The organism is Saccharopolyspora sp. 7B (assembly GCF_020177435.1).
GTDB lineage: Bacteria > Actinomycetota > Actinomycetes > Mycobacteriales > Pseudonocardiaceae > Saccharopolyspora_C > Saccharopolyspora_C gregorii.
Map to the genome: position 1 here is coordinate 1 of NZ_JAIUKC010000057.1, position 55612 is coordinate 55612.

The 55612-nt window shown below is 72.0% G+C and carries 54 protein-coding genes, 3 tRNA genes and 1 other RNA gene (1 of these 58 cut by a window edge); 27 read left to right on the plus strand and 31 right to left on the minus strand.

Going from position 1 to position 55612, the window contains the following annotated elements; translation table 11 throughout:
* Positions 1–104: 104 nt before the first annotated feature.
* From LCD33_RS10725 to LCD33_RS10745, 5 genes are all read right to left on the minus strand, one after another.
* Positions 105–1790 (minus strand): ABC transporter substrate-binding protein, encoded by a 1686-nt coding sequence (locus LCD33_RS10725; protein ID WP_224957106.1) that lies wholly within the window; start codon positions 1788–1790, stop codon positions 105–107.
* A gap of 357 nt (positions 1791–2147) precedes the next feature.
* A complete protein-coding gene (locus LCD33_RS10730; protein ID WP_224957107.1) occupies positions 2148–2732 on the minus strand; it encodes a uridine kinase in 585 nt (194 codons plus the stop codon).
* Positions 2733–2781: 49 nt separating this feature from the next.
* A complete protein-coding gene (gene recR, locus LCD33_RS10735; RefSeq protein ID WP_224957109.1) occupies positions 2782–3378 on the minus strand; it encodes a recombination mediator RecR in 597 nt (198 codons plus the stop codon).
* Between the two features lie 13 nt (positions 3379–3391).
* Positions 3392–3718, minus strand: a complete 327-nt coding sequence (locus LCD33_RS10740) for a YbaB/EbfC family nucleoid-associated protein (protein ID WP_224957125.1) — start codon at positions 3716–3718, stop codon at positions 3392–3394.
* Between the two features lie 208 nt (positions 3719–3926).
* Positions 3927–4667 (minus strand): thaumatin family protein, encoded by a 741-nt coding sequence (locus LCD33_RS10745; RefSeq protein WP_224957111.1) that lies wholly within the window; start codon positions 4665–4667, stop codon positions 3927–3929.
* Between the two features lie 260 nt (positions 4668–4927).
* Here LCD33_RS10745 and LCD33_RS10750 point away from each other — a divergent pair, with 260 nt between their 5' ends.
* Positions 4928–6742, plus strand: a complete 1815-nt coding sequence (locus LCD33_RS10750) for a S9 family peptidase (protein ID WP_224957113.1) — start codon at positions 4928–4930, stop codon at positions 6740–6742.
* Between the two features lie 64 nt (positions 6743–6806).
* Here the strand turns inward: LCD33_RS10750 and LCD33_RS10755 are convergent, their stop codons facing one another.
* Positions 6807–9065 carry a DNA polymerase III subunit gamma and tau gene (locus tag LCD33_RS10755; protein ID WP_224977784.1) on the minus strand — a complete coding sequence of 753 codons (2259 nt, stop codon included), beginning with the start codon at positions 9063–9065 and terminating at the stop codon, positions 6807–6809.
* Positions 9066–9134: 69 nt separating this feature from the next.
* Positions 9135–9231: signal recognition particle sRNA small type (gene ffs, locus LCD33_RS10760), an RNA gene on the minus strand.
* A 117-nt stretch (positions 9232–9348) separates the two neighbouring features.
* Between ffs and LCD33_RS10765 the strand changes: the two genes are divergently transcribed.
* Positions 9349–10008 (plus strand): superoxide dismutase family protein, encoded by a 660-nt coding sequence (locus LCD33_RS10765; RefSeq protein ID WP_224957115.1) that lies wholly within the window; start codon positions 9349–9351, stop codon positions 10006–10008.
* Positions 10009–10282: 274 nt separating this feature from the next.
* Here the strand turns inward: LCD33_RS10765 and LCD33_RS10770 are convergent, their stop codons facing one another.
* Positions 10283–10555, minus strand: a complete 273-nt coding sequence (locus tag LCD33_RS10770) for a hypothetical protein (RefSeq protein ID WP_224977785.1) — start codon at positions 10553–10555, stop codon at positions 10283–10285.
* Positions 10552–10911 carry a hypothetical protein gene (locus tag LCD33_RS10775; RefSeq protein ID WP_224977786.1) on the minus strand — a complete coding sequence of 120 codons (360 nt, stop codon included), beginning with the start codon at positions 10909–10911 and terminating at the stop codon, positions 10552–10554. Before LCD33_RS10775 ends, LCD33_RS10770 begins: the two co-directional genes overlap by 4 nt.
* A 151-nt stretch (positions 10912–11062) precedes the next feature.
* On the opposite strand from LCD33_RS10775, the gene LCD33_RS10780 reads away from it, so the two are divergent.
* The 6 genes from LCD33_RS10780 (at position 11063) to LCD33_RS10805 (ending at position 14100) form a co-directional block, all read left to right on the plus strand.
* Positions 11063–11908, plus strand: a complete 846-nt coding sequence (locus tag LCD33_RS10780; RefSeq protein WP_224967318.1) for a helix-turn-helix transcriptional regulator — start codon at positions 11063–11065, stop codon at positions 11906–11908.
* A 7-nt stretch (positions 11909–11915) separates the two neighbouring features.
* Positions 11916–12122 (plus strand): DUF397 domain-containing protein, encoded by a 207-nt coding sequence (locus tag LCD33_RS10785; RefSeq protein WP_224977787.1) that lies wholly within the window; start codon positions 11916–11918, stop codon positions 12120–12122.
* A 61-nt stretch (positions 12123–12183) separates the two neighbouring features.
* The gene (locus LCD33_RS10790; protein ID WP_224977788.1) at positions 12184–12393 is read left to right on the plus strand and encodes a DUF397 domain-containing protein; all 210 of its coding nucleotides are present in this window, start codon (positions 12184–12186) and stop codon (positions 12391–12393) included.
* Between the two features lie 57 nt (positions 12394–12450).
* Positions 12451–12834: a VOC family protein gene (locus tag LCD33_RS10795; RefSeq protein ID WP_224957123.1), complete on the plus strand. Its 384-nt coding sequence runs from the start codon at positions 12451–12453 to the stop codon at positions 12832–12834.
* A gap of 80 nt (positions 12835–12914) precedes the next feature.
* Complete coding sequence (locus tag LCD33_RS10800) at positions 12915–13850, plus strand: alpha/beta hydrolase (protein WP_224957124.1); 936 nt, start codon at positions 12915–12917, stop codon at positions 13848–13850.
* A gap of 161 nt (positions 13851–14011) precedes the next feature.
* A tRNA-Ser gene (locus LCD33_RS10805) sits at positions 14012–14100 on the plus strand.
* 292 nt (positions 14101–14392) lie between these two features.
* Here LCD33_RS10805 and LCD33_RS10810 read toward each other — a convergent pair.
* The gene (locus tag LCD33_RS10810; protein ID WP_224957126.1) at positions 14393–15442 is read right to left on the minus strand and encodes a hypothetical protein; all 1050 of its coding nucleotides are present in this window, start codon (positions 15440–15442) and stop codon (positions 14393–14395) included.
* 101 nt (positions 15443–15543) lie between these two features.
* Here LCD33_RS10810 and LCD33_RS10815 point away from each other — a divergent pair, with 101 nt between their 5' ends.
* A complete protein-coding gene (locus tag LCD33_RS10815) occupies positions 15544–16164 on the plus strand; it encodes a TetR/AcrR family transcriptional regulator (RefSeq protein ID WP_224957127.1) in 621 nt (206 codons plus the stop codon).
* 201 nt (positions 16165–16365) lie between these two features.
* Here LCD33_RS10815 and LCD33_RS10820 read toward each other — a convergent pair whose 3' ends face one another.
* Both LCD33_RS10820 and asnB read right to left on the minus strand, forming a co-directional pair.
* Positions 16366–18111 (minus strand): endonuclease/exonuclease/phosphatase family protein, encoded by a 1746-nt coding sequence (locus LCD33_RS10820; RefSeq protein WP_224957199.1) that lies wholly within the window; start codon positions 18109–18111, stop codon positions 16366–16368.
* A gap of 369 nt (positions 18112–18480) precedes the next feature.
* A complete protein-coding gene (asnB, locus tag LCD33_RS10825; RefSeq protein ID WP_224957128.1) occupies positions 18481–20343 on the minus strand; it encodes an asparagine synthase (glutamine-hydrolyzing) in 1863 nt (620 codons plus the stop codon).
* A 359-nt stretch (positions 20344–20702) separates the two neighbouring features.
* Here asnB and LCD33_RS10830 point away from each other — a divergent pair, with 359 nt between their 5' ends.
* Both LCD33_RS10830 and LCD33_RS10835 read left to right on the plus strand, forming a co-directional pair.
* Positions 20703–21668 carry a hypothetical protein gene (locus LCD33_RS10830; protein ID WP_224967532.1) on the plus strand — a complete coding sequence of 322 codons (966 nt, stop codon included), beginning with the start codon at positions 20703–20705 and terminating at the stop codon, positions 21666–21668.
* Positions 21669–21707: 39 nt separating this feature from the next.
* Positions 21708–23003 (plus strand): hypothetical protein, encoded by a 1296-nt coding sequence (locus LCD33_RS10835; RefSeq protein ID WP_224967534.1) that lies wholly within the window; start codon positions 21708–21710, stop codon positions 23001–23003.
* 276 nt (positions 23004–23279) lie between these two features.
* Here the strand turns inward: LCD33_RS10835 and LCD33_RS10840 are convergent.
* From LCD33_RS10840 to LCD33_RS10855, 4 genes are all read right to left on the minus strand, one after another.
* Positions 23280–23367 (minus strand) — tRNA-Ser (locus LCD33_RS10840).
* Positions 23368–23418: 51 nt separating this feature from the next.
* A complete protein-coding gene (locus tag LCD33_RS10845; RefSeq protein WP_224957131.1) occupies positions 23419–23652 on the minus strand; it encodes a CsbD family protein in 234 nt (77 codons plus the stop codon).
* Between the two features lie 77 nt (positions 23653–23729).
* Complete coding sequence (locus tag LCD33_RS10850) at positions 23730–24185, minus strand: nucleoside deaminase (RefSeq protein ID WP_224957133.1); 456 nt, start codon at positions 24183–24185, stop codon at positions 23730–23732.
* Positions 24185–24673 carry a tRNA adenosine deaminase-associated protein gene (locus tag LCD33_RS10855; protein WP_224957135.1) on the minus strand — a complete coding sequence of 163 codons (489 nt, stop codon included), beginning with the start codon at positions 24671–24673 and terminating at the stop codon, positions 24185–24187. Before LCD33_RS10855 ends, LCD33_RS10850 begins: the two co-directional genes overlap by 1 nt.
* A 136-nt stretch (positions 24674–24809) precedes the next feature.
* Between LCD33_RS10855 and LCD33_RS10860 the strand changes: the two genes are divergently transcribed.
* Positions 24810–25781 (plus strand): prephenate dehydrogenase, encoded by a 972-nt coding sequence (locus LCD33_RS10860; RefSeq protein WP_224957137.1) that lies wholly within the window; start codon positions 24810–24812, stop codon positions 25779–25781.
* 55 nt (positions 25782–25836) lie between these two features.
* Positions 25837–27036, plus strand: coding sequence for a thiolase family protein (locus LCD33_RS10865; protein ID WP_224967536.1), 1200 nt, complete (start codon positions 25837–25839; stop codon positions 27034–27036).
* Between the two features lie 165 nt (positions 27037–27201).
* On the opposite strand, the gene LCD33_RS10870 is transcribed toward LCD33_RS10865, so the two are convergent.
* The gene (locus tag LCD33_RS10870) at positions 27202–27390 is read right to left on the minus strand and encodes an antitoxin (protein ID WP_224957141.1); all 189 of its coding nucleotides are present in this window, start codon (positions 27388–27390) and stop codon (positions 27202–27204) included.
* Positions 27391–27675: 285 nt separating this feature from the next.
* Here LCD33_RS10870 and LCD33_RS10875 point away from each other — a divergent pair, with 285 nt between their 5' ends.
* Complete coding sequence (locus LCD33_RS10875) at positions 27676–28404, plus strand: TetR/AcrR family transcriptional regulator (RefSeq protein ID WP_224957143.1); 729 nt, start codon at positions 27676–27678, stop codon at positions 28402–28404.
* Between the two features lie 10 nt (positions 28405–28414).
* Positions 28415–29599, plus strand: a complete 1185-nt coding sequence (locus LCD33_RS10880; protein WP_224967538.1) for a cytochrome P450 — start codon at positions 28415–28417, stop codon at positions 29597–29599.
* A gap of 176 nt (positions 29600–29775) precedes the next feature.
* On the opposite strand, the gene LCD33_RS10885 is transcribed toward LCD33_RS10880, so the two are convergent.
* The 3 genes from LCD33_RS10885 to LCD33_RS10895 are packed head-to-tail and all read right to left on the minus strand — an operon-like array spanning position 29776 to position 33268.
* Entirely contained in the window at positions 29776–30537 is a 762-nt protein-coding gene (locus LCD33_RS10885) for a decaprenylphospho-beta-D-erythro-pentofuranosid-2-ulose 2-reductase (protein ID WP_224957147.1), read from the minus strand.
* Positions 30534–31868, minus strand: coding sequence for an FAD-binding oxidoreductase (locus LCD33_RS10890; protein WP_224957200.1), 1335 nt, complete (start codon positions 31866–31868; stop codon positions 30534–30536). Before LCD33_RS10890 ends, LCD33_RS10885 begins: the two co-directional genes overlap by 4 nt.
* Positions 31869–31894: 26 nt before the next feature.
* Complete coding sequence (locus tag LCD33_RS10895) at positions 31895–33268, minus strand: FAD-binding oxidoreductase (RefSeq protein ID WP_224967540.1); 1374 nt, start codon at positions 33266–33268, stop codon at positions 31895–31897.
* Positions 33269–33439: 171 nt separating this feature from the next.
* Here LCD33_RS10895 and LCD33_RS10900 point away from each other — a divergent pair, with 171 nt between their 5' ends.
* Entirely contained in the window at positions 33440–33877 is a 438-nt protein-coding gene (locus LCD33_RS10900; RefSeq protein ID WP_224957151.1) for a GtrA family protein, read from the plus strand.
* Positions 33878–33892: 15 nt separating this feature from the next.
* On the opposite strand, the gene LCD33_RS10905 is transcribed toward LCD33_RS10900, so the two are convergent.
* The 8 genes from LCD33_RS10905 to LCD33_RS10940 form a co-directional block, all read right to left on the minus strand.
* Positions 33893–34159 carry a hypothetical protein gene (locus LCD33_RS10905; protein ID WP_224957152.1) on the minus strand — a complete coding sequence of 89 codons (267 nt, stop codon included), beginning with the start codon at positions 34157–34159 and terminating at the stop codon, positions 33893–33895.
* Between the two features lie 183 nt (positions 34160–34342).
* Positions 34343–37660 carry an arabinosyltransferase domain-containing protein gene (locus LCD33_RS10910; protein WP_224957153.1) on the minus strand — a complete coding sequence of 1106 codons (3318 nt, stop codon included), beginning with the start codon at positions 37658–37660 and terminating at the stop codon, positions 34343–34345.
* A gap of 168 nt (positions 37661–37828) precedes the next feature.
* A complete protein-coding gene (locus tag LCD33_RS10915; RefSeq protein ID WP_224957154.1) occupies positions 37829–38230 on the minus strand; it encodes a MerR in 402 nt (133 codons plus the stop codon).
* Positions 38227–38418 carry a hypothetical protein gene (locus LCD33_RS10920; RefSeq protein ID WP_224957155.1) on the minus strand — a complete coding sequence of 64 codons (192 nt, stop codon included), beginning with the start codon at positions 38416–38418 and terminating at the stop codon, positions 38227–38229. The genes LCD33_RS10915 and LCD33_RS10920 overlap by 4 nt, the downstream gene beginning before the upstream one ends.
* 176 nt (positions 38419–38594) lie before the next feature.
* Positions 38595–39527 (minus strand): glycosyltransferase, encoded by a 933-nt coding sequence (locus LCD33_RS10925; RefSeq protein WP_224957156.1) that lies wholly within the window; start codon positions 39525–39527, stop codon positions 38595–38597.
* Positions 39524–40339 (minus strand): ABC transporter ATP-binding protein, encoded by an 816-nt coding sequence (locus LCD33_RS10930; protein WP_224957157.1) that lies wholly within the window; start codon positions 40337–40339, stop codon positions 39524–39526. The genes LCD33_RS10925 and LCD33_RS10930 overlap by 4 nt, the downstream gene beginning before the upstream one ends.
* Positions 40340–40354: 15 nt before the next feature.
* Positions 40355–41209 carry an ABC transporter permease gene (locus LCD33_RS10935; protein WP_224957158.1) on the minus strand — a complete coding sequence of 285 codons (855 nt, stop codon included), beginning with the start codon at positions 41207–41209 and terminating at the stop codon, positions 40355–40357.
* Between the two features lie 98 nt (positions 41210–41307).
* The gene (locus LCD33_RS10940) at positions 41308–41841 is read right to left on the minus strand and encodes a bacterial proteasome activator family protein (RefSeq protein WP_224957159.1); all 534 of its coding nucleotides are present in this window, start codon (positions 41839–41841) and stop codon (positions 41308–41310) included.
* Positions 41842–41942: 101 nt separating this feature from the next.
* Here LCD33_RS10940 and LCD33_RS10945 point away from each other — a divergent pair, with 101 nt between their 5' ends.
* Positions 41943–43142 carry a cysteine desulfurase-like protein gene (locus tag LCD33_RS10945; protein WP_224957161.1) on the plus strand — a complete coding sequence of 400 codons (1200 nt, stop codon included), beginning with the start codon at positions 41943–41945 and terminating at the stop codon, positions 43140–43142.
* Between the two features lie 290 nt (positions 43143–43432).
* Here the strand turns inward: LCD33_RS10945 and LCD33_RS10950 are convergent, their stop codons facing one another.
* A complete protein-coding gene (locus LCD33_RS10950) occupies positions 43433–44413 on the minus strand; it encodes an NAD(P)H-quinone oxidoreductase (RefSeq protein WP_224957162.1) in 981 nt (326 codons plus the stop codon).
* Between the two features lie 142 nt (positions 44414–44555).
* Between LCD33_RS10950 and LCD33_RS10955 the strand changes: the two genes are divergently transcribed.
* From LCD33_RS10955 to LCD33_RS10990, 8 genes are all read left to right on the plus strand, one after another.
* Positions 44556–46028 carry a M28 family peptidase gene (locus LCD33_RS10955; RefSeq protein ID WP_224957163.1) on the plus strand — a complete coding sequence of 491 codons (1473 nt, stop codon included), beginning with the start codon at positions 44556–44558 and terminating at the stop codon, positions 46026–46028.
* A 310-nt stretch (positions 46029–46338) separates the two neighbouring features.
* Positions 46339–46773 (plus strand): MarR family transcriptional regulator, encoded by a 435-nt coding sequence (locus LCD33_RS10960; RefSeq protein ID WP_255614547.1) that lies wholly within the window; start codon positions 46339–46341, stop codon positions 46771–46773.
* A gap of 56 nt (positions 46774–46829) precedes the next feature.
* Positions 46830–46914: transfer RNA gene (locus tag LCD33_RS10965), tRNA-Ser, on the plus strand.
* A gap of 484 nt (positions 46915–47398) precedes the next feature.
* Positions 47399–47770, plus strand: coding sequence for a VanZ family protein (locus LCD33_RS10970; RefSeq protein WP_224957165.1), 372 nt, complete (start codon positions 47399–47401; stop codon positions 47768–47770).
* Between the two features lie 278 nt (positions 47771–48048).
* Positions 48049–48288: a hypothetical protein gene (locus LCD33_RS10975; RefSeq protein ID WP_224957166.1), complete on the plus strand. Its 240-nt coding sequence runs from the start codon at positions 48049–48051 to the stop codon at positions 48286–48288.
* A 658-nt stretch (positions 48289–48946) separates the two neighbouring features.
* Positions 48947–49795: a L,D-transpeptidase gene (locus LCD33_RS10980; RefSeq protein ID WP_224977789.1), complete on the plus strand. Its 849-nt coding sequence runs from the start codon at positions 48947–48949 to the stop codon at positions 49793–49795.
* 195 nt (positions 49796–49990) lie between these two features.
* Complete coding sequence (locus LCD33_RS10985; RefSeq protein WP_224977790.1) at positions 49991–50470, plus strand: hypothetical protein; 480 nt, start codon at positions 49991–49993, stop codon at positions 50468–50470.
* 88 nt (positions 50471–50558) lie between these two features.
* On the plus strand, positions 50559–51329 hold the full coding sequence (locus LCD33_RS10990; RefSeq protein ID WP_224957170.1) for a hypothetical protein: 771 nt from the start codon (positions 50559–50561) through the stop codon (positions 51327–51329).
* 234 nt (positions 51330–51563) lie between these two features.
* Here the strand turns inward: LCD33_RS10990 and LCD33_RS10995 are convergent, their stop codons facing one another.
* Entirely contained in the window at positions 51564–52307 is a 744-nt protein-coding gene (locus LCD33_RS10995; protein ID WP_224957171.1) for a hypothetical protein, read from the minus strand.
* 67 nt (positions 52308–52374) lie between these two features.
* A complete protein-coding gene (gene hisC / locus LCD33_RS11000) occupies positions 52375–53433 on the minus strand; it encodes a histidinol-phosphate transaminase (protein WP_224957172.1) in 1059 nt (352 codons plus the stop codon).
* Between the two features lie 466 nt (positions 53434–53899).
* On the opposite strand from hisC, the gene LCD33_RS11005 reads away from it, so the two are divergent.
* Entirely contained in the window at positions 53900–54604 is a 705-nt protein-coding gene (locus LCD33_RS11005; RefSeq protein WP_224957173.1) for a dienelactone hydrolase family protein, read from the plus strand.
* A 114-nt stretch (positions 54605–54718) separates the two neighbouring features.
* Positions 54719–55612 carry the 5' end (the start) of an acetoacetate--CoA ligase gene (locus LCD33_RS11010; protein WP_224957174.1) on the plus strand. 1092 nt of this gene lie beyond the right edge of the window, so 894 of the gene's 1986 nt are visible here — the first part of the coding sequence; its start codon is at positions 54719–54721; the stop codon falls past the right edge of the window.

The window sequence follows — 55612 nt, forward strand, 5'->3', positions numbered from 1 at the left end:
GCGCGCGCGGGCGGCGCGGGGGGGGGGCCCCCGGCGGGGGTGTGCCTCCGGGCGCGGGGCGGGGGCGGGGGGGGCCGCGGGGGGGGGGGGGGCGCCCCCGGGGATCAGCCGGTGACGGTCACCCCGGCGAACTCCTCCGCGGTCAGCGGGGACGGGACGAGCCCGTGCACGTTCTCGCCGACCACGATCGCGGGCGGCGAGTGCGACAGCGGCACGGCGGGCAGGTACTCGGCCAGCAGCTTGCGGTTGATCTCCTGGTACCGGCCGTTGCGCTTCGCCTCGTCCGGTTCGCCGTCGGCGGCCCGGAGTTCGGCGGCCAGCGGCTCGCCCCACGGGGATCCCGCGGTGTAGAAGCGGCTCGTGGGCGTGCCGAAGAACGTGCCGATGAAGTTGTCCGGCGTGTTGTAGTCCCCGGTCCAGCCGAGCAGGAAGACGTCGGCGCGGGCGTTGTCCACGTCGTCGATGTAGCCGCCGTTCCACGGCTTGCTCACCGCGTTCACCGTGATGCCGACCTCGCGGAGGTCTTCGGCGAGCGCGTTGTAGATGCCCTGCGGGTCCGGCATGTAGGGCCGGGTCACCTCGGCGGGCCAGTAGAAGGTCAGGGTGAGGTCGGCGGCGCCCGCTTCGGCGAGCAGCTGCCGGGCGCGGTCCGGGTCGTGCGGGTACTGCCGCACGTCGGGCGCCCAGCCATCGACGGTGTCCGGGTAGAACTGGGTGGCGACCTCGGCGCCTTCCGGCAGGTTCGCCCGGACCAGGTTCTCCCGGTCCACCGCGTGCGCCAGCGCCTGGCGCACCCGCAGGTCGCGCAGCTTCGGGTTGTTCTTCTGCGTGATCCCCAGGTACATGATGTTGAACGGGTCGCGGATCTCGACCTGGTTCCCCGCGTCCCGCAACGCCTTCAGGTCGGCGGCGTTCGGCAGGTCGTAGCCGTCGATGCCGCCGGATTCGAGCTCCTGCTTGCGGGTGGTCTCGTCCGGGATGATCCGGAACGTGAGGTCGTGCAGCTTCGCCTTCTCGCCCCAGTACTCGTCGTTGCGCTCCAACCGGATCGCGGCGTTGCCCTGGTCGTAGGAGACGAACCGGAACGGTCCGGTGCCCGTCGGGTGCGACTGCGCGTACTCGGGGTAGGTGAAGCTGTCGCCCACGGCGCGCACGTCGTTCGCCCGGTACCGCTCCATCGCCGCGGGCGACTGCATGCTGAACGCGGGCAGGCCGAGCAGGTCGGGGAACTTCGAGGTGGCGCGGGTGAGGTGCACGGTCGCGGTCGCCGGGTCCGGGCTCTCGCAGGACGCGTACAGCGAGGGCTGCGCGCCGTCGGCGAAGCCGCCGAAGTTCTCGATCCAGTAGTAGGACAGCGCGTTGTTCTGCCCGGCGCCGGTCTGGTGGTACCAGCGCTCGAAGTTCGCGCAGACCGCGCTGCCGTCGAAGTCGGTGCCGTCGTGGAACTTCACGCCCTGCCGGAGGTGGAAGGTCCAGGCCTTGCCGTCGGCGGTGTGCTCCCAGCTCTCGGCGAGCTCCGGTTCGACGTCGGCGGTGCCCGCCTTGAAACCGACGAGCCCTTCCATGATCTGGCGGGTGACGCGGAACGTCTCGCCGTCGGAGGCGTAGAACGGGTCGAACAGGTCGGGAGCCCCCGCGGCGCCGAAGGTGAGGCTGCCGCCCTCACCACCGCCCTCGCCGCGTTGGGACTCGGCACATCCTGCCGCTGCTGCCACGAGCGCGCAGGCGATTCCCGCGATCGCGGCCCGGCGCCGGATGCCGGACGGGTGCGGCCTCGACGGAGCTCTCATCACAGCACCTCGATGTGTCTCAGGTCTCACATTGCGGAGAACACTAGCCCGCGCGGCGCCCCCATTGGAGTAGGTCAGGTTACGATCTCGCTACCTCGACGAATCCGCGCTCGCGAATTTTCCCAACGATCGCCGAGCATTCCGGGAATGCGCAGCACCCGCTCCGACCTGCACGTTCGCCCCGTCAGATCAGTTCTCATTCCCGCGCGGACGCGGTTTTCCCGCCGCGGAATTGACCCGGACGGCTCAATCCGGTGCACCGTTCACCGTCGATTCCGGCACGATCCCGCAGCAGCGATTCCCAGTTCGCCCAGCCCGTTGTCCGAGGCCGGGCGAGCGCGATTCCCGCCGAGCGGATCAGCCGGGTGCGCCGGTCGCGGCGGGGCCGATCCGGACGTCGGCGCGGGCGCGGGTGCCGTCGGCGGCGAACCAGTCCCGCTCGAAGCGCTGCCAGCGGCGCAGCTCGCCGCGCGCGCCCTCCCCGTCCCGCGCCACCGCCCGTTCCAGGCGCGCGGCCGGCCCCACCGGCTCCACCCAGACCACAGTGGACAATCGTGGCGCGAGGTCCGCGCGCGCGGCGGAAACCCCTTCCAGCACCAGGACTTCCGGCACCGGAACCGGCACGTGCGCGCCCAGCACCGGGAGCCCGCCCGGCCACTCGGTGCGGCGGTACCCGCCCGGCCGGCCCGCGGCCAGCGGCTCCAGCACGCCCGCGCGCAACCGGGGCCACCACTCGACCGGCTCGTCCCAGGTGGCGAAGTCATCGGTGCGGACCAGGCGGGCGTCGACCCCGCCCAGCCGGGACAGCAGCAGGTCGGCGAACGTGGACTTGCCCGCCCCCGACGGGCCGTCCACCGCCAGCACCCGCACCGGGCCCAGCCGCGCCGGGGCCGCCAGCAGGTGCGCGACCGCCGCGTCGGCGGCCCGCTCGAACTCGTTCACCGCGGCACCTCGACCCGGTGGCGGGACGCCCCGCGCCCCGCCACCCGGTTCACATCGCGCGGCGGCCCGACAGGGCGCGCCCCAACGTCAGCTCGTCCGCGAACTCCAGGTCACCGCCCATCGGCAGGCCCGAGGCCAGCCGCGTCACGTTCAGCCCGGGGAAGTCCCGCAGCATCCGCACCAGGTACGTCGCCGTCGCCTCCCCCTCGGTGTTCGGGTCCGTCGCGATGATCACCTCGGTGATCTCGTCGGTCCCGATGCGGGTCAGCAGCTGGCGCACCCGGAGCTGGTCCGGACCGATGCCCGACAACGGGTCCAGCGCACCGCCGAGCACGTGGTAGCGGCCCTTGAACTCGCGGGTGCGCTCCACCGCGAGGACGTCCTTGGGCTCCTCGACCACGCACACCAGCGCGGTGTCGCGGCGGGCGTCCTGGCAGATCCGGCACTTCTCCTGCTCGGAGACGTTGCCGCAGATCTCGCAGAACATCACGCCTTCCTTGACCTTCTGCAGCACCTCCTGCAACCGGGTCACGTCCGCCGGTTCCGCCGCGAGCAAGTGGAAGGCGAGGCGCTGGGCGCTCTTCGGACCGATGCCGGGCAGCCTGCCCAGCTCGTCGATCAAGTCCTGGACCGGACCTTCGTACACCGTGGACGCTCCGTCACATGCCGGGCAGGCCGAGCCCGCCCAGTCCCTGGCCACCGCCCAGCGCGCCGGTCACCGGGCCCATCTTCTCGGCCTGGAGCTCCTGCGCGGCCCGGTTCGCGTCGCGCACCGCGGCCACCACCAGGTCCGAGAGCGTCTCGGTGTCCTCGGGGTCGGCGGCCTTCGGGTCGATGGTCACGGCCTTGAGCTCGCCGGTGCCGCTGACGACCGCCGTCACCAGCCCGCCGCCCGCGCTGCCGGTCGCTTCCGCGTCGGCGAGTTCCTGCTGCGCGCTCATCAGCTGCTGCTGCATCTGCTGCGCCTGTTCCATGATCTGCTGCATGTTCGGCTGGCCACCCGGTTGCACCGTGGTCCTCCAGAGCTGTTCGCGGTCGCCGCTGGGGTTCGTCGCGTGGCGCTGTCGATCGCGCCCGGCGTTCCGGCTCACCGGCCCGAACCCAGCGTGGGCACGTGCCCGAACGGGCACTCCGCCCAGGGTAGTCGTGCCGGAGCCGCCCCGGCCGCGACCACCCGCCGTGTCGGCCCGCGGGTCAGCTCGGCCGGTGGAAGGTGACGGTGAGGCCGCCGCAGGACGGGCAGTTGCGCATGACGTCGTTGCCCGGTTCCTGGTCCTGCTTCGACCACCCGTACGCGCGCGGGCAGTGCTCGTTGAGGGCGTCGCTGTAGGGCGTCTTCTCGTCGCGGCTCGGGTTCGTGCACAGCTGCGGTTGCCCGTCCTCGCCGCCGGTGAGGTTCTCCGGCGGGCAGTACGGCAGCAGCGGTTCCGCGCAGCCGACCTGCTCGCACTGGTTGGAATCCGGCGGCGGGTCGGCGTCGTCCGGTTCGATGGTGATCGGCAGCGACACCGCGTTGACGTAGCTGACGTTGTACCAGGGCGCGTCCGGGTCGGCGGGGTCGAAGTTGAACTCCGCCAGCCCGGCCGGTTCCTCACCGGTGGTGCAGGTGTCCGCCTCCGGGCCGCAGTCGCCGATGGCGCAGTGGAAGTCGGCACCCGGTTCGCCGGAGCAGCCCTGGCGGGCGAAGAACTTGCCGCGCCAGTGCCCCGCTTCGCCGGACTCGGGGACGGTGATCGTCGCGGACTCGCCGTCCGCCAGCACCGGCAGGCCGGTGAGCTGCTCCGAGCCGTCCGGGTTGGTGGTGCTGCCGATCCACAGCTGCTCGCCGGAATCGTTGACGAAGGTGACGGTGTGGTCCGGGGTCTCCTGCGCCGTGGCCGAAGCGGCCCCGGTGAGCAGGAGCAGGCCGGTGAGCAGGCACGCTGATGTCCGCATGGGTCCTCTTCCAGCAACGCGGCGGCTGAGCGGTCGCCGATCATCGTAAGACGCCGAGGCCGTCCTGCCGCTGCGGCGAATTTCCCAGGGTCCGGTGGCCCGGTTTCACCCCTGCGGCGGTAGCACTCGACTCCGCCGGGCGGCCGGTCGCGACCAGGCGGACGGCCCAACCCGCGTCGCCCACCGGCCGCAACGATCAAGGTGTTGATCACCTCCTCCCGGCAGGTCCCCGGGGGCGCCGCGCGTGACAAGGTGAGCGCATGGCGGTGGACATGGTGCGGTTGCTGGAACTGGCGAGCTGGCGGGCGTTCGACGTGGACGAGGCGGGACGGGTGCTCGCCGGGTCCGACGAGTCGGGCTCCACCCAGCTCGTGGAGCTCTCCCCCAACGGCGGCGCGACCGCGCTGACCGCCCTGTCCGGCGCGGTCACCGGCCGGTACCTGCCCGGCGAGCGCGCGGCGATCATCCAGCACGACACCGGCGGCAACGAGCGCGGCCAGCTGTCCCTGATGCGCCTGGACCGCCGCCGCACCCGGCCCGCCGAGCTCGACGACCTGCAGCCGCTGGTGCGGGACCCGCGCTACGTGCACCGGCTGCTGGACGTGCTGCCCGGGCGGCTCGTGTACGCCACGAACCGGCGCAACGGCGTCGACTTCGACGTGGTCATCCGCAGCGCGCTCACCGGCGAGGAGATCGTCGTCTACGACGGCGGCGGCATGGTGCAGGAGGCCGCCGCGTCCCCGGACAGCCACTACCTGGCGCTGACGCTGCCCGGCGAGCGGCCGATGTCCGACCAGGTGCTGCTGGTGGACACGATGCCCACCACCGACGGCGGGCGCCTCCGCGTGCTCACCGGACCCGGCGAGCACACCCGCAACACGCACGTCCGCTGGCTGCCCGACGACTCCGGGCTGGTCGTGAGCAGCAACGCCGACCGGGACCGCGTCGGCGTGGCCCGCATCGACCCGCGCACCGGCGACCGCACCTGGCTGGTGACCTCCGAGGAGCACGACCTGCTCGGCTGGCTGGCGCCGGACGGGAACTCGCTGCTGGTGCAGGCGAACGACGACGGCGCGGGCCGGCTGGCGCTGCACGACGCGCGGACCGGGCGGTTGCGGCGCGAGGTCCCGCTGCCCGGCGAAGGCTGGTGCGCGTTCCCGCTGCCCTCCCCCGTGTGGTCCCCCGATTCGCGGCTGGTCGCGCTGTCCTTCAGCGCCCCCGACGTGCCCGGCGACGTGCTGGTCCTCGACGTCGAGCAGGACGACCCGCCGCTGGCGATGACCGGCTCGGCGGCCGCGCTCGCCGGGGAACGCCTGGTCACACCGTCGGTGCACCGGGTTCCCACGCCCGACGGCGAGCAGGTGCCGTGCTTCGCGTACCGGCCCGAGGACCCCACCGGCTCCTCGGTGCTGATCATCCACGGCGGGCCGGAAGGCCAGTCGGTGCGCACCTTCAACCCGATCGTGCAAGCGCTCGCCGCGCAGGGGCACACCGTGCTGGTGCCGAACGTGCGCGGCTCCACCGGCTACGGGAAGCGCTGGTACAGCGCCGACGACGGGCGCAAGCGGCTCGATTCGGTGCGGGACCTCGCGGCGCTGCACGACTGGCTGCCGAGCCTCGGGCTGGACCCGGCGCGGTCGGCGCTGTGGGGCGGCTCGTACGGCGGGTACATGGTGCTGGCCGGGTTGGCGTTCCAGCCGGAGCGGTGGGCCGCCGGGGTGGACATCGTCGGCATCTCCTCGCTGGTGACGTTCCTGGAGAACACCTCGCCGTACCGGCGGGCGCACCGCGAACGCGAGTACGGCTCGCTGGCCGCGGATGCCGAGTTCCTGCGGGAGGCCTCGCCGCTGACGCACGTGGACGCGATCTCGGCGCCGCTGTTCGTGATCCACGGGGCGAACGACCCGCGGGTGCCGCTGTCCGAGGCCGAGCAGCTGGCGACGGCGGTCCGCCGCGGTGGCGTCGAGTGCGAACTGCTCGTGTTCGACGACGAGGGCCACGGCTTGGCGAAGCGCTCCAACCGCCTCGACGCCTACCCGAGGGCGCTGGCGTTCCTCACCCGCCACCTGATCTGACGCGCCGGGTGAACGGCCCACTCGCCCGTTGCGGCCGGGCTGGGGGGCCGTTCACCTGGGGACGTCACTCGTCGATCTTGCGGGCGCCCAGTTCGGCGGTGAACAGCTGCACGGCCTCGTCCTCCCGGTCGCGGCGCGGCATCGCTTCGGCGGCGGACGCCGGGGAGGAGTCCGCGATCATCGACTCCTCGTCCTCCTCGTCCGGCGGCGGCGCCGCGGGCGGCGGGTACGCGTCCTCCGGCGGCGGTTCGTCCTCCGGCGGCGGCTCCGGGGGCGGCGGGATGTCGTCCGAGCGACCCCGGCCGGACGGCGCACCGCGGCGGGCCGGGGCGGGACGGCGCTGGCCGTTGCCGGATTCCGGTGGGCGCTGCTCCTGGTGCTGCGCCGCGCTGGGCCTGCTGTAGGTCGGGGGCGCGGCGGGCTGCGCGGGCTGCTGGGGCGCGGGCTTCGCGGCCCCGGCGGGACGCTGCGGCGGCGGGGCGGCACCGGCTTCCACGCAGCGCACGTCGTAGTCGGTCCCCGCGCCGAGCACCTCGGCCATCGCCTCGCGCACGAAGTCGATGCGCCGCTGCTGCGCGAACTGCTTCACCAGCCCGGAGGTGGGCATGGTCAGCACCAGCGTGCCGTCGGCGTAGTCGTGCACCGTCGCGTTAAGCAGCAGCGCCTGGGTGGGCCGGTTGCGCTGGGCGACGGCGCGCAGCAGGTCGGTCCACACCCGGCGCACGTCGGCGGCGCCGAAGCCCGCGGAGTGCGCGGCGCCCGGGTCGGCGACCGCGGGTTCGGACGGTTCGGACTGCGCGGGCTGCGGAGCCGGAGCGGCGGCCGGGCGGCCCTGCTGGGGTTCGGGCTGCTGCGGCGCCTGCTGGGGTTCGGGCTGCTGCGGCGCCGCCTGCTGGGGTTCGGACTGCTGCGGTTCGGGCTGCCGGGACTCGGGCCGCGGCGCCGGTTCCGCTTCCGGCGCGGCCGGCGCTGCCGCCTGCGGAGCCGGGGCTTGCGGCGCCGGGGCCTGCGGAGCCGGGGCCTGCGGTTCGGCCGCGGTCTGCCGGTCGCTGGGCCGCTGGAACACCCGCTTGCCGGCGGACGCGTCCCCGGCGGGAGCGGCTGCGGCCGGGCCGGTGGCCGCGGCGGGAGCGGTGGAACCGTCGGCAGCCGCGGGCGGCGCCAGCGTCATCCGCCGCTCGACCTGCTCGACGCGCTGCAGCAGCGCGCCCTCCGACTCGGACGCGGCCGGGAGCATCATCCGGGCGCACAGCAGTTCCAGCAGCAGCCGCGGCGCGGTGGCCCCGCGCATGTCCTGCAGCCCGGTGTGCACGATCTCGGCGAACCGGGACAGCGTGGCGGCGCCGAGCTGTTCGCTCTGCGTCTGCATCTTGGTGAGCTCGTCACCCGCCGCGTCGATGAGCCCGCGGCCGCCCGCGTCGGGCACCGCGTGCAGCAGCACCAGGTCGCGGAGCCGGTCGAGGAGGTCGGCGGCGAAGCGGCGCGGATCGTGCCCGGCTTCGACGAGCTTGTCGACCGTGCCGTACACCGAGGCGCCGTCCCCGGCGGCGAGCGCGTCCACCATGTCGTCGATGAGCGCCACGTCGGTGACGCCGAGCAGCGCCACCGCCCGCTCGTAGGTGACGCCCTCGTCCCCGGCCCCGGCGAGCAGCTGGTCGAGCACGCTGAGCGTGTCGCGCGCCGAGCCGCCGCCCGCGCGGATCACCAGCGGGTACACGGCCGGTTCGACCCGCACGCCTTCGTCGCCGCAGATGCGTTCGAGCAGTTCGCGCATCACCCCGGGCGGCATCAGCCGGAACGGGTAGTGGTGCGTCCGGGACCGGATGGTGGTGAGCACCTTGTCCGGTTCGGTGGTGGCGAACACGAAGATGAGGTGCTCGGGCGGCTCTTCGACGATCTTCAGCAGGGCGTTGAAGCCCTGCGTGGTCACCATGTGCGCTTCGTCGATGATGAAGATGCGGTACCGCGATTGGGCGGGCGCGAAGAAGGCCCGGTCGCGGAGTTCGCGGGTGTCGTCGACGCCACCGTGGCTGGCCGCGTCGAGCTCGACGACGTCGACGCTGCCGGAGCCCTCCGGGGCGAGCGCCACGCACGAGTCGCATCCCCCGCACGGGTCCGGCGTCGGCCCCTGCGCGCAGTTCAGCGAGCGGGCGAGGATGCGCGCGCTGGACGTCTTGCCGCAGCCGCGCGGCCCGGAGAACAGGTACGCGTGGTTGATGCGCTGCGCCGACAGCGCGGTGCGCAGCGGTTCGGTGACGTGCTCTTGGCCGACGACCTCAGCGAAGGTCGCCGGACGGTACTTGCGGTAGAGGGCGAGCGCCACGGTCGGAACCCTACGCGGTGGCACCGACGCCCCGGATCGGGACGTGGGGGTGCGGGCGGCCGGGGAAAAGTAAGCGGGACCCCGTGCACCCGCCAGAGCCCGCTTACCCTTGCTGCCTTCCGGCCCTGGGGGAGTTCACAGGATGGACGCCGCACGGAGTCCCACCAAGAGTCTAGCGCGTACCTCGGCGGGCTTCGAACCCCCTCCGGGCCCCGTTCGGTGCGAGCCGCGCCACCTGGGCCGGTCGTCGCCTGATTCGGCCGTTTCGGGCATGATCTGCTGCATGTCTCTGCGGATCTCTTTTGCCGGTCGCCGGGCGCTCGTGCTCGGCAGTGCGGTCGCGGCTCTCGCGCTGACCGCGTGCACGCCCCCTGGTGAACCGTCCACCCAGCCGCCCGGTCCGGGCACGCCGCCGCCTCCGGCGGTGCAGGAGCAGCAGAGCGGTGGTGGCGGGCAGACGTTCGAGGGCACGCTGGCGCAGCCCGGCGGCCAGGGCGGCGCGTTCACCTACAACCCGCAACTGGCCCCGGCGGGCGCGCAGGTGAAGGCCACCGTCGACGGCTCCGAGCAGTCCACGGTGGTGACCTTCACCGTCACGGGCCTGCAGCCGAACCGCGGGTACGCGGCGCACGCGCACGTGAACGCGTGCGGGCCGACGGGCGACGCGGCGGGTCCGCACTTCCAGAACCAGCAGGATCCGGCGGCCGGACCGGGCAACCCGTCCTCGGACCCGGCGTACGCGAACCCGCAGAACGAGATCTGGCTGGACCTGCAGACGGACGCGCAGGGCGCGGGCAGCTCCACGGCGACGGTCCCGTTCGGGATCACCGGCGAGCGCGCCCCGAAGTCGATCGTGGTGCACGAGGAGTCGAACACGAACACCGGCGCGGGCCAGGCCGGCACCGCGGGTGGCCGTGCCGCCTGCCTGAACATCCAGTCCTGAGGCCGGAGACCGGTCGGTGCGGGGGCCTCGCACCGACCGGCCCGGACGGCCCGGCGCTGTCGGGGTAGGTCACGCCGGGCCTGCTCATCGGCCGCTCCCGCGAGGGGGCGGCTCTTCGCTTTTCAGCGGCCGTTGTCGGCGGCCGTTCCCATCGGTCCTGCTCGGCTGTTCTGCTCAGTTGTTCCGCTCGCGCCTGCTCGGTGGCCCGCTCGGCAGCCCCACTCGGCGGCCGTTCCCATCGGTCCTGCTCAGCGGTTCTGCTCAGTCACTCTGCTCAGCGGTCCTGCTCAGTCGGCTGCGCAGCGGCTCTGCGCAGCCGCTGCTGCTCGGCGCGGAGCCACCGCCGCGCCTCGACGCGCAGGTCGCGGTCGTCGACCCAGTCGCGGCCTACCCGCACGGTGTCCACCAGCGCCTCGTCACCGTGCGAGCCGCGCACGTCCCCGCGGTGCACCGTGATCACCCCGGATCCGCGTCCCCAGCGGAACGTGTGGCCACCGCCCACCGGTTCGTAGCACCAGGTCATCGGCAGGAACGACTTCGGCCTCACGACCGCAGGCCGAAGATCCAGCCGACTTCGCGGCAGCGCAGCGGGGCCTTCGGCGCACCGGGGGCGCCGTGCGCGGGCAGGGCGAGCAGTTCGGCGACGACGTCGGCGACGCTCCCCCGCCGGTGCCAGATCGCGTGCGGCACCGGGTTTTCGAGGTCGTCCACCCGGAAGCGGGCGGCCAACGCGTCCTGCTCGGCGCGGACCAGGTAGACGTCCATCGCACCCGCGCGGACCCGGAAGCCCTGCACGGCGTCGATCTCCGCGAGCGACGGCAGGTACCGGAACCGGAACCCGGCGCGCACGGTCGCCGCGATCACCCCCAGGTGCGAGCCGAACCGAGCCTCCATGACGTTCATCGGCCACCTCCTCGTGAATCGATCAACCTCGGAATTTCATGAAAACTACAACCTGCAATTGAAGGTTCTTATGCCTAGGAAGAGTGATCTTGCGGAGGCGAGGCGGCTGGACAAGGCACCATGCCCGAGGACGCTTCGACGAGAAGGAACGATGGTGGCGACGCAGCAGAACCCGGCCATTCGACGTGTGCAGCTCGGGTTGCTCCTCCGAGAGCTCCGCGACCGCAGCGGCGTGCAATCCGGTGCGGTCGCGAAGGAACTGGACTGGTACCCGGGCAAGCTGACGCGGGTCGAGAAGGGCGAGCTCACCGTGGCCGCCGCCGAGATCAACGTGATCCTCGGGCTCTGCGGGGTCCCGGACGGCCCGGAAGCCGACAAGATCCGCGCACTCGCCTCCGAAGCGAGGAAGCGGGACCGGCCGAGCCGCATCCCGGACTGGGCCAGGACTTACGCGGGCATGGAAGCGCTCGCGTCGGAGATCAAGGTGCACAACGGTGACCTGATCCCCGGCTTCATGCAGACCACCGACTACGCCCGAGCGTTGCTCGCGACATCACTGGTCACCGCGGAGTCCACCGCGCATCGGCGAGCAGACGAGCGCTTTCAGCGCGGGACCAGAATCGTGCAGGACGACGGTCGCCCTATCACCACGATCCTCGGCGAGGGGTCGCTCAACTACGAGGTCGGCGGCCGAGAAACTCTCCGCGCCCAGCTGGAACGCCTCAGAGAGCTCGCCGACCTCGACCACGTCGAGATTCAGGTTCTGCCTTACTCCACCGGAGAGCACGCAGCCCTCGGAACTCCGTTCACAATCCTGCACTTGGATGATCCGCACGCGACCTACGTCTACGTCGAGGGCTTGACGGACGCCGATTATCTGGAGAAACCTGCTCACACGTCCGTGTACGTGCAGGCGTTCGACAAGTTGAGGGAAGTCGCACTTAACCGCCGTGAGTCAGCACGCCGACTGGACGACCGGATACGGGATCTTCGCTAGGAGCAGCATGCAGGCCAGTGACTTCGGATCGTCAGTTGCGTGGCGAAAGTCCCTCTACAGCAGTGGAAACCACAACTGCGTCGAAGTCGCCACCGTCGCCGCAGGTACCGGTATCCGGGATTCCAAGCTCGGTGCTGCGGGCCCGGTCCTCGCGTTCGGGCACGGCGCGTTCGACGACTTCCTCGCCGCGATCAAGGACGAGCGGTTCGGATGACCCCCGTCCGGGGCTAGGCCGCACAGCTCGAACTCCGGTACACACGGGCATGAACATCGACATGCCGACACATGACCTCGCACCGGGCACCTGGCGGAAATCCAGCTACAGCACCGGAAACGGCGGCATCTGCGTCGAAGTCGCCACCGTCGCCGCAGGTACCGGTATCCGGGATTCCAAGCTCGGGGCCGCTAGCCCGATCCTCACGTTCGGGCACGGCGCGTTCGACGACTTCCTCGGTGCCGTCAAGGGCGGGCGGTTCGGGCGGTAACGGGGCGGGTGGTCAACGCGCTCAACGGGACGAGCACACCGACCCGAGGAGCCGACCATGCGCATGATCTTCGTGAACCTGCCGGTCGAGGACGTCCGGAAGTCGCGGGCGTTCTTCACCGAGCTCGGGTTCGAGTTCGACGACGAGTACTCCGACGAGAGGACCGCCTGCCTCGTGCTGGAGCGGAACATCTTCGCGATGCTGCTGGAGCACGACCGGTTCCGGGACTTCATCAACGGCGACCTCGCCGACCCGGCCGACACCGAAGTCCTCAACTGCATCACCGTCGACACCCGCGAGGAGGTCGACGCCCTCGTCGCGAAGGCCATCGCGGCCGGTGGCGAGGCGTGGAAGCCGAGCTCCGAGATGGGGCCGATGTACGGCGGCAGCTTCCGCGACCCCGACGGGCACGTGTGGGAGCTGATGCATCCCGGCGGCTGATCGGTGCGCTGCGAGCGGAATCCGACCGCACCCCGGTGATCCGTGGCTAGGGTCCAACCCAGCCGACGGACGGAGGAACCATGCCGCTCGAAGTGGACCCCGAGCTGAAACCGCTGCTGGACGCGTACTTCGCGAGCCGCCCCGCCCCCGAGGCGCCCGGGGACGCGCTCGCCATCCGGCGCAGCATCGAGACCGCGCTGGCCGCCGCGCCCACCGAACTCCCGGCCGGGGTCCGCAGCACCGAACGCACCGCGATCGGCTTCGACGGCGCGGAGATCGGGCTCTGGTGGCTCACCGCGGGCGACGAGCGCCCCGGCTCGGCGGTGGTGTGGCTGCACGGCGGCGGCATGGTCTTCGGCGACGCGCGGCCGTGCCTGCCGAACGCGGCCGGGCTCGTCGCGGCCACCGGGGTGCCGGTGCTGGTCGTGGACTACCGGTGCGCGCCGGAACATCCGCACCCCGCGCCCGTCGAAGACGCCTGGACCAGCCTCGCCTGGCTGCACGAGCACGCCGCCGAGCTCGGCGTGGACCCGGCGCGCATCGCGATCATGGGTGAGAGCGCGGGCGGTGGCCTCGCCGCCGGGGCCGCGCTGCTGGCGCGGGAGCGCGGCACGCGACTCGCCCGGCAGATCCTGATCTACCCGATGCTCGACGACCGCACCACCGAACCCGATCCGGAGCTGGTGGCGCTGGCGACCTGGTCCTACGAGCGGAACGCCACCGGGTGGGGCGCGCTGCTCGGCGAGCTCGCGGGCGGCCCGGACGTGCCGGCGACCGCGGCACCCGCCCGCGCCACCGACCTGCGGGGGCTTCCCCCGGCGTACGTGGAGGTCGGGGACCTGGACATCTTCCGGGACGAGGACGTCGAATACGCGCGCAGGCTGTCGTTGGCCGGAGTCCCGGTCGAGCTGCACGTCCGGCCGGGCTGCCCGCACGCGTTCGAGAGCGCCGTCCCGGATTCCGACGTGGCGCGGCGCGTCCGCCAGGACCGCGCCCGGGTCCTCCGCGCCCTCTGATCGCCGCAGCGCACCGGCCGCGCCGCTCGGGTGAACCGCCCGTTCGCCCGATCCGCCGGTCCGGCAGGCCGTTCACCTGGGCCATTCGGGGGTGCCGGACCGGTCGGCGCGGAGGGGACCCCGGCGCGGAGTGATCATCGTCCTCCCGTACACTTCCGCGTGGAGGATTGGCCGAGCGGCCTAAGGCGCACGATTGGAAATCGTGTTGGGTTAATAGCCCTCACGGGTTCGAATCCCGTATCCTCCGCCAGCCGGAAGGCCGGGCACCGATCAGGTGCCCGGCCTTCTGCTTTCCCGGGTTCCCGGAGAACCCCGTCGGGGCCGATCGCCCCGCGAGGACTCGAACCGCTCCGCCGGGCTGCTAGGCGGAGTCGCCCAGCTCCTGCACTTCACCCTTGGACGCGTCCCGCTGCGGTTGTCCCATGACTCCCCCCTTCGTCACCCAGTGCCCACAGCGTACTCACCTTGAGTGACACCCAGAAGTGCCTACCGGAAGTTCTCGGCCCGACCGGTGCGACGATCTCCGGCCCGATTCGCGATGATCACGCGGTTGCGGCCCCCGCCGCGGCGGCCCGGTACCGCCGCGCCACCGCCGAGAAGGCGGCCTTCGGTTCCCACTCCAGGTCGGGATAGGTCGTCCCCCGCCGCCCTTCGAGGATCTTGACGATCCCCAGGCCGGCCCGGTCCAAGTCGTCCCTCGGGTCGCCGTCCGGGCGGTGCGGGTAGCCGGGCAGGGCGAACAGGAACACGAACGCGCCGTCCACGCCCTCCGCTTCGAAGATCTCCAGCAGCTCGTCCAGGTAGGCGGCCTGACCGGCCTCGTCGCGCTCGTAGGAACCGGTCAACCGCACCGGAACCCGGGTCCGCGGATCGTGCTCGACCACCTCCAGCACCCGTCCCCCGCGGTCTCCCGCGCCCCGGTAGGCCGCGGTCCCGAACCCGGTGATGGCGAGCGGCTTCGGACCGCGGGCCAGCTCGCGCACCGCTTCGCGGAACCCGTCGGCGACCTCGGCGGAGCGGATCAGCTCGAACGTCGCGAAGTCGAAGGGGGCCCAGTCGACCTGCTCGAACTGGATGGCGGCGTAGGTGAGCCCGCCCCCGAAGTACTCGCGGACCGCGGCCGCGGCGTCGCGCAGGAACGCGTTGACGCGCCCGCCGAGCTCGCGCAGCGCCGCGGCCCGCTGCTCAGGCCGGCCCACCAGCTGCTCGACCCGCTCCTCGGGGGTGTCGCCGGGCAGGAACCCGCGGTTCATCACGCTCAGCTCGACCCCCGCGACGAACACGACCTCGGCTCCTCGCCGCCGGAGCCGTTCCGCCCGCACGGCGCAGTCGCGGAACAGCGCGAGGATCTGCTCCGGTTCCAGTTCGAGCGGGTAGGGCGAGAACCAGACCTCCAGGCCGAGGTCGGCGGCGGCACCGGCGGCCAGCTCGATGCGCCGCGGGTCGCCGCCGATGATCTGGACGGCGTTGCAGTGCAGGTCGTCGCGGATGATGGCGAGCTCGCGCCGGACCACCGCGGGGTCGAAGTGCTCGCGGGACGTCCGGCCGTGCACGACGAACCCGGTGTCGTAGGTCATTCCCCTTGCTCGCATGGCGCGATCCCCTCCGTCGGTCTTCCGGCGGACGAGCGTGACAGCAAAAGTGCGCGCACGCAAGTTTGCGTGCACGCACCTGGCCGTGGGACGCTGGCGCCGTGACGACGGCACCGGGGTTGCGGGAGCGGAAGAAGCAGGCCACGCGCGAAGCACTGCGCGCGGCGGCGCTGCGCCTGGCGGTCGAGCGCGGGCCGGACCAGGTGCGGGTCGAGGACATCGCCGAGGCGGCCGGGGTCTCGCCGCGCACCTACAACAACTACTTCGCCAGCCGCGAGCAGGCGATCGTCTCCGCCGTGACCGCGGACCGGGAGTCGCGGATCGCCGCCGCGGTCGCGGCCCGGCCCGCCGAGGTGCACCTGGCCGACGCCGTCACCGACGCGGTGGTCGAGCAGCTCACCGGCACCGGCGAGCACGACCCCGAGGCGCTGCTGCTGATCACCACCCGGCCCGCGCTGCGCGACGCGTTCCTCGACACCACCGCCGGCATCGAAGGGCCGCTCGCGGCGGCCATCGCCGACCGCGCGCCCGGCACCGAGGCGACCGCCGCCCGAGTGCTCGCGGCGAGCGTCGCCGCGGCGGTCCGCATCGCCCTGGAGACCTGGCTCCAGCCGGCCGGGAGCGCCGACGGCCTGGTCGTCCCCACCGGCCCACTACCCGACCAGCTCCGCGCAGCCCTGGCCCCCCTCACCCCAGCCCTCGACGCAGCCGAGCACCCCTGACCAAGATCGTCCTTCCTGTCAGCGGCGAAGCCGATGAGCAGAAACCACCTGACCAACCGGACCACCCGCGGGTTCTCAGCGGGATTCTCGCGAGGACAGCTTTTTCCCTCGTGGCGGAGCCACTTGGGAAAAAGATCCCGCAGCGAGAATCACGCTGAGGTTCCGCCACCCCACTCCCGAGCAACGGGACCGGGAAGGCCATCAAGGCCGAAGGCGTGCGAGTTGGGGGTCGTGGTCGCTGGTCTGGTCGGCGAACTCGGCGTTCACGTGCACCACGTCGTAGTCCACCCGCCCGACGCCCGGGGTGGTGAGCACGTGGTCGAGCGCCTGGGCGTTGCCCTCGTACACGTAGCTGTACCGCTCGACCGGCGGCAGCGCGTCGGCGGCGGAGCTCAGCAGCCCGCCCTCGGTCAGCGCGGACACCGCCGGGGAGAAGCCGAAGTCGTTGAGGTCGCCGGTGACGACGACCTTCGCGCCCGGGTCGATCGCCGTGAGGTCCGCGACGAGACCGCGCACCAGCCGGGCCTGCTCGACCCGCTGCCGCTCCGACTCCCGCGCGGGCGGCTGGAACCGGCCGTGCATCGGCTGGTCGCCGCCCTTCGAGGTGAAGTGGTTCGTGACGACGAACACCTGCTCGCCGCGGAACGAGAACTCGCCGACCAGCGGCTTCCGGCTCGCCTCCCATGCCGGGTCGGCGGGCGCGATGCGGCCCGGGGAGGCGCTCAGCTCGGCGCGGTCCCCCGCGGGCACCGCGCGGACCGGCGTGACCGCGTCCCCGCCGGGACGGTCCACGAAGGACACCCGGGCCGGGTCGAACAGGAACGCCACCCGGATGTTGCCGCCCGGCTGCCCGCCGTCGGCGCCGTCCACCGGGTCGATCTGCCGCCACTCGTAGCGCGGGCCGCCCGCGGCGGCGATGGCGTCCACCAGGCGGCGCAGCGTGCCGTCGGCGGCGACCACCCCGTCGTCGGTGGCGCCGGTGTCGTCCTGCACCTCTTCGAGGGCGATCACGTCCGGGGCCGCCAGGTTCACCGCGACGCCGCGGGCCAGCCGGTCGAGCTTCGACTGCTCGTCGGTGCCCGCCAGGTTCTCCACGTTGTAGGTGGCGACGGCCAGTTCGTCCGGATCCTGCGCGCGGGTGACCTCCGGTTCGACGCCCACCGGCCGGTGCTCGCCGAGCGCCGTCGCCGCCAGCAGGTAGCCGCCGAACCGGCTGTAGTCCAGCGGCCCCTCGGTGCGCCCGGTCAGCTCGTCGCCGACGTTCGCCGCCGGGACCGGCAGGCCCACCGGCTCCACCTTCAACCGGCCCGAGTTCGGCTCGTCGTAGCCGGTGTAGGTGGTGGTGCCGCGCTCGCCGGCCTGCTGCGCGGGCTTCGAGGTGACGGTCAGCGCGCCGTACGAGTCGGTCGGGCCCACCACGCGCGCGTCGGCGACGGAGACGTTCATGTGCTCGCGGGACTCGTAGTAGTCCAGCGCGAACCGGGCCGGGTCGAGCGGCAGCGCGTCCAGCTCGCCGTCCGGGGCGTACGCCGCCGGTACCGATTCCGGGGCGATCGGCTCCGCCGCCGGGACCGGTGCCGCGCCGGTGATCTCCCAGGTGGCGCCGGACAGCTCGGTCACCGACTGGTTCGGCGTGGTCTCCGGCTGCTCGCCGTCGCCGACCGCGTAGTACTCGGCGACCGTGCCGGACACCGCCACCACGTCGCCCACCGCGACCCGCGGCGGCGCGTCCGGGGTGTAGACGAACAGGCCTTCGCTGGTGCGCGGATCGCCGTCAGGTTCCGGGTCCTGGAACCAGAAACCCGGTGCGGTGCCCTCGGTCCGGACGCCGGTGACCACGCCCGGCACACCGCTCACCCGCTGCCCCAGCAGAGGCGAGACGCGGCCCGCGCCCTGCACGTCGTGGATGCGCACCTCGGCTGCCGCCGCCGAACCCGGCAACACCATCAGCACCCCGCACGCGGCCAGCGCCCCGGCCAGCACCTTCGACGATCCCACTCCGAACCCCCAGCGCTCGAACGATCACAGCGGCGCCCGACGCTACCGCGCGCAGGTGACGCCCGAACCGATTTCACCCGTACGCCGGGCGAAACCTCGTCGATCGAGACCGCGGACCTCGCGCCGTTTCCCGTCAGCGGCGAAGCCGCTGAGCCGCCGACCACCTGAGCACCTCGCACCGCAGCGGGTTCTCAGCGTTCTCCTCGCGAGGACAGCGTTTTCTCCTGTGGCGGAGCCACCGGTGAAAACGATCCCGCAGCGAGGAGGACGCTGAGGTTCCGCCACCCCATCCCCGAGCAGCAGGGGACGACACGGTTTTCAGACCCGGATCTCCGGGCGGTGCTGCTCCAGCCAAGCCGCGATGTCGAGGGCCCGGTCCAGCTTCTCCCGTTCGTAGCCGGGGAGTTCCGCGGGCGGCGTGCTCACCGTGGCGTCGAACCACTTGCGGTAGATGACCTGGAACATCGGGTGGTCCGGGTCCGCCAGCACCTCGCGGCCCATCGCCTGCAACTTCCCCGCGTAGCCCGGGTCCTGGGTGGACGGGTACGGGCTCTTCACCCGTTGCAGCACCGATTCCGGCAGCACGTCGCGGGTGGCGGCGCGCAGGAGGCTCTTCTCCCGGCCGTCGAAGCTCTTCATCGCCCACGGCGCGTTGAACACGTACTCGACCAGCCGGTGGTCGCAGAACGGGACGCGCACCTCCAGGCCGACGGCCATGCTGATCCGGTCCTTGCGGTCCAGCAGCGCCCGCAGGAAGCGGGTCAGGTGCACGTGGCTCATCACCCGCATCCGCGCTTCGTGCGGATCTTCGCCGGGCAGCGGTTCCACTTCGGCGGCCGCGTCGCGGTAGCGGTCCTTCAGGTAGGTCATCAGGTCGATCCGGGCGTCCAGGTCCGGGTCGAAGAACTCCGACACGGCGGGCCCGCCTTCGTCCGCGGACATCTCACCGGCGGCGAACACCGGCACCATCCACGGGAAGATCTCGGCCTGCTGCGCCACCGGGTCGTGGAACCACGGGTAGCCGCCGAAGAGCTCGTCCGCGGTCTCCCCGGACAGCGCGACCGTGCAGTGCTCCCGGATCGCCTGGAACAGCAGGTACAGCGAGGTGTCCACATCGGCGGCACCCACCGAGAAGTCCTTCGCCGCCAGCACCGTCCGCCGCGTCGCCGGATCGGCCAGGGCCGCGTCGGAGAGCACGATGTCCCGGTGCACCGATCCGACGTGCCGCGCCACGTCGTGCACGAACGGCGAATCCGGCGTCGCCCGCATGTCATCCGGGCGGAAGTTCTCCGCCAGGCCCACGAAATCCACCGAGTAGCTGCGCACCCGCTCGTCCCGCGCCGCCAGCTGGCCGGCCGACAGCGCGGTCAGCGCGCTCGAATCGAGGCCGCCGGACAGCAGCACGCCCAGCGGCACGTCCGCGGTCAGCTGCCGCCGCACCGAGTCGTCCAGCAGCTCCCGGATCGTGGCGATCGTCGTGTCGAGGTCGTCGGTGTGCTCGGCGGTGCGCAACGTCCAGTAGGTGCGTTCGCGCAGCCCGTCCCGGTCCACCACGACCAGCGTGCCCGGCACCACCTCGCGCATGTCCGCCCAGATCGCGTGCCCCGGCGTCTTGATCCCGCCGAGCAGCTCGTTCACCCCGTCCGCCGCGATCACCGGCCGCACGTCCGGGTGCGCCAGGATCGCCTTCGGCTCCGAACCGAACAGCACGCCGTCCCGGGTGCGCTGGAAGTAGAACGGTTTGATGCCCATCCGGTCGCGCACCATGACGAGCTTCTCGGCGCGGCCGTCCCAGATCGCGAACGCGTACATGCCGTTGAGCCGGTCGACGAGTTCCTCGCCCCACTCCAGGTAGGCCCGCAGCACCACCTCGGTGTCGCTGGAGGTGCCGAACCGGTGGCCGCGACCGCGCAGTTCCTCGCGCAGCTCCGGGAAGTTGTAGGTCTCGCCGCTGTAGGTCAGCACCACCGGACCGTCCGGGGTGTCCGCGCGCATCGGCTGCGCCCCGCCCTCGATGTCGATCACGGCGAGCCTGCGGTGGCCGAGCGCGACGTGCCGGTCCAGCCACACCCCCGCCGCGTCCGGGCCGCGGCAGGCCATCGTCTCCGTCATCGCCGCCACGACGTCCCGCCGCCGGTTCACGTCGTCCTCGAACGACACCAGTCCCGCGATTCCGCACATGTTCCGCGCTCCTCCAGCCGCCGACGCCTGCACCGACCCACCCAGCAGCATCCCCGTCCGGAACCCGGGCATTCACCAGGATTCGGGGCGCACCGCGGCACCGGCGCACTCGACGTCGACGCCCCGCCCGACGCCGGAACGGAGCAGCGCGCCGGACCCCGCGTTCCCCGTTCGGCGGCGAGCACCGGTGCGCCGGGTCAGCACCCACCCGCCGTCCGAGCGCCTCGGATGCCCCGAACGAGCAAGCCCGCGACCTGCGCCGCGACGCAGCGAGTTTCGCTGGACCAGCGGTAGGGCGGGGCCGCGCGGCCCGGAAGCATCCGTTGGCGGCGGCTCTTTCTCCGCGCCCTGGAGGAGCATTGACGCATCCGTCCCACTGCGAACGTGCCGGCGGCGACACCTGCAAGTGCCGGTGCGCCAACACCCTGCACGGGTGGCCCGGCGCCGTCTCGCTGATCCGCGACCCGGCCCCCGACGCCCTCGACGACTTCCGGGAACGAGCCGACCGCAGGTGGGAGGCGGCCGAGCGCAAGGCTTCCGGGAGCGAGAACCGCTCCCGCTCGACGATCGGGCACAAGCGCGCCGCGGTGGACACCGCGCGCGAACACGTGCTCCGGGCGCTCCGCGCGGTGCACCGGACCGCCGAGTCCCGTGCGGAGCAGCAGAGTCCCCCACCGGATTCGACGCCCGACGACGGAGCCACCGGGTCCGGTGCAGGACGGCAGGAATCTCCGCCACCTCCGACGTCCGACGAGGAAGCCGACACCGCGGCCCGGGAACGGGCGGACACCGACCGGAGGCTCGCCACCGCCCGCACCGATGTGGACCGGGTCGAAGCGGTGGGCGAGCTGCTCGGCCAGGTCCTCGACCAGGTCGAGCGGGACTTCGGCCCGCTGGGCACCGGAACCCGCGCGGCGATGGCGGAGCACTTCTGGTGCGAACTGCTCGTGCAGCTGGTCGTGGTGATCGAGGAGGCGAAGCGCGCCTGGGACGCGATTCCCCAGGTGGTGGGAAAGCAGCTCGACGAGGTGGTCAACGCAGGCCGCCGCAAGATCCCCGCCGAGGTCGTCTCCGCGTGCACGAAGCAGCTCTGGACCCGCCTCACCGAAGCGCTCGGCCTCACCGGGATCGAGCAGGCCGCCGCACTGCTGCCCGCGCTGCGGACGCTCGCGGTCGTGCTGTGCAAGTCCCCGCCCCGCCATCCGGCGGTCGTGCGGCACTGCCTGGACCCGCTCCAGGAACTGCTGCTGGACAAGGCGAAAGCGCGGTTGAAGCAGGCGTTCGGTGCGAGCCTGCTACCCGAGATCCACGCTCGGCTCGAATAGCCGCCGGCCTGTCGGTGCGTTGATCTAGTGTCCCGCGGCGTGAGACCTGGATACGGACATGCGCTCGTGCTGCGGCCGGGCGAGCACCTGAGCCGCCGCGCGGTGAGCTGCCCCTCCGGCGAGTACGGCCTGGTGCACCAGCACGACGGCAACGTCGTCCTTTACCGGAACGCCGACTCGGTCGCGGTGTGGGCCACCGGCACGAACTACCAGCGGGGGGTGCTCGACTCGCCCCTGGTGTCCGATCCGGATCCGGCGTTCGGCCGCCCCGGCCGCCTCGCTCTGGAAGAGGACGGCGACCTCGTGGTCTACGCGCACACCGGCGAGCGGCTCTGGTCCACCGGCCCCCAACGCGAACCGGTCGAGTCCCTGGTGGTCCACGACTGGGGCAAGATCGCGCTGAAGAACGAGCAGGGTCACGTGCTGTGGGAATCGCCGCGCGCGCCGAAGCGCTGGGACGGCTGGAACTCCCCCGCCGACGGCCACCGGGTGCGGCGCGGGCAGACGCTGCGGAACGCCTCGCTGACCTCCGCGAACGGCGAGTACCAGTTCGTCGTCGGCGAGGAGGACGCGTGCTTCCTGTGCCGGGTGGACGGTCCGGTGCTGTGGCACGAGCCGATCCGGCGGGGCGACGGGTTCGCGCTCACCGCGGACGGCGAGCCGCGCACCGTCCGGCCGGACGGCTACGCGCTGCCCGGCATCATCGGTCCGGCGCCGGACGTGCGCGCGGAAGCGCTGCTGGTGACCGACGACGGGCTCCTCGCCCTCGTCGACGCGCACGACGAGATCCTGTGGGCGCACCGCCCGAAGCCGCTCGCCCCGGCGGTCCCGGCGAAGCGCGCCCGTCCCGCGCGGCCGACGCGCCCCGCGAACGTCCCCGAGCTGCCCGGCACCGAAGAGGTGCCCGTGGTGCGCACCGACTTCTCCGACGACGCGGCGTGGGCGGCGACCGCGGCCCGCACCACCGCCGACTACTTCGAAGGCGAACCGGACGACGAACCCTGGTCGGCGAACGTGGTCCTGGTCGACGACCGCCGCTACGCCGGACTCTCCGCGGCGCAGCTGACCGCCCTCGTCCCGGCGGACGCGGACTGGCCGCTGCTCGTCGTCGCCGACGCGCACACCATGACCGCGCCCGAGCACGACGTTCTGGTGGTCAGCCTCGACGAGGACGGCTTCGGCGAGAGCCGCCGCGCCACCACCGGCGCCCTCGTCGAGATGGAGATCAACCTGTCCCTCGCCAACATGGACTGGGAGGACTTCGCGGGCGAGGAGGACTCCGGCCTGATCGAACCGATGAACGTCGAGAACCACCCGCACCCCCCGACCAGCTGACCCGGCGGGGCGTCGCGCGGAGGTTCAGCGGTGGAACGGCCGGTTCGCCGGGTACGAGGATCCACGACCCGGTCGTCGCGGACCACGAGGAACTCGACGCCGGTGGCACTGTCGTCCGCTCCGGGTCGACCCGGGATCGCGGTGCACGGCCCGGTCAGGAGGTCGCCCCCGACGAGACGGTGCCGGGAGCCGAGCCAGCTCCCCGTGCGCGGCGCCCCCGGAGAACCGGGCCCCGAACGCCGAAGAGCCGGTCCCCTGTGGGGGCCGGCTCTTCGCTGGCGGTAGCGGTGGGATTCGAACCCACGGAGGCTCTCACCTCACGCGCTTTCGAGGCGCGCTCCTTCGGCCGCTCGGACACGCTACCGCCGACTAGGCTACTGCACGCTCGTTCGGCGCCTCAGGCGGGGGTCGAAGATCAGGAACCGCTGGACTCGCTCTCGCCGGAGCCCTTGAACTTGTCCTGGACGTCCTGCACGGCGCCGGCGGCCTTGTCCTTGACGTCCTGGCCGGTCTCCTTGACCTGGCCTTCGACCTGGTCGCGCTTGCCGGCGTTCTTCAGCTCGTCGTTGCCGGTGGCGTTCCCGGCCGCCTCCTTGGCCTTGCCGGTCCACTGCTGAGCCTGGTGCTTGGCCTTGTCGAACACGCCCATGATGACTCCTTCCGCAGCATTCGGTTCACGCGTGGGAGTACCCCTCATGATCCGGCATCACGCGCACGTGGCGCAGATCACCGGTGCTGGTCGAAGAATCCTTCCAGCAGCCGCGCGCACTCGGCGGCCAGCACGCCGCCCACCACTTCCGGGCGGTGGTTGCTGCGGCGGTCCCGCACCACGTCCCACAGCGAGCCGACGGCGCCGGTGCGCGGTTCCCACACGCCGAACACCAGCCGGGACACCCGGGACAGGACCAGCGCGCCCGCGCACATCGTGCACGGCTCCACGGTCACGGCGAGCGTGCAGTCGGCGAGCCGCCAGCCGTCGCCCCACTCCGCGGCGGCGGCGCGCAGCGCCAGCACCTCGGCGTGCGCGGTCGGGTCGGCGAGGTCTTCGCGGCGGTTGTGGGCGCGGGCCAGGACGCGGCCGTCGGGGGCGGCGACCACGGCGCCGATCGGCACGTCGCCGGTGGCCAGCGCACCGGGGGCGACCTCCAGCGCGGCGCGCACCAGCTCGGTGTCGCGGGGCATCACTGGTCCAGCTTCTCCAGCACGCCGGCGAACTGCTCCCCGAAACCGCAGCGCTGCGCGATCATCTCCAGCTGCTCGTCCGGGTACAAGTCGACCTCCTCGATGATCACGAGGAGTTCGCCCTCCGGGAGTCCGATGTCGGACAGGATCGACAGGTTGCCCTCCGGCCACACCTCGTCGTCGTCCTCGTCGGGGGCGTCCGCACGCAGCAGGTCCAGCACGTCCGCGGCGATGTCGTAGTCCAGGGCGGCCGCCGCGTCCGACAGCAGCAGGTCGACGCCACCGGGGATCGGGCGGATCAGCACGAAGAACTCGTCGTCCACGTTGCACATGCCGAACACCGCGCCGGTCGAGCGCAAGGCCCGCAACGCGGTGATCGTGTCGTCGAGCCCGCCCAACACCGAGCCCTCCAACGCACTGCACCGCCACCGGCCGTCCTCGCGAACCACGGCCACGGCGAAGCCCGCCTCCGGCTCCTGCCCTGTCATGCGGACCACGGTAGAGCGTGCGGGTGCCACCCGAAAGCACTATTGCGCGCTCGTGACCTTCGGCACCGCGAACGGGGGTGCACAACCGCACGACCGGGTGGCGCTGCCCCGCCCCGGGGTCGGGCAGGATGGGTCCATGCGTGCCGTGTGCGTGATCGGACTGGGATTGATCGGTGGCTCGGTGCTGCGCGCCGCCACCGCCGCCGGACGCCCCGCCTGGGGTGCCACCGCGGGAGCCGACGACGCCGCCGGGGCCCGCGGCGACGGCTACCAGGTGGACAGCACCGAGGAGGCGTTGCGCCGCGCCGCCGAGCAGGACGCCCTCGTCGTCGTCGCCACCCCGCTGACCTCGGTGCGCGCCGTGCTGCGCGAGGTCGCCTGGCACGCGCCGGAAGCGCGGCTCACCGATGTGGTCAGCGTCAAGGACCCGGTGGACGCCGAGGTGCGCGGCCTGCTGCCCGGCGCGCGCTACGCGGGCGGTCACCCGATGGCGGGCACCGCGTCCTCCGGCTGGGCCGCCGGGTCCGCCGAGCTGTTCCGCGGCGCGCCGTGGGCGGTCGTCGTCGAGGAGGGCACCTCGCTGGAGGCGTGGCGGGACGCCGCCGAACTGGCGCTGGACTGCGGTGCGCACGTCGTCGCCACCTCCGCCGCCGAGCACGACGACGCCGTCGCCCGCATCTCGCACCTGCCGCACGTGTTCGCGAACGTCCTCGCCGCCGTCGGCGCGGACGGCGGGCCGCTCGCGCTGTCGCTGGCCGCCGGGTCGTTCCGGGACGCCACCCGCGTCGCCGCCTCCGACCCGGAGCTGGTGCGGGCCATGACCGAGGGCAACCGGGTGGCGCTGCTGGACGCGGTGGACGACGCGCTGGGCCGGCTCGGCGCCGCGCGCGGCTCGCTGGCCTCCACCGGGGCGCTCAAGACCACCGTCGACGCGGGCTTCGCGGCGCGCGGCGAACTGGAGCGGGTCAGCGACCCCGAGCGGACGAGCCAGGAGGTGGTGCTGCGCGGCGACCGGGACCTGCGCAGGCTGCGGGAGCTCGGCGCGCGCGGCGGACGCATCACCGCGCTCGGCGAGGGGTCCGCCACCGTGGAACTCCCAGCGAGCTGACAGCGACTCCGCCCGCACCTTCCACCGGCGCCGCCGGTTCGGCCAGCATGGAGCCATGGCCCGCGCCTACGTCCTCGACGCCGCCCGCACCCCGTTCGGACGCTACCGGGGTTCGCTGTCCGGGATCCGCGTCGACGACCTCGCCGCCCTGCCGCTGACCGAACTGCTGTGCAGGCACGGTCCCGGCGGCAGCGGGCGGCTCGACCCGGCGCGGATCGAGGACGTGCTCTACGGCAACACCAACGGCGCCGGCGAGGAGAACCGCAACGTGGCGCGGATGGCGGCGCTGCTCGCCGGGCTGCCCGCCACCGTCCCGGGCGTCACCGTCAACCGGTTGTGCGCCTCCGGCGGTGAGGCGCTCGTGCAGGCGGCGCGGGCCGTCAAGGCCGACGAGGCCGAGCTGCTCGTCGCGGGCGGGGTGGAAGGCATGAGCCGCGCGCCGTTCGTGGTGCCGCGCGCCGAGCGGGCCATGCCGGACCGGATGGAGGCGGTGTCCACGGCCGCGGGCTGGCGGCTGGTGAACCCGCGGATGCTCTCGGCGTGGACGGTGCCGCTCGGGCACGCCGCGGAGCGGACCGCGCTGGACCTCAGCATCACCCGCGAACAGCTGGACGGGTGCGTTCTTCGCTCCCACCGGCGGGCGGCGGCCGCGTGGGACGCGGGCCTGCACGACGGGTTCGCGTTCCCGGTGACCGCACCCGACGGGGAGGTGGTGCGCCGCGACGAGTCGGTGCGGCCGGACACCGACCTGCGCAAGCTCGGCAGGCTCGACCCCGCGTTCTCCCCGGGCGGGCCGGTCACCGTGGGGAATTCGGCGCCGCTGTCGGACGGGGCGCTGGCCGCGCTCGTCGGCACCGAGGCGCAGGCCGAACGGCTCGGCGTGCGGCCGTGGGGCGAGCTGGTGGGTTCGGCGAGCACCGGGACGGAACCGCACCACTTCGCGCTGTCCGCGGTGCCCGCGATCCGCGCGCTGTTGCGCAAGCTCGGGGTGACCGCGGCCGACGTGGATCTGTGGGAGATCAACGAGACGTTCGCCGCGGTGGTGCTGGCGGTGCTGGAGCACCTGCCCGGCGTGGACCGGGAGCGGGTGAACGTGCACGGCGGCGCCCTCGCCTACGGGCACCCGCTGGGGGCGTCGATGCCGCGCATCGTGCTGGACCTGTGCCGCCACCTGCGGCACCGGGGCGGCGGGCTGGGCATCGCGGCGGCCTCGGTGGGCGTCGGGCAGGGGTTGGCGATCGCCGTCCGGGCGTGACCCGCGCCCCCGGGGCACCCGCGCGAACGGCCCCGGACGCGAGGAGAGGGGCCGTCCCCGCGCGTGCGGGACGACCCCTCTCGGGGCGCTGCCGGCCACCGCGCGGTCGGGACCACCCTCGCCAGGTCCCTCCGGTTCGGCTTCGGCCGCGCAGCGGAGCGCGGACTACTGCTTCGGTCCTGAGTCCTGGTTGCGGAAGTAGTCCTTGCCCTTCTCGGCGGCCTGATCGATCTGCTGCTCGTGGCCGAACTTCTTCTTGACCGCATCACTTCCCTTGTCGATGCCCTGTTCGACCTTGTCGCTGTGCTGCTTGCCCATGTTCAACAGCTTGTCCTTGAGGCTGCCGAGTCCCATGACAGCTCCCTTCTGGCGACGTCCTCAGGTCCTCCCGAAGCTAGACCCCCTGGCGGGGGAATGCGCGCCGGTGAGCGGCCGCCAGGCAGGCCCGTCACCGCGATCCGGCACGGAAGGGTGACATCGGCCGGGCGATCGCGAGTCTGTGGTGACGCTCCGCAGTCCGTCCCGATGCTTGCCCGCCGCTGCCCGGCGGGTCTAGCGTGACTCCGTGACCAGATGAGCGAATCCGGTCACGGAGTCCACGAGACGGCGCCGCCCGGAACGGCGCAGGAGAGGAACCCAGTGCCCCGCGACACCACCCGAGCCGACCGGATCCTCGACGCCGCAGGCGAACTGCTGCTGCGCCACGGGTACCGGAAGGTCACCGTCGACGACGTCGCCCGCCGGGCAGGCGTCGGCAAGGGCACCGTCTACCTGCACTGGAAGACGAAGGTCGCGCTGTTCCAAGGCCTCCTGCTGCGCGAGTCGATCGCGCTCGTCGACGACCTCCGCGGCGGCCTGCGGGACGACCCGGACGAGGTGCGCCCGCACCGGTTGCTGCGGCTGGCCTACCTCGTGACCTTCCGCCGCCCGCTGGCGCTGGCGCTGATCACCGGAGACGCCGAAGTCCTGGGCGAGCTCCGCCGGCCATCCGGTGCGGACCGCTCCGGCGAGGAGTGGATGCAGCGGACCAACGAGCGGTTCTACGCGGTGCTGGCCGAGTCCGGGCTGCTCCGCGACGACCTGCCCGACCTGGCCTACACGCTCAACGCCGCCGCGCTCGGGTTCTTCCTCGCCGACGACTACAAGCCCGCCCTCTCCGGCATCGATCGGGAGTCGAAGGCCGACGCCCTCGCGCACACCATCCGGCACGCGTTCGAACCACCGGCGGAGCCGGACCCGGCGGTGGTGCGCGCCGTCGCGGACCGGATCGACGCGCTGCTCACCGAACTGATCAACGGCTACCGGGAGCTGTTCGACGCGCTGGACGCGGCGAACGCCCCCCGGCGGATTCCACCCGACGTTCGATGAAGGGGACATCATGACCGCGATCGAAGACTGGGGATCACCGGCGTCGCAGTTCTGGCTGCGCGGCGAACGCCCCGGCGAGCCCGTGCAGTACGACGAGTCCACCGGGTTGTGGAACGTCTACGGACACTCCGAGACCTTGCACCTGCTCAACGACCCGGTGACGTTCTCCTCCGACACCAGCCGGTTGTTCCCGCAGGGCGACGAGTTCGCCGACGGCAACCTGGTGCGGATGGATCCGCCGGAGCACGACAAGCTGCGCAGGCTCGTCACCCACGCCTTCACCCCGAAGGTCGTCGCCGGGCTCGAACCGCGCATCGCCGAACTCACCGGTGAGCTGCTCGACGCCGTCGACGGCACCGACCGGCTGGAACTGGTCGCCGACCTCGCCTACCCGCTGCCGGTGATCGTCATCGCCGAGCTGCTCGGCGTGCCCGCCGACGACCGCGGTCTGTTCAAGCAGTGGGTGGACGCGATGTTCACCAGCGACGCGACGCTGTCGCTGAAGGACCGGACGCCGGAGCAGCAGCGCGAGCTGGACGAGGTGCTCGCCCAGGTCCGCAACCTCACCGACTACCTGGGCGAGCACGTCGACGAGCGGCGCGCGCACCCGCGCGGGGACCTGCTCACGAAGCTCGTGGAAGCCGAAGTGGACGGGGAGCGGCTCACGCGCGAGGAAGTCGTGAACTTCGCGAACGTGCTGCTCATCGCAGGGCACATCACCACCACGATGCTGCTCGGCAACACCGTGCTCTGCCTGGACGCCCATCCCGAGCACGAGGCCCGCACCCGGGCGGATCGCGGCACGCTGCCCTCGGTGATCGAGGAATCGCTGCGCTTCCTCAGCCCGTTCGCCACGCTCGGCCGGGTGACCACCGCCGAGACCGAACTCGGCGGGCAGCGCATCCCGGCCGACCAGCTGCTGATGGTGTGGGTGGCCGCGGCGAACCGGGATCCGCGGCAGTTCCCGAACCCGGACGTCTTCGACCCGACCCGCCACCCGAACCCGCAGCTCGGCTTCGGCCGCGGCATCCACTTCTGCCTCGGCGCACCGCTGGCGCGGCTGGAGGGGAAGGTCGCGCTGGACCTGCTGCTGGACCGGTTCCCGAAGCTGGCCACCGACCCTTCGGATCCGCCGGAGTTCCAGCCCAACCCGAACATGACCGGCGTGCGGAAGCTCCCGCTGCGCACCCGCTGACCGGCGGCACCGGCCCGCGGGGGTGTGCGGCCGCGCGAGGCTGAGCCGGTACCGGGTGAGCGGACCGTTCGTCCGATCCCGTTGGGCGAACGGTCCCGTTCACCCCCGCTGGAACCGCCCCGAGCAAGAGAAAGGGGCGCCGGTGCACCCGGCGCCCCTCGCTCACGCGTTCCGGATCAGAACGACAGCTTGCGGAAGATCGCCCGCGGCAGGTGCCGCAGCACGACCATCACCCAGCGCATCTGCCCCGGAACCCAGATGGACTCCTTGCCCTTGCGGACGGCGTCGATGATCGCGGCGCCGACCTGCTCCGGCGTCTGCGCCATCGGGGCCGGCTTCATGCCCGCGGTGAGCTTCGTCTTCACGAAGTTCGGGCGCACGACCGTGACCTTCACGCCCGAACCCTCCAGGGCGTAGGTCAGCCCGGAGTAGAACAGGTCGATGCCGCCCTTGGCGGAGCCGTAGACGAAGTTCGTCCGGCGGGCGCGCTCACCGGCGGGCGAAGCCATCATCACCAGGTGCCCGTGGCCCTGCTTGCGCAGCTTGTTCGACAGGTGCACGCCCAGCGACATCGGCGCCACGTAGTTGACCTCCGCGGTCAGCCGGGCGGCGGCCGGGTCGGTCCAGCACTTCTCGTTGTCGAGCTGCACGCCGAAGGCGACCAGGGTGACGTCGATGTCGCCGTCGGCGAAGGCCTTCTCGACCACGTCGCCGTGCGTTTCCGGGTCGGTGGCCTCGAACTCGATGGTGCTGACCGTGCTGCCGGTCTTGCGCAGCCGCTCCGCGGCGGCTGCGACCAGGTCGGCCTCCTCGGGGCGCGCGGCCAGCACGATCCGGAGCGGGCGCTGGTTCGCGTACTGCTCCGCGGTCGCCAACGCGATGTCGGACGTACCACCGAGGATGAACAGGGACTGCGGGTTTCCAACGGCGTCGATCACAGGGCCAACCTTCGGGACAGATCGGAGTGGAAGATTCCTTGCGGGTCGACGGCGGCGCGGACCTTGCGCCACTCGTCGAGGCGGGGGTACATCTGCTGGATCATCTCGGGCGTGGTCCGCGAGTCCTTCGCGAAGTACAGACGCCCGCCCGCGCCGAGCACCACCTCGTCCAGTTCCTGGCAGAACCGGCTCAGGCCGTCCTTGATCGGGAAGTCGACGGTGATCGTCCAGCCCGGCATCGCGAACGACAGCGGCGCGCGGCTGCTGTCGCCCATCCGCTTGAGGACGTTGAGGAACGACACGTGACCGGACTCGGCGATGCGCTTCACCAGCGTGCGCAGCGCCTCGTGCTGCTCGAACGGCAGGATGAACTGGTACTGCAGGAAACCCTTGGAACCGTAGGCGCGGTTCCACTCGCCGAACATGTCCAGCGGATGGTAGAAGGCCGTCAGGTTCTGCACCTGGCCGCGGCCCGCCTTCGGCGTCTTGCGGTACCAGACCTCGCTGAGCGTGCTGAACGTCAGCTTGTTGGCCAGCCCGTTCGGGAACACGTCCGGGAAGGTCAGCAGCTGCGGCGCGTCGAACTTCAGCGGGTCGGCGCGCAGCTTCGGCGGCAGCTCGTCGAGCTTGGCCAGCGAGCCGCGGGAGAACGCCGAGCGGCCCAGCTTCGGGCCGGTGGAGATCGCGTCGAACCACGCCATCGAGTAGTCGTAGTTCATGTCGGAGCCGTTGGAGAACAGCTCCAGCGTCTCGTCCAGGTCCTTCGTGCGGTCGGCGTCGACGATGAAGTACGCGCTCTCGGTGCGCTTCATCTTCACCTTGGCGCGCAGCACGATGCCGGTCAGGCCGACACCGCCCACCGTCGCCCAGAACAGCTCCGAGCCCTCCCCGTCCGGGGTCAGGGTGCGGACCTCGCCGTCGGCGGTGAGCAGGTCCATCGACAGCACGTGGTTGCCGAAGCTGCCGTGCGAGTGGTGGTTCTTGCCGTGGATGTCGCAGCCGATGGCGCCGCCGATGGTGACCTGGCGGGTGCCCGGCAGCACCGGGACCCACAGGCCGTGCGGCAGCGCCGCCTTCATCAGCTGGTCCAGGCTCACGCCGGCGTCCACGTCGACCACGGCCTTGTCCGGGTCGATGTCGTGGATGCGGTTCAGCGCGGTCATGTCGATGACCGTGCCGCCCGCGTTCTGCGACACGTCGCCGTAGCTGCGGCCCAGGCCGCGGGCGATGACGCCGCGCTCATCGGCCTCGCGGACTGCGCGGGCGATCGCGTCGACGTCGGGGGTGCTCAGCACGTGGGCGTGGGTCGGCGCGGTGCGCGCCCAGCCCATCAGCTTCCGGTTCTGCAACGCTGCGGTCACAGGCTCAACCTCCGGGACAGGTCGGAATGGAACACGCCCTCGGGGTCGACCGAGGCGCGGATCTTGCGCCACTCGTGGATGCGCGGGTACATCCGCTCGATCATCTCCGCCGTCGTCCGCGACTCCTTGGCGAGGTAGAGCCGCCCGCCCGCGTCGAGCACCAGCTCGTCGAGCTCCCGGCACAGCCGGTCCAGGCCCGGCGAGATGGGGATGTCGACGGTCAGCGTCCAGCCCTCGCCGGGGAACGACATCGGGGCCTCGTTGCCCTCGCCGAAGGTCTTGAGCACGTTCAGGAACGACACGTGCCCGCTCGCGCTGATCTTGTCGATGGACCGGCGGAACATGTCCTCCTGGCCGAACGGCACCATGAACTGGTACTGGAGGAACCCGTTCGGCCCGTACACCCGGTTCCACTCGCCGACCAGGTCGAGCGGGTGGAAGAACTGGGTGATGTTCTGCACGGCCCCGAACTTCGTCGGCGCCTTGCGGTACCAGACCTCGTTGAAGGCGGTGATCGTGTACTTGTTCACCAGCCCGTTCGGGAAGATCGGCGGAGCGGTCATCAGCTGCGGGGCGTTGAACTTCAACGGGTCCTTGCGCAGCTTCTTCGGCAGGTCCTCCAGCTTCGCGGAGTTCCCCCTGGTCAGCAGGGCGCGGCCCAGCTTCTCGCCACGCGCCAGCGAGTCGAACCAGGCCACGGAGTAGATGTAGTTGCCGTCGGAGCCGTCGGTGAAGTGCTCGATCAGCTCGTCGAGGTTCTTCGTCTGCACATTGTCGACCAGGAAGTACGCCGTTTCGACGCGCTTGAGCCGGATGATCGCCTTCAGGATGATCCCGGTCAGCCCCATGCCGCCGACCGTCGCCCAGAACAGCTCGGAACCGGCGCCCTGCGGCGACAGGGTGCGCACCGAGCCGTCGGCGGTGAGCAGGTCCAGCGACAGCACGTGGCTGCCGAACGAACCTTGCGAGTGGTGGTTCTTGCCGTGGATGTCGGAACCGATGGCGCCGCCGACGGTGACCTGGCGGGTGCCCGGCAGCACCGGGATCCACAGGCCGTACGGCAGCAGGCGGCGCATCAGCACGTCCAGCGAGACACCGGCGTCCACCACGACCGTCGCCTCGTCCGCGTCCACCTGGTGCACGCGGTTCAGCGCGGTCATGTCGATGACGGTGCCGCCCGCGTTCTGCGACGGGTCTCCGTAGCTGCGGCCGAGGCCGCGGGCGATGACGCCGCGCGCACCGGCTTCGCGGACCGCTCTCGCGATCACGTCGACGTCCGGGGTGCTCACGACCTGGGCCGAGGTCGGCGCCGTGCGCCCCCAGCCGGTCAACCGCTGGCTGGTCGCGTGTTCGTGCTGTACCGATCCCACCCAGCCGAGTCTATCCGCGCCCCGCCCCCGGGTACGGGCGGGTAGCGGCGGCCTAGCACAGGTGTCCCCGTCGGTGCAGAGCTTCGCCGCTACACTTTTCGGGGCGACTTGTGGTCGTCCGCCTCCGGGCCCGCCGTACCGACGCTCGTTGCCGACACTTGGGGTGAACCAGTGGCCGTGGCCGAATCCGGTGCAGACGCCGAGATCAAGAAGCTCGGGCTGTTCCAGCAACTCTTCCGCTTCGTGGCCATCGGCGGGTTCTGCGCGCTGATCGACGCGGGCACCTACTCGGTGCTGCTGGGCGTGCTGGGCTGGCCGACCTGGTTGTCGAAGTCGATCTCCTTCATCCTCGGCACCACGGCGTCGTACCTGATCAACCGGAAGTTCACCTTCAGCGGGGCGAGCACCGGCAACTCCACGGCCAAGGCCGGGGCGTTCGCGATCGTCTACACGACGACGTTCTTCGTGAACATGGGCTCGAACGAGCTGCTGTGCCGGATCTTCGAGGCGCGCGAGGCGTGGCAGTTCGGGCTGTTCTGGGTGATCGCCCAGGGCCTCGGCACGCTGATCAACTTCGTGATGCTGAAGTGGGTCGTCTTCCGCGACTGACCCGGCACCGGCCCGTCAGCGGCTGAACCCGGCGGGCCGGTTCGGCGCCCCGTAGGCGTTGCTGTCCGAACGCGTGCTCTCCACGTGCGCCGTGGCGACGTGCGCGAAGTTCACCGCGAACTTGCCGCCGTCCGCCGTCGTCAGCAGCGTCGTGCCGCCGGAGCCCATCAGTTCCGCCAAGCGCCCGTCCAGCGTCTCGGCCTCGGTCGCGTCCAACGCGATGTGCAGGGGCTGGGACACGCCAGCCAGGTGCAGGACCAGTCCCGGTCGTTTCTCGCTCATGCCCCCAGCGCACCACCGCGCCGGCCCCGGCGACAGGTGCTTTCACCCTGAGCGGACGCGCCACCAGGCCTTTTTCACCCTCGGCGGACACGGGAACGGCCCGCCCCACCGGAAATCGGCGGGGCGGGCCGTCATCGCTCGGGGGCCGCCGGAACGACCCGCGGGCCGTTCCGGACGGGCTCCTCACTGCTGGTCGTCGTCACCGCCGAGCTGCTTGACGTCGTTGCGGTCGTCGGAGCTGGGCACGTCGCCCGGCAGCTGGACCGTCTTGGTCAGCGGCCCCGGCGACCACAGCCCGGAGTGCGTCTCGGAGTGCACCTCCATCGCCGCCTGCGCGGGCAGCGCGTCCGGCTCGTACGGGTCCACCTCGTACAGCGAACCCCAGTCCCGGTTCAGGTCCCCGCGCATATAGGTCGGCAGCTCCCGCACGCTGGAGCTCACGTTCATCCAGCCGAACGGACCGCCCGCGTCCGGCGAGGACCAGCCCGCGCCGATGTCGCGGACCTCGGCACCCGCCGACACCCGGAACCGCGGCATCTCGGCGACGCCGCCGCTGATCCCGGAGATCTTCAGGCACGGGTGCACCAGCGCCGCCGTCCACTCCACGAACGTGGGGGCGTCGCCGACGACGTCGGTCATGTTCGACAGCTGCGGCGCGCGCGGTGCGCTCACCGCCAGCCAGCCGTTCGGGGACACCGCCTGGTCGATCGCGACGACCCGCATCTTGGTGGCGCCCTCGGCGTCCCCACCGACGGTGTAGCGGTAGTCCCGCCACGACGGTCCGGGGCCCTGGCCGACGAACTGCCGGTGCATCAACTCGAAGCCCTGCGGGGTGTCCCGGCCGAATTCGAGGACCAGCGCGTTCGCCCCGGACTCCGAACCGGCCAGGCTCAGCACCACCGGGACCTCGCCGGTCGCCGCGCGCTCCGGCAGGTCGTACCACTGGGTGCGCAGCTCTCCGGTGCCGGTGCCCGCCTCGTCGTAGCTGCCCCACACCGGGGCGGTGTCGTCGCCGAACTGGTACGGCGGGCGCCAGTCCGGCTCCTCCGGGTCCGAACCGTCCCCGACGGGCAGGCCGGGGCGGCGGAAGCCGTCCATCTTGGCGCCCAGGTACTGGCGGGCGTCCTCCTCGTCCTTGGCGCGCTTGGGCACCTCGAAGTCCGGGGCCGGCGAGCCCGGCTGCTGCCCGGACACCGGCAGCATGCCCGCCTTCGGATCGGTCTCCACGTACACGTAGTCGGACAGGCCGCAGCTGGAACCGGCCAGCTGCTTGATGTTGTCCATGCCGAGGCTGTAGCTGCCCGCCTGCTTCTGGATGACCTTGCCGAAGGTCGCCAGTTCGCCCAGCACGAGCAGCGCGCAGATGATCGCCAGCGGGGCGGTGCCCAACCGCAGGGCGCGGCTGCGCTTCTCCATCCCGGTCTTGTCCGGGAGCTCCACGAGCTTCGGGTTCTTCTCGTCCAGCCGCAGGTGTTCGACGAACGCGACGATGCCGGCGACGGCGGCGAGGCCCAGCAGCAGCGTGCTCGCGTCGTGCCCCTTGATCGACGGCGGCTTGTCGAACCACGGCACGCCCCAGCCGGACACGTACCACCAGGCGTTGGGGCCGGTCGCGGCGAACGCGCAGATCACCATCAGACCGGCGAAGAACGCCGCCCGGTTCCGCCGCGACCGCAGCACCGTGCTGCTCGTCGCCAGCGCGGTCAACGCCGCCAGCGCGCCGCCGACCGCCGCGAAGATCCCGAAGTGGTGGGACCACTTGGTGGGGGTCAGCGCCAGCGCGACGAAGGACAGCGCGGCGACCGCCAGCAGGCGGCGGCTCGGACCGAGTGCGGCACCGCGGATGCGGCCCCGGCGCAGCAGCATCACCGCGCAGGTCGCCAGGCACAGCATCACCAGCAGCACCGGGAACCGGCGCACCAGCGAACCGTCCGGGGTGGGGCTGAACAGCAGGTTGTAGCGGTTGAGCTCCTGGTACCAGTCCTCGCTCGGCCCGAGCTCGGTGCGCAGCTCGGTGGCGTCCATGACCGAACCCCACGTCTGGTCCGCGAACACCGCCGTGAGGATCACGAACCCGCAGGCCGCGATCGGCGCCAGCACCGGCAACCAGCCGTAGTCCTTGGCGCGCTGCCGCACCAGCCGCAGCAGCGGCTTCAGCGCCGCCACGTACGGCAGCACCGCCACCAGCCCGTGCGGCCCGGCGCCGAGTGCCAGCGCCGCGACGACCAGGCCGAGCGCGGCGGGCATCAACCGGCCGGTGGCCACCGCCCGCTCCACCGCGCACAGCGCCAGCAGCGAGAACAGCGCGATCACCGGCTCGGCGCGCAGCCCGTTGTTGTAGGGCAGCCAGAACGCCAGGAACACCGCGGCCGCGGCCCAGCCCGCCGCGTTGCTGCGCCGCACCTGCTGCCCGAGCCGCGGCAGCACCTCGCGGCTGATCAGCATCCAGCTGACCGAACCCATCAGCAGCGCGGGCAACCGCACCCACGGCGTCGCCGTGGACACCTGCACCCACATCGAGTACAGCTCGTAGAACCAGCCGAACGGCGCCTCCGGCACCGCGAACCAGCGGTAGTAGTTGCTGATGTAGCCGGCGCTCTCCCGCGCCCGCGCGATGGTGAGGATGTAGCCGTCGTCGGAGGTCATCGCCCCCGCGATCCACCAGACGACCAGCGACCCGAACACGGCGAGGTCGCGCAGCGTCGGCTTCCACCAGCCCAGCGGCGCCCACCGCGGCGGCCGCCGGCCCGCCCGCACGTCCAGGCGTCGCAGGCACACCACCGAGCCGACGAACGACGCCAGCGCCAGCACGATCACCGCGATCTTGATCGGGGTCGCGCTGCTCTCGTAGCGGTTGTCGATGCGGGCCTCGAAGGACAGGCCCCGGATGTCGTCGACGTTCGCGTCCAGGTCGGAGAAGATGCCGGTGAGCTGCGGGCGCTGGTCGCCGCGCATGTTGGCCAGCTTCTCGTCACCGAGCTCGACCTTGGTGCCGATCGCGTCCGAGCGCACCTCGATGGCGCAGTCCCCCGGCGGCAGCGGCATCGTGCTGATCTGCTGCCCCTTCGACAGCAGCGTCACCTGGCCGTTGTCGACCTGCAGGGTCATCCCGGTGAGGTTGCCGTAGTCGGAGTCCGGCGGGTTCGTGCTCAGCAGGTTCGCCGGGCCCTGGGTGCGCGCGTCGAGGCTGCGCACCGAGGCGCACGGCACGGTCGCGTCCATCCACAGCGGTTCGAAGCTCACCAGCGGCGCGGACACCGACTCGGTGCCCTCGGCGGTGGGCCATCGCAGCGTGTTGACGTCGTGCTCGACCGGCAGGAAGGGCACCGCGAGGGCCAGGACCGCGCCGAGCAGTCCGAGCACGGAGGCGAACCACCTCAGCTGCTTCGCGGACGGGTCCCGCCCGTTCGCCGCCGGGCGTGCCGGAGAGTCCGCCGGTCGATCCTCGGACGACTCCGATGGGTCGTCCTTGCGACTGCTGTCTTCCTGCCCCTTAAGCACGCCAGGAGAATAGTAGTCGCTGGTCCGGGGACGTCCGGCGCGTTCGGTGCGGCCGGAATCGAGATCTCCGCCGACCCCATGAGCAGTACCGATCGAGTGATTCTCAGGCCGCTCTCAGCGTCCCGTGATCCCCCGGTGACCGCCCGGTGACCCGGACACCGGGGACGCTCAGGACGCCTCCGCCAGCAGCTGCGCCACGCGCTGGTGCGAGGTGCCGATCACCTCGGCGATGACGCGCTGGCTCAGCCCCGCCGCCCGCAGCGTCGTGATGATCTCCAGGCGGGCGCGTTCGGCGTTCTCCGCGGCCCGCCGGGACTGCTCGCGCCAGTGGACCAGCTCCTCGACCGGGCGGGTGTACTCGACGTCGCCCTGGCGGTAGTGCCAGGAGAGGTCGAAGGAGTCCTCGGGCACGTCGACCAGCAGCCGGACCATGTCCCGGACCTCCACGTCCAGGTCGTCGAACCGCTCGACGTCGGTGACCCCGCCGTCGAGCTCCCGCACCGCGGCGACCCAGAGGTCGTCCTCGCGCGCCACGTCGACGGTGTAGTGATTTCGTTGAACGCCGCTCATCGCTCCTCCATCCACTTCTCGCCGAGCAGTGGCGCCAAGCGCCCTTCGATGCTCCGGAGCACCGTCCAGGAGACCTCGCGCTGATGCCCGGGAAGCACGAACCTGACCAGTTCGCGATCGTCCTCGTCGCAGAGGAGGAAGAGCCGGTGCGAACCCTTGCCGCGCTGCGGCGACTCCACGAGCCGCACTCCGCGCTCCCGAGCGGCCGGGTTCTCCCGGACGGCTCGCCTGATTCGATGGAGTAACTTCGCCGTCTTCAGCCTCGTGTTGACCACAGCATACTTCTACCGCGATGGCCACTCAAGCGGCAAATACGCTAGAAAGATTCAAGTTCCACCGAACGACGGAACGCGCGCAGCCCCGATCAGCGGCGGAAGAACTGCTCCCGGCGCCCCTGCCGGACCAGCCGCAGCCATTCCCGGAACGCCTTCGGGTCCCGGCGGTGGCCGACGAAGTACAGCCCGAACCGGAGCACCTCCAGCATCCCGATCTTGCGCATCCCCGGCTGCGACAGCAGGTAGCCGCGGTTCCGGTAGGTGTAGTAGCGCTTGTTCGCATCCGACGGGTCCTGCGCGTGGAACCGGCCGCCGAGCATCGGCTTGAACTCGTCCGACCCGTCCGGGTGCACGAACCGCGTCTTCAACGAGGTGCCGAACGGCAGGCCCGAGCGCACCACGCGGCGGTGCAGCTCCACCTCGTCCCCGCGGAAGAACAGCCGGTAGTCCGGCACGCCCACCACGTCCAGCGTGGCCGCACGGAACAGGGCGCCGTTGAAGAACGACGCGATGCCCGGCAGGAAGTCGGCATCGCCGCCGGGAGCGCCGAGCTCCTCCGGGTGCCGCTTCCAGGTGAGGCCGCGGCGCAGCGGGAACGCCAGCTTCTCCGGGTGGTCGATGTTCACCACGACCGGCGAGACGGCGGCGAGCTTCCGGGTGCGCGCCACCTCCAGCAGCGTCGACAGCGCGTGGTCGTCGGCGGGCCTGCCGTCGTCGTCGCCGAGCCACACCCACTCCGCGCCGAGCGCCAGCGCGTGCAGCATGCCCAGCGCGAAACCACCGGCACCGCCGAGGTTGCGCTGCGAGGGCAGGTACGTCGACGGGATCGGGCAGTCCTCGACGACCTGCCGCGCGGGCTGGTCGGGACCGTTGTCCACGACGACCAGGTGGTCCGGCACCCGGGTCTGGGTGGCGATCACCTTGAGCGACTCCGCGAGCAGCTCGCGGCGATGCCTGGTGACGATCACCGCGACGACGGAGTCGGCGGGCAGTTGCGGCTGCTCGGCGGAGTCGGTGCTCATGGTGCCTTGTCGCTCTCGATCAGGGCGGACTCGCCGATCCGCGCCAGGGTTTCCGGGCTGAGGTTCTCGAACGGGTCCTTGCCCTTGTAGGACGTCAGGACGCTGCGCAGCGAGCCGTGCTCCCGGATGCCGCCCTTCTCCATCCAGAGCCCGGTGGTGCACAGCTCCATCAGGAACTCGTCCGAGTGCGAGGCGAACACCAGGATCCCGGAACGCTTGACCAGGTCGTTGAGCCGGTCCCGCGCCTTGTCCAGGAATTCGGTGTCCACGGCCCCGATGCCCTCGTCGAGGATGAGGATCTCCGGGTCGATGGACGTGACCACGCCCAGCGCCAGCCGCACCCGCATGCCGGTGGAGTAGGTGCGCAGCGGCATGCCGAGGTAGTCGCCGAGTTCGGTGAACTCGGCGATGTCGTCCATCCGCTTTTCCATCTGCTTGCGGTTCATGCCGAGGAACAGACCGCGGATGATGATGTTCTCGTACCCGGAGATCTCCGGGTCCATGCCGACGCCGAGGTCGAAGACCGGCGCGACCTTGCCCACCACGCGGGCGCTGCCCCGGGTGGGCTCGTAGATGCCGGACAGCAGGCGCAGCAGCGTGGACTTGCCCGCGCCGTTGTGCCCGACCAGCGCGACCCGGTCGCCGTGCCGCAGCGAGAGGTCGATGTCGTGCAGGGCCTCGATGATCGGAACCCGGCTCTCCGTGCCGATCTTGCCGCCGGCCCGTCCCAGCGCCGCCTTCTTCAGCGAGCGGGACTTGGCGTCGAAGATCGGGAAGTCGACCGCGGCATTCCAGACGTCGATGCTGACCATGTGCAGAACCCCCGATCAGATCCAGTAGGTGACGCGAGCGCGGTAGTTGCGCAGCACGACCAGCGCCAGCAGCCAGCCGACGACGGTGCAGCCGAGCACGATGCCCCAGTGGTAGAACTTCTCGTCGCCACCGATCAGCGGGTCGCGCATGATCTGGATGTAGTGGTAGAGCGGGTTGATCTCGGCGAGGTTCGCCCGCCAGCCGACGCCCTTCTCCTCCAGGATCTTCGCGTCCCACACGATCGGGGTCATGAAGAACAGCAGCGTGGTGAGGCTGTTGATCACCGGCGGGATGTCGCGGAACCGCGTCGCGATGACGCCGAACAGCAGCGCCACCCACGCGCCGTTGATCATGAGCAGCAGGAACGCCGGGAAGACCAGCAGCACGCTCCACCCGATCGGCATCTGGAAGATCGCGAGGACCACCAGGTAGACGACCATGTTGTGGGCGAACAGCAGCGCCTGGCGCCAGACCAGCCGGAGCACGTGCACGCTCAACGGGGCCGGCAGCTGCTTCATCAGGCCTTCGTTGGAGATGAAGACCTCGGTGCCCTCGGTCAGGCAGCCCAGGATGAAGTTCCAGACGATGAAGCCGACCGTCAGGTACGGCAGGAACGTCTTGATGTCCTGGTCGAACAGCTGGGAGTACAGCAGACCGAGCGCGGTCGCCGTCATGCCCATGCCGATGGTGATCCAGAGCGGGCCGATCACCGAGCGGCGGTAGCGCTGCTTGATGTCCTGCCAGCCCAGATGAGCCCAGAGCTGCTGCTGCTGGAAACCTTGCGCGATGTCGTGGAACGCCTTGCGCCAAGTCCGTGCGGACGTCTCGGGCGGGGCCGGAGGGCGCTCTTGCGTGCTTGTGGCCTGCACGGTGCGTCAGAGTACCCACAGGCCACACCCGACCGAGTACAGGGCATCGCTGCCGCGATCACTCTCGGCATACCGGACACCCTCCGGTCATCGTCCGTTCAGAGGTACTGGCCGGTTCCCCTCGGGTGCGAGGCCGGCTCGCCCTCGCCCGCGCCACCCGCGGGCAGGCCGCGCCGCATCTGCTCCAGCTGCGCCCGCGCGGCCATCTGCTGCGCGAACAACGCCGTCTGCAAGCCGTGGAACAGGCCTTCCAGCCAGCCCACGAGCTGGGCCTGCGCGATGCGCAGCTCCGACTCGGAGGGGGTGGTCTCCTGGGCGAACGGGAGCGACAGCCGGTCCAGTTCCTCGATCAGCTCCGGCGCCAGGCCCTCCTCCAGCTCGCGGATGGAGGACTGGTGGATCTCCTTGAGCCTGCTGCGGCTCGCCTCGTCCAGCGGCGCGGCCCGCACCTCCTCCAGCAACTGCTTGATCATGGTGCCGATGCGCATCACCTTCGCGGGCTGCTCGACGAGCTCGCCGACGTTCTCCCGCTCGCCCACCGCCTCGGCGGACGGGTCGGCGCCCGAGCCGAGCGGGGTGCCCTCGCCCACCACGAAGATCTCGCGCTGCTGGTCCTGCTCGTTCTGGTTCATGCCCACCATCCTGACGCGTCCGGCCGCGCCGGGTGCACGTGGCAGGCTGGATCGGACCACCCGGCGGCGGTGCGCCCCGGCCCGCTCCGTACGGTATGACCATGGCGTTCGACGTCGCTGCAGTTCGCGGGCTGTTCCCCGCGCTCGGTGACGGGTGGGTGCACCTGGACGCCCCGGCGGGCATGCAGGTTCCCGAGCAGGTCGCGACCGCGGTGTCCACCGCGTTGCGCGCCCCCGTCTCCGGGCCTGGCGGGATCTTCCCCGCGTCGCAGCGCGCCGAGGCCATCGTGGACGCAGCCCGTCGCGCACTGGCCGATCTCGTGGGTGCCGACCCCGCAGGGGTGGTGCTCGGGCCGAACTCCGCCGTGCTGCTGCAACGGCTCGCCGACGGGCTCGGCGACGGCTGGATGATCGGCGACGACGTCGTGGTGTCCCGGCTCGACCACCCCTCCAACGTGGTGTGCTGGCAGCGGGCCGCGCAGCGCTCCGGGACCCAGGTGCGGTGGGCCGAGGTGGACATCGAGACCTGCGAGCTGCCCGCCTGGCAGTACCAGGACCTGATCGACGAGCGCACCAAGGTCGTCGCGGTCACCGCCGCCTCCGGCGCCGTCGGCACCCGCCCGGACGTGCGCCAGATCGCCGAGATCGCCGCCGCGCACGACGCGCTCGTGGTCGTCGACGCCTCGGCCGCCGCACCGTTCCTGCCGCTGGACATCACCGCGATGGGCGCCGACGTGCTCGCGCTGAACGCCTCCGCGTGGGGCGGGCCGCCGGTCGGCGCCCTGGTGTTCCGCGACCCGGCGATGATCGACCAGCTGCCGTCGGCGGCGCTGGAACCCGGCTGGCGCGGGCCGGACCGGCTGGAGCTGGGGCCGCACGCCTACCCGCTGCTGGCCGGTCTGGTGTCGTCCGTGGACTACCTGGCCGGGCTGGACGACGCCGCCGCGGGACCGCGCCGGGAGCGGCTGCTGACCTCGCTGAGCTCGGTGAAGGCCTACCAGGCGGGGCTGCTGGCGAACCTGACCGGCGGGCTGCGCAGGCTGCGGAACGTGATGATCATCGGGGACGCGATGCGCCGGGTGCCGTCGATGGCGTTCACCGTCAACGGGGTGAAGGCGGTCGACGCGATCGAGCACCTCGCCGAGCAGGGCGTCTGCGCGTTCGCCGACCCGGGCACGCACGGGGTGTTCGCCGTGCTCGGCGTCGGCGAGGTCGGCGGCGCGGTGCGCGTCGGGCTCACCCACTACACGAACACCTACGAGGTCGACCAACTCCTGCGCGCGGTCGCCGCTCTCAGTTGAGCTCGGTCTTCCCACTCGTTGTGCGTAGCACTGGGGTGGCGGAACCTCAGCGTCCTCCTCGCTGCGGGATCGTTTTCACAGGTGGCTCCGCCACATGAGAAAACGCTGTCCTCGCGAGGAGGACGCTGAGAACCCCCGGGTGGTCCCGTTGCTTGGGTGGTCGTTGGCTCAGCGGCTGCGCCGCTGACAGGAAACCGATGAAGGACCTGCGGGGGTCGAGGACGGGCGGGGAGCGCCTGCTGAGTGGCCCACCGGCCCAGCGGGACTGGGCGAATGGGCCACTCACCTGGTCAGGGCCGGACGAGCAGGATCTTGCCGTGCACGCCGCCCGCTTCGAGCAGCGCGTGCGCGCGCGCCGCCTCCGGCAGCGGGATGCGGTCGTGCACGATCGGCAGCACCTTCCCGGCGGCGACCAGCGGCCACAGCTTCTCCCGCACGTCGGCGACGATGGCCGCCTTCCCCGTCGGGCCGTCCACCGGCCGCCCGCGCAACCCCAGCACCGAGATGTGCAGCCGCTTCACCAGCATCTTGCCCAGGTCCAGCTCGGCCTTGCGGCCGCCCTGCATGCCGATCACGGCGAGGTGCCCGTCCGGGGCGAGCGCCGAGAGATTCCGGTCCAGGTAGGCGGCGCCCATGTTGTCCAGCACCACGTCCGCCCCGCCGAGGCCCTTCACCACCTCCACGAAGTCCTCGTCCCGGTAGCTGATCACCGGGTCGGCGCCGAGCCGCCGGCAGAACTCGATGCTCTCCGGCGCGCCCGCGGTCGCGGCGACCCGTGCGCCCAGCGCCCGGCCGATCTGGATGGCGCTGGTGCCGATGCCGCCGGAACCGCCGTGCACGAGCAGCAGCTTCCCCTCGGCGAGACCGCCTTCCATGACCACGTTCGACCACACCGTGCACGCGACCTCCACCAGCCCGGCCGCGTCGAGGAGGTCGACGCCGTCCGGCACCGGCAGCAGCTGCGCGGCGGGCACCGCGACGCGTTCGGCGTAGCCGCCACCGGACAGCAGCGCGCACACCTGGTCGCCGACCTGCCAGCCGGTGACGCCCTCGCCGAGCTCGGCGATGGTGCCGGAGCACTCCAGGCCGAGGACCTCGCTGGCACCCTTCGGCGGCGGGTAGTTCCCCTGCCGCTGCGACAGGTCCGCCCGGTTCACCCCGGCCGCGGCGACCTCGACGAGCACTTCGCCGGGAGCGGGCCGCGGATCGGGCTGTTCGGTCCACTCCAGCACTTCCGGATTCCCGGGTTCACGGATCGCGATGGCATGCATGGTGCCGACGGTAGTACCTGGACGCGTTCCGGCAATATCGGGAAAACCGCCCGCCAGGACCATCATCCGGACATTCTTGACTCCGTCGGGGGAGCTGTCGAAGCTGATCGTCACGAACTCACCTTGGGGAGCCGAACAGAACATGAGTGCTGTGAAACCCGGTCGCCGCGCGACCGCCGCGTTCGCCACCTTCGCCGCGATGCTGCTCGCCGCCGTTCCCGCTTCCGCCGCCACCACCGACCTGGGCGACCGGGTCGAGGTGGACGCGGTGCACCGGCACCTGGTCGCGCTGCAGCGCATCGCCGACACGCACGACGGGAACCGCGCGTCCGGACTGCCGGGCTACGAGGCCAGCGTGGACTACGTGGCGGGCAAGCTGCGCGCGGCCGGTTTCGACGTCACCACACCGGAATTCGACTACCAGGCGTTCTTCCTCGACTCGTTCGCGCTGGACGTGGCGGGCGCCCCGGTCGAGGGCGGCGCGCTGGAGTACTCCCCCGCGACGCCGCAGGGCGGGATCACCGCACCGCTGACCGTCGCCGCGGTCGACGACACGCCCGGCTGCGAAGCCACCGACTACCCGGCGGACGTGGCGGGCTCGGTGGTGCTGGTCCAGCGCGGTTCCTGCACGTTCGCGGAGAAGCAGCTGGTCGCCGCGGAACTCGGCGCCGCGGGCACGATCGTCTACAACAACGTCGAAGGCCCGCTGAACGGCACCCTGGGCGACCCGGCCGACGCCCGGATCCCCAGCGCGGGCGTCGACCTCGCCACCGGGCAGCGGCTCGCCGAGCAGGCCGGCGCGCAGGTGCACCTGGACGTGCAGTCGCGGCTGGAGGACATCACCACCCGCAACGTCCTCGCCCAGACCCGCAGCGGCCGCACCGACAACGTGGTGGTCGCCGGGGCGCACCTGGACAGCGTCCCCGAAGGCGCGGGCATCAACGACAACGGCAGCGGCACCGCCGGGCTGCTGGCCACCGCGGAAGCCCTCGGCGGCAACCCGGGCGCGGAGAACGCGGTGCGCTTCGCGTTCTGGGGCGCGGAGGAATCCGGTCTCGTCGGGTCGACGAAGTACGTGCAGGGCCTCGGATTCGAGCAGCAGCTGGACATCGCGCTGTACCTGAACTTCGACATGATCGGCTCCCCGAACGCCGGGTACTTCGCCTACGACGGCGACGACTCGGACGGCGTCGGCGCGGGCCCCGGCCCGCACGGTTCCGCCGCCATCGAGCGGGACCTGGTGGCGGCGCTGGCCGAACAGGGCGTCGAGGCCGAGGGCACCGACTTCGACGGGCGCTCGGACTACGGCGAGTTCATCGCGAACGGCATCCCCGCGGGCGGGCTGTTCACCGGTGGCGACGGCACGAAGACCGAGGAGCAGGCCGCGAAGTGGGGCGGCACCGCCGGGCAGACCTTCGACCCGAACTACCACACCCCGCAGGACGACCTGTCCAACGTGGACCGGGTGGCGCTGGAGCGGAACTCCAAGGCGCTGGCCGACACCATCGGCCGGTACGCGCAGAGCACCGCGGGCGTCAACGGCGCGCAGGGCCGCACCGCCCAGCGCACCGCCGCCGCACCGCTCCCCCGGCTCGGGGAGCACGCGGTCCGCTGATCGACGCGGCCGAGCGGCCCGCCCGGACCGGGTGGGCCGCCCGGTGCGTTCCGAGGTCGGCCGCGGGCTTCCCGAATCCGCCCGTCCGGTGCACTCGGGAAGCCCGCAGCGGCACCCGGACTCCCCCGTCCGCCCACCCCGGTTCCGCCACCGCCACCGGGCCGTCGCACCCGTTCGGCGCAGGCGGTCCGCGGTGGGAGCCCGGCGGCCCGTCCCGCCGATCCGCCCCGGTGATCACCCGGCGCGGACTAACCTGGTGGGCGTGATCGATGGGAGCGAAGAGCAGGTCCGCTGGCTCGACGACGACGAGATGGTCGCGTGGCGCTCGTACATCGAGGGCAGCGCGCTGCTGGAGCACCGGCTGAACCGGGAGCTGCAGGCCGCGCACAACCTGTCCATCGCCGACTACGAGATCCTGGTGCGGCTCTCCGAACAGCCCGGACGGCAGCAGCGGATGAGCGAACTGGCCCGCGACGTGGCGCACTCGAAGAGCCGCATCTCGCACCAGATCCGCAGGCTGGAGAACGCCGACCTGGTGCGCCGCAACGACTGCCTCGAAGACGGCCGCGGCGTCCTAGCCGTCCTCACCGACCGCGGCCTCGAAGTCCTGCGCACCGCGGCCCCCACCCACGTCGCAGGCGTCCGCGAGCACTTCATCGACCTCCTGGAACCCGCCGAGAAGCAGGTCCTCGCCGCCGTCTTCGAACGCCTCCGCACCCGCCTGCACGACCGCCCGGACGCCTGAGCGCAGCCCCTCCCCGCTGTCCCCCGAACCGTCCCAGCGGGCTAGGCTCCGGCCCTGGAAGCGTGGCAGAGCGGCCGAATGCACTCGCCTTGAAAGCGAGCGTCCCGAGAGGGACCGGGGGTTCGAATCCCCCCGCTTCCGCAACGGGAACCAGTGGAGCCCCGCGAGGAATTCCCCGCCGGGCTCTTTCGCGTCCTGCCGCCCGCGCCGCGGCTCCGCGTCCCCTTCGCACCTTCCGCGGGATCCGGCGGCGTCCGCTGCCGCACTGGCCGATCGGCGGGCCGCGGTGCCGCTGAATCGGCCGTTCGGCCCGGGACCACCGGCTTCGCGGCTGATCCGGATCGTCTTATTCCGCCGCTAATTTCACTCGGGCATGCAGTCGACCCCGAATGGGAGATGCCGTTGTGCTGTACGGAGTGAATTCGGTTTTCTGGTCCGTCGTGGGCGCGTTGTCCAACCCGCTCATCCTCATCGGAACGCTGGTGGGGCTCGCGTTGCTGAGCACCGCGGGACTGATGGCGGCGCGCCGGTGGGGATGGCGTCCGGTGCCGTCGGTGCTCGCCGGGGCCAGCCTCGGCGTGGTGCTGGCGCGACCCTCTCCCGCACCCGGCCGGACTACGCGTCGATGCCCGGAGTGCGGGTGGTCGAGGAACCGTTCTGCCAGCTGAACGGATTCTCGATGGCCGGCGGCAACGAGTTGTCGAACGTGCTGCTGTTCGTGCCGCTGGTGTTCTTCGCCGTCCTCGCCACGCGCAAGCCGCTGGTGGTGCTCGTTTCGGCGATCGGGCTCAGCGCGGCGATCGAGTTGCTGCAGGTGGCCACGAACCGAGGGGTGTGCGAGACGCAGGACTTCCTCAACAATTCCGTCGGTGCCGCGGTGGCCGCCGCGGTCGCGGCAACGCTGATCTCGCGATTCCCCGGCCGGACCGCGGAATCGGCACCTCCGGCCGTGGAACGGCACGGTGCGAATGCGAGCGCGTCCGAGGCGGACCGGTGATCTCGAATGCTCCGCTGCCGCACCTGAGCAGGTCTTCAGCGTTCCGGGATTCGTCCCGTGTGCGGCATTCCGGGCATCGGCGCGGCTCGTACTCCCCGTCACCCGCGGTGGCGCCTCGGACGGCCGCCGAGGGGTTACCCGGACTGCGCGGCTGATCGGGCCCCGGCGCGCTCCCCCGCGAATAGCGTCGGTTCCAGCGACGCGTTCGCTCCCCACCCTTACCTCGAAGAGGAGTTCATATGCGATTCGGCAAGGCTCTGGCGACAGCGGCTCTCTGCGTGGCCGGTGCAGGCGTTTCCCTGCTGGGAACCGGCGCGGCATCCGCGGGACCCGAGCAGCTGGAGACCCTTCCGACGGTCTACCCCACCGGGGACGCCTGCCTGGACAAGGTCAAGCAGATGAAGAACGACCCCAACACCCCCGACGACTACTACGCCATCTACTGCAAGCCGGTCCACGAGTCGGACCCCGAAGGCCCGAGCCAGGTCGAGGTCCAGCACGGCCCCTGGGTGGACTGACCCCGTTCCCCCCCCCGCCGCACAGCAAGGATCCCCATCTTCCGGACGGGGATCGTTGCGTTCCACGGCCACGATTCCGCGCCGGAGGAGACAGCGGTACGGGCCCGGCAGAACCGACTCGCGCCCGCACCGCGCCCGGCGGCCCGGCGGCCCGGCGGCCCGGCGGAAGATCGTGGTCGCCGCCGCCCCGCGATCCCGCGGCGGGCGGCACCTCGGGGTTCGAACCGCGCGCCCTCGTGCGGTGGCGGTCCGGCGGATACGGGAGGACGCTGATCACGAGCCGGACCGGGTACTCGCCGTTCGAGCTCGTCCGGCGGCAGTTCGGCACCACGCGAATCCCTCGAAACGGGTCACTCGAAGTAGTGAACTTATCTACCCGATGGTGGGGCAACCGATTCTCGGCGTTTCCGACAGATCCACCGGAAACGCCGGTTTTCGCTGCTCAGCAACGAATTCCGCGGGACGGCACTGCCACGCACGCGCGTACCTTTCCGTTTGGAGCGATCCACGCGGTGGGTTAGCGTCCGCCCGGCACCTGATCGGCGGTACCGGCGATCCGGCGCCTCCCCGATCGGCAAGAACCTCCCGAATGCCTTTCGGCATTCCCTCACCGCATCGCCGCACCCGGCATCGCCGGGCCAGGAACCGAGGACGAGCCATGACTGCGCGAACGCGATCCGCCCCGAGCGCCCCGGCACGCCGCCGGGCGCTCGGCCGCGCGCGATCCTCGCTGCTCGCCGGTGGCCTCGCGGCGTTGCTCACCGGTTGCGGGGGCGGTGCGCTGCCACCTGCTCCGGCCGCGGATCACGCCGCCCCCGCACCGGCCGGACAAGCCGCCCGGGTCGACCTCACCGGGCTCCCCGAGGCCAGCACCTTCGGCCACCTCGACGGCGCCGCCGCCGACCCCGCGCCGCAGGTCGGGACCGACGGGGTCGTGCTGCGGGTCGAGCACGACGTGGCCGTGCACGACGCCCCCGGCGGAGCCCCGTTCGCGCGGCTGCCCGCCACCCAGCTCGGCAACCCGACCTGGGTGCCGCTGATCGCCCGGCAGGGCGGCTGGGGGCAGGTCCTGCTGCCGTCCCGGCCGAACAGCAGCACCGGCTGGATCCGCATCGACGGCGCCCCGATCACGCAGGCCCGCACGCCTTACCACGTCGACGTGGACGTCGACGCGCGTCGGCTCGTGGTGTGGGAGGGCGACCGGAACGTCGGCAGCTGGACCGTCGGCGTCGGTTCCTCCGACTCCCCCACCCCGCGCGGCCGGACCTACCTGATGGCCGCGATCGAGGAAACGGTCACCAAGTTCAGCCCCATCATCCTTCCGCTCGGTACGCATTCCGAAACGTTCAACAGCTACGGAGGCGGACCGGGAACGGTCGCACTGCACGGCTGGCCGGATCCGGCCGTGTTCGGCGAGGCAGCCAGCGACGGGTGCGTGCGAGTGCCACCGGACGCATTACGGCTGCTGAGCACACTCCCGCTGGGAACACTCGTGCTGCTGCACTAGAGCACTCGCGAACAGCGGAGCGGAACGCGGCGGGAAGGCGGCAGGGCGAACGAGGTCCTGGCGCGACCGGCCGGCCGGAACCGGACCACGGGAAAAGCCGGCCACCACAGAAATCCCGGAAATCGAAACGAAGGAAGTGCGACAGTGCACAAAAAAGCACGCTTCGCCGGTGTCATCACGGCGACCGCTGGTTTGTTGCTCGCAGGCGCTCCGGCGTTCGCCGACAGCGCGGACAACGACGGGATCAACGTCGGCAACGACAACGACGTGAGCCTCGTTCCGATCCAGCTGTGCGGCAACAACGTGGCGGTCGTCGGTGCGGTGGTCAACATCCTGTCGCCGCAGAGCGGTGACTGCACCAACGCGCCGGTCGGGGACCACCCGTCGCACAAGCCGGACCACGAGAAGCCCGAGAAGCCGGGGCACGAGAAGCCGGAGAAGCCCGGCCACGGCGGCGGCTGCGACGACGACGACTGCGGCGGCGGCTGCGACGACGACTGCGGCGGCGGCCCCGACTGGCCCGGCCCCGGTGGCCCCGGCCCGGGCGAGCCCGGCCCCGGCCCGGCTCCCGCTCCGGCGCCCGCGCCGAGCGCCCCCGAGCAGGTATCGCCGGCCGAGCTGCCCGCCGCGCCGAGCCCGGTGGCGGTGGCCGGCCACGCCGCCGTGACCGGCTGACCGGTTTCGTCCCGATTCGCACCGTGCCCGCACCTCGTTCCGACCCGCACCGTGGTCGACGAGGTGCGGGCACGTGCACAGTGGTGACATGTTGATCCGCATCCCCACTCCCGGCGACGTACTCGGAATGGCCCGCTCCACGGTCGGTCGGGCGGTGGAGTCCGCGACCACCGTCGCCGCCGCTCCCGCTCGGGTGCTGGGCTTGGTGGACGGCGTCGAGGCCCTGCTGGCCAGGGTGAACACCGTCGTCGACGGGGCCGAGGAGATCCTCGCCCGCACCAGCCGCACCGTCGACGAGGTCGAAGAGGTCCTGCGCGAGGCCAAGGTCGTGGCCGCCGCGGCGGGACGGACCGTCGAAGCGGCCGGCGCCATCTCCGCCGAGGCGCAGACGATCGTCGAGTCCGCGGGCGCCGTCAGCGCCACCGCCGCGAGCACCGTCAGCGACGTGCAGCGGACCGCGGCGGTCGCCGACGAACTCCTCGCCGCCTACGAGCCGGTCGCGCGCAAAGCGGCCCCGATGGCGCAGCTGTTCGTCGACGAGCTCTCGCAGAAGGAGGTCGACGCGGCGATCCGCCTGGTCGACGAACTCCCGGTGCTCACCGAGCACGTGCTCTCCGACGTGCTGCCGATCCTGCGCACCTTGGACAAGGTGGGCCCCGAGATCCACGAGCTGCTCGAAGTCACCCACGACGTGCGCCGGGCCATCGTCGGCATCCCCGGCTTCCAGTTCTTCCGCCGCCGCGGCGGCGAGCGGGTCAGCGAGGAGGAGGTCGCCGCGAAGTCCGCCGAGGACCGCGCCGAACCCCGCGCCGTGGCCGCCGCGCCCGCCCAGGACGAGATCGGGCCGGCCGCGCGCTGAACCGGCGGGATCTTCCACTCGAAAGTGCGATCTTGGTTGTTGCGCCCGGCGTTTTTCCCGGCTGCGCGGCTAGATTCGCTCTCGGTGTGGTTCGGCTGCGCGGTCGCCGCGGCCGTTCCGGTCCGACCGGCGGTCACACCTCGCGGGATGTCCGGCGGAGTACTCCCCCTCTCTCCGCCGGGCATCACCGCTCTCGCGGACCGGTCGATCCCCCTGGTGCGACGGGAGGAGCGGTCAGTCGAGGATCGAGCGGACCAGCTCGGTGATCGTTCCCGCCGCGGTGTCCCACCCGGTTCCGGCCGGGTGCAGCGTGCACACCGCGACGACGAGCAGCCGATCCCCGCGGCGCACCAGGCCGCTGGTGTGCATCGCCGGGCGTTCCAGGTCGATCCGCTCGTCCGGGATGGCGCGGCGCTCGGCCGCCGGCTCGGCGGGCTTCTCGTTCGGACCGAGGCCGAACCCGGACCAGCCCTGCTTGAGCGCGTCCACGTCGGCTCCCGACGCGGGGAGCCCGAAGGTCTGATCGAAGCCGTCGGTGCCGTGCCGGGTGAAGTGCCGCAGCTGCTCCAGCACGAACTCGCCCGCCGCTCCCGCGGTCCGCAGGTGCCGGAGCGAGAGCACGACGTCGGCGGCGGTGAGCACCACGTAGCCCCACATGTCCGGATCGCGCGGCGGTTCGGTCCCGGTGAGGCCGATCTCGGCGACGGTCCGGTGCACGATCCGCTCCCGGCCGCCGCGGTCCCACAGCTCGCTCGCCGCGTCGTCGTCGCTGGAGCGCAGCATCGGTTCCAGCAGCGCGCGGTCGGCCGCGGACGGTTCGCCGCCGCGCCGCAGGTGGTCGAGCGCGATGAGCGGTTTCACCAGCGACGCGGAGCGGAAGCGGTGCCGTTCTTCGTGCCGCCGCAGGACTTCCGCCGTCTCGGCGTCCACCACGAGCCAGCTCGCCCGCACTCCACCCGGAACGTGTTCCGCCGCCATCACCGGCCCCCGATCTGCGCGCTGTCCGGGCACGGTAGCAACGCGGGGGCCGGTGGATCGAGCTTCGTCAGCCGTGCAGCGGGAAGGACTTCGCGGCGCCGAGCAGCAGGTCGTTCTCCGCGGCGTCGCCGATGGTGATCCGCACGCCGGAGCCGGCGAAGGCGCGCACCACGACGCGTTCGGCGAGGCAGTGCTCGTTGAACTCGCCGGCCCGGTCGCCCAGCGGCAGCCAGACGAAGTTCGCCTGCGTCTCGGGGACGGCGTGGCCGAGGGCGATCAGCTCGTCGCGCACCCGCACCCGTTCGGCGGTGATCGCGGCGCAGCGGGCCCGCATCTCGTCCTGCGCGGCCAGCGAGGCGATCGCGGCGGCCTGGCCGAGGGCGTTGATGCTGAACGGGATGCACACCTTGCGCAGCGCTTCGGCGACGTGCGCAGGCCCGATGGCGTAGCCGACGCGGAGCCCGGCGAGCCCGTAGGCCTTGGAGAAGGTGCGCAGCGCGAGCACGTTGTCGTAGCGGGCGGTGAGTTCGACGCCGTCCGGCACGTCGGGGTCGGTGACGAACTCGCGGTACGCCTCGTCGAAGACGACGAGCACGTCGGAGGGCACCGAGTCGAGGAACCGCTCCAGTTCGGCGCGGCGCAGCGCCGGTCCGGTCGGGTTGTTCGGGGAGCAGACGAACACCAGCCGGGTCCGCGGGGTGATCGCGGCGGCCATCGCGTCGAGGTCGACGGCGTGCTCGGCGGTCAGCGGCACCTGCACCTCGGTGGCGCCGACGATGCGGCTGAGGATCGGGTAGGCCTCGAAGGACCGCCAGGGGTAGACGACGGTGTCCTCGGCGGTGCAGGTGATCTGGATGAGCTGCTCGCACAGGGCGACGGAGCCGCAGCCGACGGCGATGCGGCCCGGATCGACGTCGAGGTGGGCGGCGAGCGCTTCGGTGAGGCGGGCGGCGCCGATGTCGGGGTAGCGGTGCGCGTCCGCGGCGGCGCGGGCGATGGCCTCGGCGACGCCGGGCAGCGGACCCGCGGAGACCTCGTTGCTGGCGAGCTTGAGCGATCCGGCGACGGTGCGGCCCGCGACGTAGGCGGGCAGCTGGTCGAGGTCGGGGCGGATGCGGACGGTCATGCGGGGCTCCCTCTGCTCGGGCGGCGTCCCCCGCTTCGCCGCCGGGAGCACCGCCCGACCACTGTAGAACCGGTGACGCGGCGCTGAGCTGGACGGGGAGGCCCAGAATCCGTGCGGCCGAGCGGGAGCTCCCGTTCGGCACCCCGGGAGGGTCGGGCGCCGCGGGGCTCCACCCCGCCCGGCGACCGGTTGGCGCCGATCGGGTGTAACACCGAACACACCCCCGGCGCGGGGGGGGGGGCGCCCGGGCCCGCGGCGGTGCCGTTCCGCGCGGCCCGCGGTGGATCTCTGCCGGCCCGTTGCCGCACGTGGCGGCGCACTCACCTGTCGCGGCCCGGGAGGGCGCGGAGATCAGCGGACGGCGCGGCGGCGGGAACGCGGCGACGGCGACGGTGTGTCAACCGGGCTCCGCCATCCGGATGATCACGTTGACTGCTGTTCACCCATCCCTGATTACCTGAACGGCATGACCGAAACCCGGACCGAGACGCTCGCGCTCACGGACGGCACCGAGCTCCGGATGACCGTCGCCGAGCCGGAGAACGTCGTGCGCGGCGGACTGGTGGTGCTGCACGAGGCGCGCGGCGTCACCGACCGGGTGCGTTCCCTGGTGGGCAGCCTCGCCGACGAAGGCTGGCTGACCGTGGCGCCGCACCTGTACCACCGCGAGGGCACCGATGAGTTCTCCGACGACCACGCCGAGGAGCACGTGCGGGACCACGTGCAGCGACTATCGGGCGAGTCGATCCTGGCGGATTCGGACGCGGCGTTCGTGTGGCTGACCGACCAGGGCGTGCCGGGCGACCGGCAGGGCGTCATCGGGTTCGACATCGGCGGTTCGGCCGCGCTGGTGGTGGCGGCGAGCCGCAGCCTGGGCGCGGCGGTGACGGTCGGCGGGGGCGGCATCCTGAGCCCGCTGTCGGACGGGTTGCCCGCGCTGGTGGAGATCGCCGGGGAGCTGGCGGGCCCGTGGCTGGGCATCTACAGCGAGCTGGACGAGCGCATCCCGGCGGACGAGGTGGACAAGCTCCGCGAGGCCGCGGCGACCGCCCCGGTGGCGACGGACCTGGTGCACTTCGCCCGCAGCGAGCACCGCTTCGACACGGACCTGGACGCGGCCGCGGAGGCGTGGCAGCGCGCGCGGAACTGGCTGGACACCCACCTGCGCTGAGTTGCACACAGCCTGTGGACAACTCATCCACAGGCATGTGCACAACCTGTTCGCGGTGCGCACCGAGCAGTTCGGCTATGGCGTCGACGCCCGGTCGTGGGTTAGGAAGCACTCATGACATCGAGCACCGGCGCCGATCGAAACCCCGAGGTCCTGTGGCGGCCCACCGCGGAACAGGTGGCGGGCACCCGCCTCGCCGAGTTCCGCGAGTGGCTGCGCACCGAGCGCGGCCTCGACCTGCCGGACTACCCGGCGCTGTGGGACTGGTCGGTGTCGGACCTCGAAGGTTTCTGGGGCGCGATCGCGGACTTCTTCGACGTGGCCTTCCACGAGCGCGCCGAGCGGGTGCTCGACGCCGAGGTGATGCCGGGCGCGAAGTGGTTCCCCGGCGCGACCTTGAACTACGCCGAGCACGCGCTGCGCGGCGGCCCCGGCAAGTCCGACGAGGACGTGGCGGTCGTGTTCGCCCGGGAGGACGGGGCCGGATCGCAGCTCACGTTCGGCGAGCTGCGCGCGCGGGTCGCGGCGATGCGCGCCGCGTTCGTCGAGCTGGGCGTGCGCCGCGGTGACCGGGTGGCGGCGTTGGCGCCGAACTGCCCGGAGACGCTGATCGCGTTCCTGGCGGCGGCGAGCCTCGGCGCGACCTGGTCGTCGTGCTCGCCGGACTTCGGGGTGCGGGCGGTCGCGGACCGGTTCGTGCAGATCGAGCCGACCGTGCTGGTCGCCGTGGACGGCTACGCGTACGGCGGCCGCACCTACGACATCCGCGCCACCGTGGACGAGCTGCGCGGGCTGCTGCCCGGCGCGTCGGTGGTGCTGGTCGACTACGTCGGAGCCGGCGGGCTCGACGGCACCGAGGACTTCGCCGCCCTGCTGGACCGGCACCGCGGCGCCGAGCTCGCCTTCGACCCGGTGCCGTTCGACCACCCCCTGTGGGTGCTGTACTCCTCCGGCACCACCGGGCTGCCGAAGGGCATCGTGCACGGGCACGGCGGCATGGTGCTGGAG

Excerpts from the sequence above, each read along its gene's own strand:
- LCD33_RS10725 (WP_224957106.1), bottom strand. The coding sequence starts at position 1,790 with ATGAGAGCTCCGTCGAGGCCGCACCCGTCCGGCATCCGGCGCCGGGCC.
- LCD33_RS10740 (WP_224957125.1), bottom strand. The coding sequence starts at position 3,718 with ATGCAGCAGATCATGGAACAGGCGCAGCAGATGCAGCAGCAGCTGATG.
- LCD33_RS10745 (WP_224957111.1), bottom strand. The coding sequence starts at position 4,667 with ATGCGGACATCAGCGTGCCTGCTCACCGGCCTGCTCCTGCTCACCGGG.
- LCD33_RS10750 (WP_224957113.1), top strand. The coding sequence starts at position 4,928 with ATGGCGGTGGACATGGTGCGGTTGCTGGAACTGGCGAGCTGGCGGGCG.
- LCD33_RS10765 (WP_224957115.1), top strand. The coding sequence starts at position 9,349 with ATGTCTCTGCGGATCTCTTTTGCCGGTCGCCGGGCGCTCGTGCTCGGC.
- LCD33_RS10775 (WP_224977786.1), bottom strand. The coding sequence starts at position 10,911 with ATGAACGTCATGGAGGCTCGGTTCGGCTCGCACCTGGGGGTGATCGCG.
- LCD33_RS10780 (WP_224967318.1), top strand. The coding sequence starts at position 11,063 with ATGGTGGCGACGCAGCAGAACCCGGCCATTCGACGTGTGCAGCTCGGG.
- LCD33_RS10785 (WP_224977787.1), top strand. The coding sequence starts at position 11,916 with ATGCAGGCCAGTGACTTCGGATCGTCAGTTGCGTGGCGAAAGTCCCTC.
- LCD33_RS10790 (WP_224977788.1), top strand. The coding sequence starts at position 12,184 with ATGCCGACACATGACCTCGCACCGGGCACCTGGCGGAAATCCAGCTAC.
- LCD33_RS10795 (WP_224957123.1), top strand. The coding sequence starts at position 12,451 with ATGCGCATGATCTTCGTGAACCTGCCGGTCGAGGACGTCCGGAAGTCG.
- LCD33_RS10800 (WP_224957124.1), top strand. The coding sequence starts at position 12,915 with ATGCCGCTCGAAGTGGACCCCGAGCTGAAACCGCTGCTGGACGCGTAC.
- LCD33_RS10810 (WP_224957126.1), bottom strand. The coding sequence starts at position 15,442 with ATGCGAGCAAGGGGAATGACCTACGACACCGGGTTCGTCGTGCACGGC.
- LCD33_RS10820 (WP_224957199.1), bottom strand. The coding sequence starts at position 18,111 with ATGGTGTTGCCGGGTTCGGCGGCGGCAGCCGAGGTGCGCATCCACGAC.
- asnB (WP_224957128.1), bottom strand. The coding sequence starts at position 20,343 with ATGTGCGGAATCGCGGGACTGGTGTCGTTCGAGGACGACGTGAACCGG.
- LCD33_RS10845 (WP_224957131.1), bottom strand. The coding sequence starts at position 23,652 with ATGGGCGTGTTCGACAAGGCCAAGCACCAGGCTCAGCAGTGGACCGGC.
- LCD33_RS10850 (WP_224957133.1), bottom strand. The coding sequence starts at position 24,185 with ATGCCCCGCGACACCGAGCTGGTGCGCGCCGCGCTGGAGGTCGCCCCC.
- LCD33_RS10855 (WP_224957135.1), bottom strand. The coding sequence starts at position 24,673 with ATGACAGGGCAGGAGCCGGAGGCGGGCTTCGCCGTGGCCGTGGTTCGC.
- LCD33_RS10860 (WP_224957137.1), top strand. The coding sequence starts at position 24,810 with ATGCGTGCCGTGTGCGTGATCGGACTGGGATTGATCGGTGGCTCGGTG.
- LCD33_RS10865 (WP_224967536.1), top strand. The coding sequence starts at position 25,837 with ATGGCCCGCGCCTACGTCCTCGACGCCGCCCGCACCCCGTTCGGACGC.
- LCD33_RS10870 (WP_224957141.1), bottom strand. The coding sequence starts at position 27,390 with ATGGGACTCGGCAGCCTCAAGGACAAGCTGTTGAACATGGGCAAGCAG.
- LCD33_RS10880 (WP_224967538.1), top strand. The coding sequence starts at position 28,415 with ATGACCGCGATCGAAGACTGGGGATCACCGGCGTCGCAGTTCTGGCTG.
- LCD33_RS10890 (WP_224957200.1), bottom strand. The coding sequence starts at position 31,868 with ATGGGCTGGGCGCGCACCGCGCCGACCCACGCCCACGTGCTGAGCACC.
- LCD33_RS10905 (WP_224957152.1), bottom strand. The coding sequence starts at position 34,159 with ATGAGCGAGAAACGACCGGGACTGGTCCTGCACCTGGCTGGCGTGTCC.
- LCD33_RS10915 (WP_224957154.1), bottom strand. The coding sequence starts at position 38,230 with ATGAGCGGCGTTCAACGAAATCACTACACCGTCGACGTGGCGCGCGAG.
- LCD33_RS10925 (WP_224957156.1), bottom strand. The coding sequence starts at position 39,527 with ATGAGCACCGACTCCGCCGAGCAGCCGCAACTGCCCGCCGACTCCGTC.
- LCD33_RS10930 (WP_224957157.1), bottom strand. The coding sequence starts at position 40,339 with ATGGTCAGCATCGACGTCTGGAATGCCGCGGTCGACTTCCCGATCTTC.
- LCD33_RS10940 (WP_224957159.1), bottom strand. The coding sequence starts at position 41,841 with ATGAACCAGAACGAGCAGGACCAGCAGCGCGAGATCTTCGTGGTGGGC.
- LCD33_RS10945 (WP_224957161.1), top strand. The coding sequence starts at position 41,943 with ATGGCGTTCGACGTCGCTGCAGTTCGCGGGCTGTTCCCCGCGCTCGGT.
- LCD33_RS10950 (WP_224957162.1), bottom strand. The coding sequence starts at position 44,413 with ATGCATGCCATCGCGATCCGTGAACCCGGGAATCCGGAAGTGCTGGAG.
- LCD33_RS10955 (WP_224957163.1), top strand. The coding sequence starts at position 44,556 with ATGAGTGCTGTGAAACCCGGTCGCCGCGCGACCGCCGCGTTCGCCACC.
- LCD33_RS10960 (WP_255614547.1), top strand. The coding sequence starts at position 46,339 with ATGGTCGCGTGGCGCTCGTACATCGAGGGCAGCGCGCTGCTGGAGCAC.
- LCD33_RS10970 (WP_224957165.1), top strand. The coding sequence starts at position 47,399 with ATGCCCGGAGTGCGGGTGGTCGAGGAACCGTTCTGCCAGCTGAACGGA.
- LCD33_RS10980 (WP_224977789.1), top strand. The coding sequence starts at position 48,947 with ATGACTGCGCGAACGCGATCCGCCCCGAGCGCCCCGGCACGCCGCCGG.
- LCD33_RS10990 (WP_224957170.1), top strand. The coding sequence starts at position 50,559 with ATGTTGATCCGCATCCCCACTCCCGGCGACGTACTCGGAATGGCCCGC.
- LCD33_RS10995 (WP_224957171.1), bottom strand. The coding sequence starts at position 52,307 with ATGGCGGCGGAACACGTTCCGGGTGGAGTGCGGGCGAGCTGGCTCGTG.
- hisC (WP_224957172.1), bottom strand. The coding sequence starts at position 53,433 with ATGACCGTCCGCATCCGCCCCGACCTCGACCAGCTGCCCGCCTACGTC.
- LCD33_RS11005 (WP_224957173.1), top strand. The coding sequence starts at position 53,900 with ATGACCGAAACCCGGACCGAGACGCTCGCGCTCACGGACGGCACCGAG.